Genomic DNA, 57,671 nt, shown 5'->3' on the forward strand with positions numbered 1-57,671 from the left:
GTTAAGGAACTCCGGTCTGAAAGAGGAACGAAGCTGACTCATGACCAGGTTTTTTGTTTCTATATCAATTTCCTCTTCCCCCTTATTCCGTTCAAGAAGATGAGAGGATCCGATGTTAGAGGTCATGATAATCACCGTATTCTTACAATCAACAGTCCTTCCTTGAGAATCGGTTATCCTCCCATCATCGAGCATTTGCAGAAGAATATTGAATACTTCTGGATGAGCTTTCTCAATTTCATCAAGCAGGATGACCGAATACGGTTTGCGTCTGATCGCTTCTGTCAGCTGACCGCCTTCTTCATAACCAACATAGCCTGGAGGTGCACCAATCAAGCGTGAAACCGCATGCTTCTCCATATATTCAGACATATCAATCCGAATGATCTGTTCCTCACTATCAAATAATGTGTGAGCAAGTGTCTTCGCAAGTTCTGTCTTTCCTACTCCCGTAGGACCTAAGAAAATGAATGAACCTATCGGACGGTTCGGATCTTTAATACCTGCCCTCGCACGAATAACGGCGTCACTGACTAATTGAACAGCTTCATCCTGCCCGATCACCCGTTCATGCAGAATGCGATCAAGTTTTAACAGCTTCTCTCGTTCACCTTCTACAAGCTTCATGACCGGTATCCCTGTCCATCTTGCTACAATATTTGCCACTTCTTCCTCCGTCACTTCTTCACGCAGCAAGCGTCCTTCCTGCTCTTTCATCATCTCCTGCTCAAGAGCAACGAGTTCTTTTTCCATAGCGGGAATCCTGCCGTGACGAAGCTCTGCAGCTTTATTCAGATCATAATCACTTTCTGCTTCTTCCAATAACCGCATGAGCTTCTCCAGTTCTTCCCGCTTCTCCTGTACGATCCCGATGCTTTCTTTCTCCTGCTGCCATTTTAACTTCATCGTATTCGCTTTTTCCTTCAGATTACTTAAATCTTCACGGATTCCATCCAGACGTTCTAGACTGGCAGGATCCTTTTCCTTATTTAAAGCAGCCTCTTCAATTTCTAGCTGCATCACTTTACGCGTCACTTCATCCAGTTCTGATGGCATCGAGTCAATTTCCGTCCGGATCATCGCACATGCCTCGTCGATTAAGTCTATTGCTTTGTCCGGCAAGAAACGGTCGGATATATAGCGATCGGAAAGCTTTGAAGCTGCCACAATGGCCCCGTCATGAATATTTACTCCATGATGAATTTCAAATCGTTCCTTTAAGCCTCTTAGAATAGATATCGTATCTTCCACATTGGGTTCCTGAACGAGTACCTGTTGAAAACGTCTTTCCAAAGCGGGATCCTTTTCAATGTACTTACGATATTCATTGAGAGTGGTAGCACCTATACAATGAAGTTCTCCCCTCGCAAGCATCGGCTTTAGGATATTCCCCGCATCCATCGCTCCTTCCGTTTTCCCTGCTCCCACAATCGTATGGAGCTCATCAATGAATAGAAGGATGCGTCCCTCACTCTTTTTCACTTCCTGCAAGACAGCCTTTAAGCGTTCCTCAAACTCACCCCTGAACTTGGCACCTGCAACCAGAGAGCTCATATCCAATTCGAAGATGGTCTTATCCTTCAAGCCTTCCGGGACATCTTTTCTGACAATCCGCTGTGCAAGTCCTTCAACGATGGCCGTCTTACCGACTCCAGGCTCTCCTATAAGGACAGGATTATTTTTCGTTTTACGGGAAAGGATACGTATCACGTGGCGGATTTCACTGTCCCTGCCTATGACTGGATCTAGTCTCCCCGACTTTACCTCCGCAACGAGATCCCTTCCATACCTTTTCAATGCCTCATATTTCACTTCAGGATTCTGTGAAGTCACCTTGCTCCCTCCTCTGATCGTCGCAATAATCTCCTTTAATTCCTTTTCTGTTCCATTATGTTTTGTTAAGTATAGCGTAATCGGGTGGTTCTTTTGATTGAATAACCCAAGGGCAAGATGTTCGATCGAGATATAGTCATCTTCCCATTTAGACTTTAATGAATCACTATCTTGCATAAGCTGATGGATATCCCTTGCGAAAAATTGGCCATACTGCAGACCATCTCCCTCTACAGAAGGGATACCGTTTAACTTGTCATCAATCCATTTCTTTAAGTCCTCTGCATCTACCCCTGCACGTCCATAGATCGTTCGGAGAAAACTGTCTTCTGAACTGAGGAGTGATTTCCACAAATGAAGAAGGGTGATATCTGTATGTAGTCTTTCTTTTGCGGTCTCTCCCGCCAAAACCAATCCTTCTTGAATGCTGTGAGTCATATTATCAAAATTCATTATGCTACACCTCGTATTTTGACCTTTATTGACCTTTTCATCTATTATATATCTTTCGGTGGAAAAAAGGAAAAGAAAAAGGAACAAGGAGTGCCTCGCCTCCTTAGACGTCACCATCCTTGCTAAGGTGAGCTTTCGACACGGCATCCTTGTTCCTTTATGGGGTTAAGGTTTTCTCATATACGTCCATAGACGATTATGATTGGAGTTTTCAGGAAATCGGTCCCCCGCATTCAATCGTAGTTTTTGCGGATTTTTCACCATACTTCCAGTTTCGCCAATTTCGATATATTCTCCATTATTAGGTGCTTTTTCTCCAGATTTGAACTGTCGTGACTGGCCCATTCTTACCCCTCCTTTTCGAAGCGATGCTTCCTTACTATTTTTCTACAAGGCCGGGCATTCATGCATGCCAGATGAAGGATATCAGAATCCTTTATATGATAAACAAGTTACGGTTCGGTTAACATTTGGAAAAAGTCTTTACAGTCTTTCCCTTTATGGTGTTAAATTAAAAACTGTGGAGAAAAAAAGCTTGGAGGAAACACAATGGATTTTTATCTGATTATGAAATACTTATTTTTAGGGGTTTTTCAAGGGTTTACTGAACCAATCCCGATTTCATCCAGTGGGCATTTACTATTAGCCCAGCATTTCCTTGGAATCAAGGATGCTACCCTGACATTCGAAATTCTGGTTAATACGGCATCATTAGTGGCTGTACTCATTATTTACCGTGAAGATATCATGCGACTGATCGTAAATGGCTTAGGCTATTTCAAACATAAAACACCTGAAACGAAACGTGATTTTCATTTCATTGTTTATTTATTGATTGGTACGATCCCTGCCGGGGTGATTGGTGTATTATTCGGTGACGTGATCGAGGAACATTTAACATCTGTTATCACAGTAGGAATTACACTTATTATTACAGGCATTGCCCTATGGTTAATACGTAACCTTCGAGGAAGAAAAAATGATGGCGACTTAAATGTGAAAGACGCTATCATCATCGGTCTTGCTCAGGCAGTAGCCCTTATTCCTGGAATCAGTCGCTCCGGTGCAACCATTGTGGCGGCAATGGCTAGTGGAATGAAGGCTGAAACAGCATTACGTTTCTCTTTCCTCCTCTATATTCCTGTAAGTGTAGGGGTGATGGTATTCGGAATAAGTGATCTTATAGAGGATCCAAACCTTGCTTCCATGGCCGTACCTTACTTAGTCGCGTTCATTGGGTCACTTATTGCTTCATACTTCTCATTAAAGTGGTTCATGAATATTATGGCTAAAGGAAACTTGAAATATTTCGCCATTTACTGTGCAGTTGTCGGAGCTGCTGTATTAATTTTCGCTTAAATCCCTTCTATCTGTCTGTCTCCTTTGGTAAGCTTTAAGTATAAGACATTAAGACAGAAATGATGTGATCTCATGAGTGAAAATCTAGAAGTTCCTTTCGAGATTAAACAATTGTTTTTCGAGAAGAAAACGTTGAAAACCGTTAAAAAGGGAACTTTCCTGTTTCAAGAAGGGAAACCTGCTCACGAGTTATACTTAATCAAAAGCGGTCGGGTTCAGATCAGCAAAGTGATTCCTGATGGCCGGGAGTTGTCTTTACGCATCTGTTCAAGTGACGATGTGATCGGTGAGTTAACGTTATTTACGAAAGAAGCTTACTATATGCTCAGTGCAAAGATTCTTGAGAATACGGAGACTTATGTACTACCCAAAGAAGTCTTTGAAGAAAAGCTATCTAGTAATAACGACTTGACCATCCAATGGCTGAAATGGATTCAAATCCAAAATCAGCAAAATCAAACGAAGTTTCGGGATCTTGTTCTTCATGGAAAAAAAGGTGCACTCTACTCAACACTGATCCGTATGTCCAATAGCTATGGAAAGACCGTTGAAAATGGCATACTGATTGATTTTCCTTTAACCAATCAGGAGCTGGCCAATTTCTGTGGTTCCTCAAGGGAAGTTGTGAATCGGTTGTTGAGTGAATTAAAGAAAGACAATGTCCTTGTGTCGGAAAAAGGATATATCACGATTCTTGATTTGAACTATCTTAAAAATGAAATCGATTGTGAGAACTGTCCGGTTTCGATTTGTAGGATTGATTAATGAAAAAGCTGGGAATGCAGTATTGATACTGTGTTTTCGGCTTTTTATTTTGAGGGGTTTTGTGGGTCGGTGGTTTGGAGTTTGAGTTGTGTCGGGAACAAGGATTTTTATTTTATCGACCGTTATTAGGATTTATCGACTTTTATTTGATTTTATCGACCGTTATTCAAATTTATCAACCGTTATTTCATTTTATCAACCGTATTTTCAATATACCGACCGTTCTCCAAAAAACGACAAATTTTGCCTTCGATTTTCTACTTTCCTATACGAACGGATATCCCTACTCTCACAAAAAAACCCCATAAGGCAAAGTACGCCTTTTGGGGTTTTCCTATTGTGCTTGTCGGGCCTGACCAGTCGGCTCCGCTTTTCTACTTGTCCAGCTCCGGCGGCTAGTCCCTCGAGGTCATAAGTCAAGCCTGCCAAAAAGGCAAAGAACGCCTTTCCGGCAGGCTCGTCTTATGCTTGTCGGGTCTGACCAAGCCGCCTCCGCTTTTCGTATTACCTGATTCCCAATGCAATCTTCGCATAGCGGGACATGTTGTCTTTGCTCCATGGCGGATTCCAGACGATGTCTACTTCTGTTTCCTTCACTTCTGGGATGTCACTTAGGGCTGTTTTCACTTGCTCGACAATGGTACCAGCCAGCGGGCATCCCATTGAGGTTAGTGTCATAGTGACCGTTGCTTTACCTTCTTCATCCAGATCCACGTCATATACCAGACCTAAATTGACAATGTCTATTCCTAATTCAGGGTCAACCACCTGTTCCAGTGCGCCCATCAAATTATCTTTAAGATCTTGATCCATGCTAACACTCCTTTGCTCTCTATACTTGTTCATATCTATATTCACTACTCATCTTAACAAAAGAACGTTTATAAAACAAAAAGTTAGGCCGATAGGTGTTTCTCGAACCACTCCACAAGCTTTAACACGCCTTCTCTCGTTACTTTATGATCGGCTTTATCATCTTCTATAAATAACAGGTTATCTTCCTGGGATTCATAGTATGGCAGTAAACTCTGGTAGAATTCATGTGTGAGGTTGAAAGGAACGACTTTGTCCCTTTTTCCGTGCCAGAACATCAATGGTCTGCCGCTGAGTTTTTCAGGCTGAAGACTTAAGTCATAATGAGCCAGTTCACTTAACATGTTATCTATTTCTTCTTCGCTGAATGGAAGTTCATATCCTAATGATTCAACTTGGGACAACTGGGCTTGAGCAAACTTCACATATGTAGGGTTCCCCATAAGCGAGACGGCAGAAGAGATCCAATCATATTGAGTCAATGCTCCAAGGGTGACGATACCACCCATTGAAGTCCCTGCAACTCCGACACCATTATGGTTAAGCAATCCTTTTGCTTCAAAATGACCTTTAATAATCGATAATTCATGAATCGTGTTTAAAACGATTTTCCAGAATACTTGTCCTAATTGATGCTCTGATTTACCTGTCGACCGTTCTCCATGCTCTAAACAATCGGGAAGAATCACTCTAAATCCTTTTTCCACAAGATAGTAGGCGTAATGTAAATTATGCTCCTTTGCACTTGTAAACCCGTGGATGAAAAAGCAAACCGGCACTTGCTTATTTGCATCTTCTTCCTTTACAAGGTGCAGGAACGGAATGGTTTGAATGGTTGATTTATCAACTAAGATCATGTGTGGTCTCTCCCTCCTGAATGCATTTCACTTTACTATGATATCCTAGATTTGGTAGTATGTATAATATTTAAATCGTAAGCGTTTGTAAACATTTTCTAAATGATATGAAGTTGCGGTGGACAACTTTCAATATTTAGCGCTAGAATTGCCTTAATACCAATAAGATTGGGGATTTGTATTCATGAACGCACAAGAAAAACATCTGATTGTTCTGGATTTAGACGGAACACTATTAACGGATGAGAAGAAAATCTCATCAAAGACTCACGATATATTAAAGAAAGCACGCATGAAAGGGCATGAAGTGATGATTGCCACAGGCAGACCTTATCGTGCGAGTGAATTGTATTATCAACAATTAAAGCTAACGACTCCGATAGTGAATTTCAACGGTGCATTCGTGCATCACCCTATGGATGATTCATGGGGATTGTATCACGAGCCGATGGATTTAAAGGTGGCGAAACAAATTATTGATGCATGTGACGATTTTAAATTCCGCAACATTGTTGCCGAAGTGATGGATGATGTGTATCTGCACTACCATGATGAAAAGATCATAGATGTATTCATGATGGGCAATCCTGCTATTTCAACTGGCGACATCCGAAATGTACTTTCTGATCATCCTACTTCCATGCTCATTCACGCTGAAGAAAAAGATGTTCCAGAGATTCGTGCACACCTGGATGATGTTCATGCAGAATTGATCGACCATCGCCGCTGGGCCGCACCCTGGCACATCATCGAAATCGTTAAATCAGGATTGAATAAAGCTGTCGGAATTGAACGAGTTGCTTCATCTTTACATATTCCGCAAGAACGGATCATTGCATTCGGAGATGAAGATAATGATCTTGAAATGCTTGAATATGCCGGCACTGGAGTCGCCATGGGGAATGCCATTGATCCCCTTAAAGATATTGCCAATGAATTGACACTTTCGAATGAAGAAGACGGGATCGGACGCTACCTGCAAAAACGTTTTGATCTCTAAACCAGAACGTTTTTGGAAGCTGTGGGTATATCTTCTTACTGTATTCCACAACCACTTGAGCCATACTAAAATGGAGCGCATCATGCGTTCCAACTTGCAAAAGGGGTGGTAGTGATGGGTAGAAATAAATCTAAACGATTTGTACAACAAGGTAAAATCGCTGTAACAAAACATGATGAACGTATTCCGTACCATCTGACGTATGCTGAAGCAGAGGCTAAAAAGCTTGCTTCACATGGCGAAGGGCCAGGGGGAATGGAATAATGAGTAATCCATTATTCCAACATGCCCGTAACGCGGTTCATTCTGCCCAACAAGCATGCAGTACGGGAGAAAACGCTCAAATGTCCATTGATAAAGCGAAAAACGCGTTGTCATCTGCTTACGCTAACTCAAATGTCGAAGAACAAAAGCAGCTTCATGCTCTTCAAGAGGAGTTAAACCGCCTGTCATAAAGAAAAAAACAAGGGTTGTCCAAATTGGACAACCCTTGTTTTTTCACGGAATGGAGATGACATATCTGTGAAGAATCTTCCCATCGCCTTTATCCCGCTCATAAAGACTTATAAAGGCCTTCTCAACATTACCTGATAGCTCCGGAAGTATGATGGAAAAATCAGTCCAGTTTGGCGCTTCTTTATTAACTTTGAATAAGGTTTCTTTCAGGAGCACTCTATGTCCGTCCTCCATCGAATAATAAAAGCCGCCATCTGATACCCGGGCTAGCCCTGTGATGGTAAAGCGTCCTTTCACCTCCCGTACCGTTACTCCTCTAAAGGACGGGTTTTCTTCCGGAACTAAGAATGAATCTGCAGCTCGCAAAGGATGATCAAATCCACTCATATCCTCTCCCATCAGCTGTGCTTCAATCGTATAATGCCCTTGTGGGACACGCTTTCCTTCCTGCTTGTAATCCCATGTTTCTTTCCAACTCTTCTTTTCACCTTTTTTCAACGTAAGGGTCTGAAACGCCTGGAGGAATGATTTCCCCTGACTGTACCGATAGACCACTTGGCCCACTTTGTTTTTGATTGTAAAGTCAAACATCTGACTCGTACGAAAGGTGATCTTTTTATCCCCTTCACTATTATTATAAAGAACGAGCCTGATCTGAGTTCCTTCTTCTCCCGGAAAAGATTTCACAGAAAAGATCAGAGGTACCTTCTCGGCTTTCATCGGAGAAGGTACACTAAAGAGCATGAAAGAACTGATAACTATATAAACAAATGCCTTCAAGGTGATACCCCTTTCTATTCAAGTTCACCTCTAGTATTTGTCAATTTAAAGAATCTAATCTTTTCTAAAAAATCCGAATATCCCAGTCGTTTGCACGATATTTGTGAATGCGTTGGGATCTACATCTTTAATGGTATGTTCAAGCTCGTAAAGTTCATAGCGCGAAATAACAATGATCAACATTTCCTTATCTTCACCGGAAAAAGCCCCTTTAGCAGGCAGAGTCGTGATTCCCCTGACAAGCTTTGAATGGATGGCTTCTCTTAATTCATTGGATTTCTTTGTCACAATCATCGCTGTGAGTTTTTCATGGCGTGTATGAATGGAATCGATGACACGGGTTGAAGCATACAACGTTACTAACGTATACAATGCTTTTTCCCACCCATAAAGAAATCCTGCAGAAGTAATGATACCCGCATTCATCAGGAAGAAATAGGACCCGACAGGCTTATCTTTCATTCGGGAAAGAATCATGGCAATAATGTCCATGCCTCCCGTAGATGCACCCCATTTTAACGTGATTCCGACTCCCACAGCGGCAATGACCCCGCCAAACACGGCGTTTAGAAGGATATCAGGCGATAATTTAATCACAGGAATCACTTCAAGGAATAAGGACGTCAGAAATACAGAAATGAAGCTATACACTGTAAAGGAGCGACCAACTTTAAGCCACCCCAGAATCGTCACAGGAATATTTAAAATAAATAATAAAATACCTGTTGAAATATTGAATGGTGCAAATTCTTTTAACACACTGGACAATAGCTGAGCCAATCCTGTAAAACCACTTGCATAAACATTTGCCGGTATCAGGAAAAAATTCATCGCAATGGCCCCCAGCACTGCCCCTATTAACACTACGAAAAACTTCTTCGCTTCTAACTGAACATGATCTCTCGACATTGACGAACCTCCCACATCTAGTTGTTATTTTCTATGTTCCACAATTCATCTTAACTAAACTCCTCCTGATATTCACCCTTTAAGAAGATAATGATACTTTTTACCTTGAAATCATACTCTATGGATTGTTATTTGAATGAAATATAGCTAGACTAAAGTTATATAGAATAACCAAAGGATGATTAGGATGACAGTAAAATTATTTGCTGATAGTGCGAGCGACCTTCCTGCTGCATATTTCAACGAACACAACATAGAACTGCTGCCACTGAAAGTACATATTGATGGTCGGGACTACGAGGACCTGGTCACCATCGAGCCGAAAACCGTATTCAACAAAATTAGGGAAGGCCATATGCCAAAGACGTCTCAAGTATCACCGGACCTTTTCATGAAGAAGTTCACAGAGCTTGCAGAATCGAATCAATCCGGTATCTACATTGCCTTTTCCTCACAATTGTCAGGGACGTACCAAACTGCTGTGATGATCCGCGATCAGGTGAAAGAGGAACACCCCGCTCTTGATTTGACCATCATTGATTCAAAGTGCGCTTCACTGGGCTACGGATTGGTTGTAATGAAGGCTGCTGAACTGCTTCAGAACGGTGGGAGTAAAGAAGAGATTATCGAAGCCTCCCGTTTCCACTCAGAGCATATGGAACACCTATTCACCGTAGAAGACCTTGAATATCTGGCTAAAGGCGGAAGAGTATCAAAAGCATCAGCTTTTCTTGGCGGATTGCTTAACATCAAGCCTCTCCTTCATGTTGAAGATGGAAAGCTTGTCCCGATTGAAAAGTTGCGTGGGAAAAAGAAACTTCTCAAACGAATTCTCGACTTGATGGAAGAACGGGGTGAAGACCTCTCCAATCAAGTGATCGCCATCAGCCACGGTGACGACGAAGAACTTGCCCTTGAAATGAAGAAGCTCATTCAGGAAAAATTCACACCGAAAGATGTATATATCAGTATTATTGGATGTGCCATAGGTTCTCATACAGGCACAGGCACTTTAGCCATATTTTTCTTAAACGAACACTCATAAACTCCCCTCTTCTTCCTCATACTAAGAGGGAGATTATACTCGAAGGGAGAATCACTATGCCACATACATCTGATAACGAAAAAAAGGCAAGAGACAACAATGCCCTGCGCCAGGAAAAGAACAAGATCAAAGAAGTGAACCGTAAAGCCGGGAAGAATCAGTATTCTAAGAAGACGGATCATTTATAAGGGATTGTCGTGGGCAGTCTCCAGCTCTTTGATACGGGAAAGTGCCAGTTCTTTATAGAGCTGGTGCTTTTTATTTTATAAAAAATCCCCCCAATGCATTCATAGAAGTTGTATGCACCATCAAAGCTTGTCTATAATGAAAAGAGATAATACTATGGAGGGGTTACATATGGCAAAAGAGAGTTCATTTGATATTGTGTCGAAAGTGGATATGTCTGAAGTGAGTAATGCGATTCAAATTGCGTTGAAGGAAGTTCAAACACGCTATGACTTTAAAGGAAGTAAGAGTGACATTAAATTAGATGGAGAGGAAATCGTTCTTGTTTCTGATGATGAATTTAAGATGAATCAGTTAAAGGATGTTCTTCTAAGCAAACTCATCAAACGTAATGTTCCTGTTAAGAACCTTGACTACAGCAAGCTTGAAGGGGCATCGGGCGGAACCGTTCGTCAGCGTGCGAAACTCGTTCAAGGAATCGATAAAGAAAATGCGAAGAAAATCAATACCATCATCAAAAACTCCGGCGTAAAAGTGAAGAGTCAGGTGCAGGATGATCAAGTACGGGTCACTGGAAAAAGCAAGGATGATCTTCAAAAAATCATCGCTGCGATCCGTGAGGCAGATCTTTCTATCGATGTGCAGTACGTAAACTTCCGTTAATCCGGTTTTTCAAAGAAGTCTAATGGGTACAATATATCCATTAGACTTCTTTCATTTAGGAGGAAAAACATGAAGAAAAAAGTCATCATTATTGGGGCGGTCGGCGGCGGTGCCACCACTGCATCACAAATTAGAAAACTGGATAGTGAAATAGAGATCATTCTTCTTGAAAAGACATCCTACCTTTCATACGGGGCATGCGGAATGCCTTATTACTTAGGTGAAGTCATTAAAGACCGTGAAAGCTTGTTTGCAGCCACACCTGAAAAATTACATACGAAAAAGAACATCGATGTCCGTATGCATCATGAAGCGTTGAAAATTGATCGTGATAAAAAATCTTTACTTGTGAGAGATCATGACAAAAACCAGGATTACGAAGAAGCATATGATTACCTCGTGCTCGCAACAGGGGCTTCCCCCTTTATCCCTGACATCCCGGGACTTGAAAAAATCCCGGCTTTCCATCTCAGAACCGTTGAAGACATGGACAGGATCAAGCAATTCCTTGAAACCTCAAAGCCAAAAGACTGTACCATTATCGGCGGCGGCTACATAGGAGTTGAAATGTCTGAGAACTTCACTCATTTAGGGATGAAAGTCAATCTGGTTGAAAGATCGGAACATGTGATCAGTGTAATCGATGAAGAGACCGCCATCAAATTACAAGAACATATAACAGAGCAAGGTGTGAATCTATACACGAAGGATGGGCTGAATGAGGTACTTCCGGAGTGTACCCTGAAACTGGACAGCGGAGAAACGTTTCAGTCTGACTTCATTCTCCTTTCAGTAGGTGTAAAGCCTAATAACCTTCTTGCTAAGGAAGCCGGGTTATCAACAGGAGAGTCAGGAGGTGTCGTCAGTAATGAGTTTATGCAAACAGACGACCCCTCCATTTATGCAGTCGGAGATGTGGTAGAGTCCTTGGATCTTATTGACGGGACCCCAAAGCAGGTTCCTCTCGCATGGCCTGCCCATCGACAAGCTTATATTATCGCAAGACACCTATCAGGAAACCCTGTACCTTTCAAAGGGATGCTGGGTACTGCTATTGCGAAGGTATTTAACCTTTCCATTGGATCTACAGGATTAGGCGAGAAGGAATTAAAAGAAAAAGGCTATTCGTATCGAACCTCGGTGCATGAAGGAAAGTCACATGCCGGCTACTATCCCGGTGCTCGTGATGTGTATGTGAGAGTCCATTTTTGTCCTGACACCGGAAAGATCTTTGGAGGAAATGTAGTGGGCGGCGAAGGGGTAGACAAGCAAATCGACGTTCTTGCCACGGCCATTTACGGAGGCCTGACCATTACCGACCTCCAGGAAATCGAAACCTGCTATGCCCCTCCCTTCTCTTCTCCTAAAGGGTTGTTGAATATGATCGGCTATAAGGGTGCCGGGTTGATGGAAAAGGAATAATAGCATGGGGGGCTTCTCTTTGGAGGAGCCTGTTTTTTTGTATGCGGATGGACTTTGAAAATGGATAAATCTGTTAAACGGCTGGATTTATTTCGATTTCGGCCGGATTCTGCTCAGAAACGGCTGGATTTTTTCCGATTTCGGCCGGATTTTCCTCAAAAACGGCTGGATTTTTCGGGAAAACGGCCGGATTACACTAAAAATCGGCTGAATTTCCTTCAATCACGGCTCAATCACACATCAAACGGCTTCGTCCCAAATCAAAATAACTGCATCACACATCAATTCGACCGTGAAATTTGATAAATCTCCCAAACCAATCGCGTTAATAATTATTTTTTTCGGGTAAACACTATCCTAAGATAACCCAAATCATCAAAGGAGTGTTTTCATTGTCATCACAACAACAAAACCAGAAGCAAACGTTCCCCCCCCAGCACCAGGATCATCAGCCTGGCACAGTGGATGAGATGAATCCCCAGCCGATTCATACGGATCAAAATTATAAAGGCAGTGGAAAGCTGGACGGTAAGGTCGCCCTGATCACTGGAGGAGACAGCGGGATTGGACGATCGGTGGCCTGGTATTATGCCAGGGAAGGTGCCCATGTTGCGATTTCTTATTTAGATGAACATGAAGATGCTAATAAAACGAAGGAATTAGTGGAAGCGGAAGGTGTAAGATGTATCCTGCTGTCAGGTGATATCGGAAGCTCGACTTTTTGTAAAGACATCGTGAACAAAACGATTTCTGAATTCGGTAAGCTTGATATCCTGGTGAATAACGCTGCCGAACAGCATCCTCAGGCAGGGCTTGCGGATATAAGTGACGAGCAGTTGGAGCGCACCTTTAAGACGAATGTATTCTCTATGTTCTACTTAACAAGAGCAGCATTGCCTCATCTTAATAAGGGTGCTTCCATTATTAACACGGCTTCTATCACAGCTTATAAAGGGAATAAGGATCTGATTGATTACTCTTCTACTAAAGGTGCCATTGTCAGTTTCACGCGGTCCCTTGCAGAAAACATTGCATCGGATGGAATCAGGGTAAATGGCGTGGCACCCGGCCCGATTTGGACTCCGCTCATTCCGTCCACTTTCAGCTCTCAAAAGGTATCTCAATTTGGAGCGAATACTCCACTTGGACGGGCTGGTCAGCCGTATGAATTAGGACCTGCATACGTATACCTGGCAAGCGTAGATTCAAGCTACGTATCAGGACAGATGATTCATATTAATGGCGGAACGGTTATTAACGGCTAAAATGAAAGCGACTGAAACATATGGTTCTCCCATAAGTGGAGATTCCAACGTTTCAGTCGCTTTTTATTTTGATTTCCCTTTTCGCTCGCTGCAAGAGCATCTTGTAACAAGTTGATGGGGCACTATGATTCTCTTGATCGGCTCTTTCGGGTTCTCAATCTTTTGGATCAGGCTTTTTGCTGCCTCATTTCCCAGGTTGAATATGTTGATATCCACAGACGTGAGCGGAGGACGGGACATTTCAGCCAGCAATACATTGTTGAAGCTCACAATCGATATGTCTTCAGGAACACGGATGCCCATTTCATCCAGTGTGTTCAGTACCCCTAAAGCCATTAAGTCATCGGCCACTACCAGAGCCGTTGGAGGAGCGTCTAATTGCATCAGTTCATTAATGGCTTCACGACCTCCTTCACGAAGAAATTCTTCATGAATAATGTACTCGTCTTTCATGTCTATCCCGGCATTACGTAAAGCCTTCTCATAACCTAATAGGCGCTCAACGGTAACCACGAGGTTGAGGTCTCCTCCGATAAAGCCGATGCATTCATGACCAAGCTCCAGGAGATAATCGGTTACTTCCTTCGTTGCCCGGTAGTTGTCGTTATCCACATGAGTGATCTCTTCACAATATTTATAAGGCTTCCCGACGACGACAAATGGAAAACCACGATCTTTTAAGTAGTTCATCACCTTATCTTCCACTTTTGAGTAAAGAAGGATGATTCCGTCCACTCTTCCCCCTTGCACCATTTGGACGACGCCTTCATAAATTTCTTCTTCGGATTGACCTGTGGACATCTGAAGTGCATATTGTTTTTCCTGTGCCCCTTCACTTAGTCCTCTTAAAACGGTCGGAAAGAAAGGGTTTTGTGAAAAAGTACTAGCTGAACCTGGTAATACAAGCCCCAATACTTGAGTGGATTGATTTGCCAAGCTCCTTGCTATGAAGTTAGGATGATATCCTAATTGCTCCATCGCTTCTCTAACTTTTTGCTTTGTTTTCTCGCTTATTCTTGGATTGTTTGCAATAACACGTGAAACCGTAGATGGAGCTACGTTTGCAAGCTTTGCAACATCCTTGATGGTGACCGCCATTCATTCCACCCCCCTCTTTGAAAATCTTACCCTCTTAGGTGTAGAGGGCTGCTTTATTCTAGTTTATACAATAATTAAAACGCTTCCATTTCATTATTCTTTAAAATCAGGAATTGCAGGACTCATAGACTGAGCCCCGCACCAAATCATGACTGTTTTTTCTTCCTTCCACGCTTCCACACAAGATAAATAAAGAGTAAGAAGAGGACATACACAGTGCCGAGGGCCAGTAAGTAAGGATAATTCAATCCACTCTTCTGTTTAAGGGAATAAACCTCTGATTCTTCTCGATCGACTACGATCGTATAGTTTCCATCCTTATCAATACGAACCAGGTCTGCGGTTAATAATCCTTTCAACTCACTATTTTCTGCTAATTCTACTTCACTCAATTGAACCTTTTGAGATTTACTTGTGTTGTTTATGGCTATTACGAGGGTTTGATCCCCGTACGTACGCTTGAATATTCCCATACCGTCTTTTTCATAGACGGGTTCTATCGTCCCTCTTGTAAGGGCGGGGTAATCTTGACGAAGCTTTCCTAATTGAGTGATGTAATCAATCAATTCTTCATCTGCCCTAAAGTTCATAAAACGTCGATTATCCGGGTCATTTCCACCATCTACGGCTATTTCTGAACCATAGTAAACGATTGGTATCCCTGGAGTCGTATACATATACGTTAGAGCGAGCTTCCACCTGGTACCCGGGAAGAGCTTCTCTTGAACGAGCAGTCTCGTAAAACGTTCCATATCATGGTTATCGATAAAAGTCCCCATTAAATATGGATCGTCATAGTACGTTTCGTTGTATTTCCAGAAGTTAAATAAGCGATCCATCGATGTATCCGGTTTTTGGAATACAGAACGCATTTCTTCTGCTTGAGGAAAGTTAACGAATCCATCAATTCCTACATCATTATATTTCGCTATCTTCTGGGGAGCGCGATCGAACACTTCACCAAGAAGATAGAAGTCTTCTTTGACTGACTTAACCTCTTCGCTAAATTCAGTCCAGAATTCCTGGGGTACGTGACGAACCGTATCCAGTCGGTATCCGTCTACATCTGTTTCTTCGATCCACCATTTCGCGGCGTCAAATAAGTAGTTTTTCACTTCGGGATTTTCTGTATTTAAATCGGGAAGATCATATAACCACGCATTTTGTAGACTTTCTTCATTATCGAAGTTCATCGGCTGATTTTCGTGAAACCAGTCCGATTTCTGAGGATCATTCACCCAAGGGTGCTCGGGTCCGACATGGTTTACAACGAAGTCCAGCATCACTTTCATATCACGTTTGTGGGCCTCATCTACAAGCTTTTTAAACGTATCGATGGATCCGAAATGTTCTTCTGTCTTATAGAAATCTGTAATCCAGTACCCGTGATACCCAAGAGGTTGATTATCAAAGATCGGAGTTAGCCAGATGGCGGTAAATCCCATATCCTTAATATAATCCAACTTATCAATCACACCTTGAAAGTCCCCGCCCTGATAGGCTTTAGGGTCTTTCGTATCCACATTCTTATCATTGCTCGTATCCCCGTTATTAAAGCGATCGACCATTAGAAAATAAATGGTCTCATCCTGCCATTTTCGTTCTTCTTTTTCAACTGCACCTACCGGAAGGGCGTAAAAAAGAAGAAACGGGACTAAAATGAGAGATAATACTCTTCTTTTCATCTCCGCTCCTCCTAAAACTGTTAGTAACGCCTATAAGATTATCCTTTTGTACCCCCTGCCGTCAATCCTGAAACGAAGTATTTCTGGAAGAACAGGAATAATAGGGCAATCGGTACGGCAATCAGGACAGAACCTGCAGCGAATGTTGTAAATTCTGCTCCGAATTGTTTTGCCACCATATCATAAAGGGCAACCGGTAATGTGTACATTTTTTCTGAACGCAATAGGATACTAGCAATGATAAAGTCCGCGAATGGTGCAATGAATGAAAACAGTGCAACTACCGCAATGATCGGTTTTGCAAGGGGCATGACGATCTGGAAGAAGATACGTAGATGTCCCGCTCCGTCCATTTTCGCTGATTCATCAAGCTCTTTCGGAATCGTATCCAGATACCCTTTCATTAACCATGTATTCATTGGGATTTGTCCACCTACGTATACAAGGATCAATCCAATATGTGTATCCAATAGATCTGTTAATAGTGCTAACACGAAAATCGCAATCAGTGCAGCAAAGTTAGGAATCATTTGTAAGATCAGGAATGTCATTAATCCATTCTTACGACCTGCAAAACGGTAACGTGAGAAAGAGTAAGCCGTCAGACTGACCAGTAAAACCGTAAGTGCCATGGTCGATAAACTGACTTTTATTGAGTTCCAGTACCAAAGCAAATAATCACTTTGCTCCAGATCGAATAGTTCTTTGTAATGTGCCAATGTTGCATTCTTGGGAATGATTGATGAACCCGATAAACTTTGCCCTGGATTGAATGAAGATCCGATAATCCATGCAACTGGGTAAAGAATGATGGCAAACATGATCCCGATGGCTGCGTATGAAAGTGTCAAACGTATGAGTTTCTGTCTCTTCATATTCATATTACATCATATCCTCTTCTTGGAATGACTTCGTTCTCTTGAACTGCCAGATCGCTACTGTTATGACGATGATGGATAACAATAATGTGATGGCAGCTGCTTTAGAATACTGTGCGGATGTCATAGTCAGACTGTAGATCCATGAAATTAAAATGTCAGTACCACCTGCATTTTGTCCTGTCAGGGCAGGTCCTCCGCCATTGAATAAGTAAATAACGTTAAAGTTATTAAAGTTAAATGTGTATTGCGTAATGATGATTGGCGCCGTTGCAAAAAGAACGAGAGGCAACGTAATGTTCTTGAATTTCTGGAAGGCTGATGCTCCATCAACCGTTGCTGCTTCATAAAGCTCATCAGGAATCGATTGTAGAACCCCCGTTGTCATCGCAAAGATGAACGGGAAACCTAACCAGGCTTGAATACCAATCAGGGCAATTCGTGTATACATCGGTTCCGTCATCCATGGTAATCCTTCAATGCCGAAGAATCCTAAGATATCCCGGTTAATCGTTCCGAAGGATTCATTGAACATACCGGCAAAAACAAGTATGGAAACAAAAGCCGGGATGGCCCAAGGTAAGATGAATACGGTACGAATGATTGCTTTTCCTTTTAAATCCTTTTGATTGACCAGGATGGCAAGAAATACACCCAGGGCAACTTGAAGCGTTGTGGCACCGAACGTCCAAACAAGTGTCCAGGCTAACACGGTAATGAATGTTTCTCTCCAAATATCAATCTTGAAAATATCAACAAAGTTTTGTATCCCTACCCAATCGACTAATTTAGCAGGAGGTGAGTGATACAAATCATAGTTTGTAAACGCCAGTAAGATAACAAAGATGATCGGGAAGATGACTACGAATACGAGTAGTAAGAATCCCGGCGACATAATCAAGTACGGAAAGCCATTGTCCACTAGATTTTTGTACTGCTCACGAACCGTACTCAGTTTCTCTCCTCTGTCTCTCTTTTCTCCGTTTTTATATGCATCCCGGAGATTAAACAAATAGAATCCGATTCCGAAGATAGATACAATGATTGCCAGAATTCCATATACCATCAAGAAAATGGAATGATCTCCATATGAAATGTCTGTCCCAAGGGTTGTAATCCCCCATAATCCGTGGCCGATCAAATCTCTAAAGACAAGGATGAAAGCGGCAGTCATGATCAGGAAGAATCCGCCTTTTAGAAACTGTCTATGATACATCTGACCTAATCCAGGAATTAGGGAAAGGGCCAGTGCTGTTTTTCTATGTTTTGTTTGATAGGATTGTTGCTCCATCCTATATTCCCCTTTCTACGTTCACCATTTTGATAAGCTTCAAGAGCTTTTTAAGAAAAAAAGTGTTTATTTCCTTAAAAAGCCCTTGAATAGGTCTTTAAAAGGATAGCAGTACCTCTCAGAGTGAGAAGGTACCGCTATGTTTATGCATTAGTTAGAGTGGTTCGCATCAATGTTTTGTTGAATTTGCTTTACAGCTGCATCAAGAGCCGCTTTCGGTTTTTGTTTGCCCGTCACAACGGTTTGAAGTGAGTCAGCCATTGGTCCCCAAACTTCTCCCATCTCAGGGATGTTCGGCATTGGAACCGCATATTGAGATTGCTCAGCAACCGCTTTTGCACCAGGGTTATCAGCAATCGCAGGATCGTCGATCAAGCCTTGGTTTGTTGGAACTTCTTGTGTTTGTTCAAAACGTAATTTTGCATACTCGTCTTGAGTGATGAACTCGATGAATTTTTGAGCCCACTCTTTATTTTCAGAATATCCTGATACGTGCCAGCCTTTAACACCCATGAATGTTTTCATTGGCTCTCCGTTTGGAAGTTTAGGCATAGCCGAAATACCGATATCGATTCCAGCATCTTTGTAACCTTGGAAAGACCATGGTCCGTTCATTACAGAAGCAACTTTTCCTTCATTAAATAGACCGTCCATTGCTGATCCACCATTTTCACCAACGATACCTTTAGGGAATAATCCTTCTGAGTACCATTTTTGAATATATTCCGTACCTTCTACAGCACCTTCATTGTTTAATCCAAGATCTTTCGCATCTAACGCTCCATCATTTTCAGCAAATACATATCCGCCGAATCCACCGATTGGTGCATGAGCGAAATAGAAGTTATCCCAAAGAGCTAAGAAACCGTAGTTTCCATCTTTTGTGAAGTCTTTAGAGAAAGTGTACACTTCATCCATTGTTTTTGGAGCTTCTTCCATTAACGCTTTGTTATATACGAATACCGGCGTTTCAGAGGACTTTGGAAGACCATATAGTTTTCCATCATAGCTCTCCGCTGTCATGGAAGACTCAGTGAAACGCTCTTCAATGTCCCCTTCAACTTCTAAAGCAGCGATATGACCGGCAAGAGCAAGCTCACCGATTTGGTCATGTGGTAATGTTAAAACGTCTGGACCAGTTCCAGCAGGACCGTCTAAACGTAATTGTTCTTTCATCTTAGTAGCCATTTCGACTTCTTTCACTTCAACTTTGATGCCAGTTTCTTCTTCGAACTTAGCACCTACTTCATCCAGCCATCCGGATTTCTTTTCATCTTCCCAGACAACCAGTTTTTCAGGTTTGTTTGCATCGTCAGCTTTTTTCTCTCCGCTGTCTTTGTTTCCTGATCCTTCTTCACGATTAGGACCACAAGCAGCCAACGCCCCTAGTACAAGCATGATTACCATCAATAATGATAACGCTTTTTTCATCTCGACCCCTCCTAAGTATGATAAAAAATGAGCTTTCAGTTAGACTGAACAAACGTTTGCACATACTATGACTTAATCTCTAAAGATATCGCTTACATTCTTTGTGAAAACGATTGCACAACCTATCTCTTATTATACAAAGTAAATCTACTTTGACAATACTTTTTTGAAAATTTTTTATGTTTGCCAAAGAGAAAAGAAAACGCTTCACTAGATTAAAGTCCCCTTATTGACAACATTGTTGCTTTAGAATACTCTTTAAATGAAATGAAAATGAGGAGGACCTACGATGCTACTGGAAGCCATTTATCATAGACCAAAAGATAACTATGCATACGCTTGCACTGAAAACGAGTTACACCTACGGATTCGCACGAAGAAGAATGATGTAGAAAACGTCACACTCCTGCACGGAGATCCTTATCAATGGGAAGAAGGAAAATGGATATACGATCGTGAGGAGATGGTATTAACCGGAACTGATCACCTGTTCGATTATTGGTTTGCTCCCATCTCCCCTCCTTTCAGACGCCTTCGTTACGGTTTTCTTCTCCATGACGGAACGGAAGAAGTCTTTTATGGAGAAAAAGGATTTAATGGCACTCCTTCAACTGACATCGGGGATTACTTCTGCTTCCCGTTCTTGAATACTATCGATGTATTTCAGGCACCGGCTTGGGTTAAGGATACAGTATGGTATCAAATCTTCCCGGAGCGATTTGCAAATGGAAATACGGAGAATGACCCTGAAGGAACACTGGCTTGGAATAGCACAGACCCCACACCCACCAATTTCTTCGGAGGGGACTTAGAAGGTGTGATCCAGAACGTTCCTTATCTAAAAGAGCTTGGAGTCTCCGGGATCTACTTCACCCCCATCTTTAAAGCGCACTCTAATCATAAATACGACACGATTGATTATTTCGAAATCGATCCACAGTTTGGGACGAAAGAAACACTGAAGGAATTAATAAAGGTCTGTCATGAGAATGAAATGAAAGTCATGCTCGATGCCGTCTTTAATCATAGCGGCTTCTATTTTGACCAGTTCCAGGATGTACTTAAAAACGGTGAAGATTCTCCTTATAAAGAGTGGTTTCATGTAAACGAATTTCCTTTGGATATCGAGAGTAAGCCGCCTAATTATGATACTTTTGCATTCGAACCCTCCATGCCGAAGTTAAATACAGAAAATGAAGAGGTCCGCAATTATCTATTAGAGGTTGGCCGATACTGGATAAAGGAATTTGATATCGATGGATGGCGTCTGGATGTTGCAAATGAAGTCGATCACCACTTCTGGCGTGAATTCCGTAGAGAAGTGAAGGGTATAAAACCGGATCTATATATTTTAGGAGAAATATGGCACGATTCAATGCCTTGGTTACGGGGAGATCAATTCGATGCTGTCATGAACTATCCTTTCACGACAAATCTATTGAATCTATTTGCTCACCAAACGATTTCCGCTTCTCAATTTGCAGAGAATATGACTTCGGTCGTGCATATGTACCCTAAGAACGTAAACGAAGTGAACTTCAACCTTGTCGGAAGTCACGATACACCACGTGTATTGACAGAGTGTGGCGAAGATATCCGCCGTGCTAAACAAATTTATACGTTTATGCTCACTTTCACAGGCACACCTTGTATTTATTATGGTGATGAAATCGGCCTGACTGGTGAACAGGATCCCGGGTGCCGTAAGTGCTTCCCATGGGAAAAAGAACATCATAATGAAGAGCTCTTCAGGCATATACAGAAACATATCGCCCTTCGCATACAGTATCCACTGTTAAGCAACGAAGGAAATCTGACGTTTTTACCCGGGAACCTTCATGAGCATTGCCTTGCCTTCACAAAATCAAACGGAGAGGAAACCATCTTCGTTCTATTAAACTCCAGTGAAGAATCGACCACCTACTCTCTTCCTTTTGAATTAAAAGGAAAGAAAATCACGAATCTGTGGAGCGGTGAAGATTTTGCCGCTGAAGCAGAGTCCATCGAAGTGGCACTTGAAGGGTATGGATTTGCCATCCTGAAATTTTAATAAAGCTTAGTTCGTGATCAGCGGGACTACACCTTAACGGTTAGTCCCCTTATCTATTTAAATCGCAAAATTTTGACCAGGTGCCTATCCCTGGCCAGCTAAAGGAGAAAATCTATGAGCAAGACTCAAAAAAACATGACCCTCTTTGCCTTGACTTGGCCGATTTTCATTGAAATCTTTCTCCATATGCTGATGGGAAATGCCGATACGTTAATGCTCAGTCAGTACTCAGATGACTCTGTTGCAGCCGTCGGGGTTTCCAATCAAATCCTTTCTCTAATTATTGTCATGTTTGGATTTGTCGCAACAGGTACTGCCATTCTTGTTGCTCAGCATCTGGGAGCCCGGGAGGACCGATTGGCAGGAGAAGTATCCATCGTATCCATTGCCGTTAACTTAGGATTCGGTCTTTTCCTGAGTATCGCCCTTGTGTTTTTCAGTGAACCGATCCTGCTTTCAATGGACCTCCCCCGTTCCCTGATGAATGAAGCCTCTTCTTATTTAAAAATCGTTGGAGGGTTCGCCTTCATTCAGGCATTGATCATGACAGCCGGTTCCATCATGAGGAGCTACGGCTACACGAAAGACGCCATGTATATTACGATCGGAATGAATATCATCAATGTGATCGGGAATTATTTATTTATCTTTGGTCCATTTGGCGTTCCTGTTTTAGGAGTAGAAGGGGTAGCGATTTCCACGATTGCTTCGAGACTGATCGGTTTTATCGTGAGCATCATCGTGATTACCAAACGGATTCCTAACGCTCTTCCAATCAAGAGACTTTTTCGTTTACCCATTTCGCATGTGAAGAATTTACTTCGCATCGGAATTCCTTCTGCAGGAGAACATCTCTCTTATAATGGTTCACAAATGGTCATTACGTATTTCATTGCTAGTATCGGGACGAACGCATTGACCACCAAAGTGTATGCACAAAACCTGATGATGTTTATCTTTTTATTCAGCGTAGCGATCAGTCAGGGAACTCAAATTATCATTGGTCATATGATCGGAGCGAAACAATTTGACAGTGCCTATGAACGGTGTTTGAAAAGTTTAAAGATTGCTATCTTCATCTCTCTCATTATGGCCGGGATTTTTTCTATCGCAGCGGAGCCGCTGCTGCGAATATTTACTAACAACGAAGAAATCATTTCTCTTGGTAAAACATTAATCTACCTGACCATCATTCTCGAACCAGGCAGAAGCTTCAATTTAGTTGTCATTAATGCACTAAGAGCAACAGGTGACGTACGCTTCCCAGTCTATATGGGAATATTATCCATGTGGGGAGTGAGCGTTACACTCTCCTATATATTAGGAATCTGGTTCGGGCTCGGCCTTATCGGAATCTGGATCTCCTTCATTGCCGATGAATGGCTCCGAGGCCTCATCATGCTCAAACGCTGGCGATCCAAAATATGGATCCACAAACGATTTGTCAAAAGTGAGGAAAGCTCAATTTAGAGGGACGGACCTTCCTTTAGGTGGTTGCGAACCTTGACGCAAGTCCATATGACCACCGCTACCCTCCCTCTTTTTATAAAAAGGTTGGGACAAAAGTGTTTTAATCTAAGTAAAACCCGAACAAATCTGCCTACTAGAAAGCAGATTTGTTCGGGTTTTTTATTTGTTTACGGTACATTTGATTTTATCTCTTTCCAGCGGTTGATTGGAGTGCAAGACGAAGACTCCTGCGGGAAAAGTAGCTTATGTGAGACCCATCCAGCTCCGGGGCTTAGAGGCACATGTCATAAGTCAAACCGTCCAAGAAGGCAAAGAACGCCTTCGTGGCCGTTTCGCCTTATGCCACCCGCCTCTGAACAAAGCCCCTCCACTTTTCTTCCCGCAGGCTTGCCGAGGAGGCTCACGGGCTACCCGCGGAAAGCGTAGTCTTGCACGGAAATCATTAGCGGCATGAAGAACCTACGCTGAAAATGTTCGTCTATATGTCGTGGTTTTTTAGTTTTGTTCCAACCTCTTTTTTACTCCAAATGAAAACGCATCCATTAACTCATGTTAAGTTTTTTTACATAAAAACACTTACATTACGAATTAACACTTGAACTTTTGTTATTTTCTGAATATGATAAATAATATAACTTATTCATGTCACAAAATCTAACATCAAAGAATCGATTAATCCAAGAATGAAAGAACAAAAACAAAAGGAGGAAAGAACAATGAAAAAAGTAGAAGCGATTATTCGTGCAGAAGCATTCTTGTCCCTGCGAGAAGCTTTATGCCTTCGTGGATTCAGCGGACTAACCGTATCAGAAGCAGCTGGCTGTGGAAAGCAGAAAGGAAAGCAAGGGATTTTCAGAGGGAATAAATTCGAACTGCAGTTAGTCCCCCGTGTGAAGGTGGAAATGATCGTCGACGATGGTCAGGTTGAAGACATCATTGGTCTCATTGTTGAACATTGCAGTACTGATACCGTAGGAGACGGAAAGATTTTCATCTATCCGGTTGAGGATGTCATTCGCATCCGTACAGGTGAACGAGGAAAAAAAGCCGTTTTATAGATCACTTCATTCTTGACTCAATCACTAAGCCGCTTTACCAAACCAATTTCGGAGGGATACCATTGATTAAAAAAATTTCTGCTCTGTTGCTTCTGTCACTGTTTGTGAGCACTACTGCTCTCGCTGCGGCCCCTACCGCAGAATCTGTTCAAGCATCCGTTGACTCTCTATGGGTCATGATTGCTGCAGTCCTTGTGTTCTTCATGCACGCTGGATTCGCCATGGTCGAGACCGGATTTACCCGGGCCAAGAACTCTCTTAATATCCTGATGAAAAACTTCTTAACTGTAGCCATTGCTTCTGTACTGTTTTTCATTGTCGGATTTGGGTTTATGTTTGGAGGAACATCCGGAGGCATCATCGGTACTGACAGTTTTCTCCTTTCAGGACGTGAAGATATCGGCTTCTTCTTATTCCAATCCGTATTTGCCGCTACATGTGCAACGATCATTTCAGGTGCTGTAGCTGAACGTATGAAGCTTAAAAGTTATATTCTATTAACCATTGCCATGACCGGAATCATTTATCCGATTGTCGGACATTGGATTTGGGGTGGCGGATGGCTTTCAGAGCTTGGATTCGTCGATTTCGCCGGATCTACTGTCGTTCATTTAACAGGTGCTGTCGGAGCCTTCATTACGGTACTCTTTCTTGGAGCACGTATTGGCAAATACAATAAAGGTAAAGTGAATGTCATTCCTGGTCATAATATCCCGATCGGTGCCCTTGGGGTATTCATCCTTTGGTTCGGCTGGTTTGGATTCAATGGAGGCAGCAGCCTGGCCGCTGATCCAACGCTTGTACCTCATGTCATTACAACCACTTTATTCTCAGCATCAGCCGCCATTCTTTCATCCGCTTTCTATACGTTAGTAAGATTTAAACGAATCGACCCTTCCCTGACGTTAAATGGAGCACTGGGAGGACTTGTCGGTATCACCGCCGGCTGTGCCAATGTATCACTGGTCGGCTCTCTCATTATCGGGCTTATTGCAGGAGTGATCCTTGTTGAAGCGGTAACCGTAATCGATTCCAGACTTAAAGTCGATGATCCTGTAGGGGCCATTGCCGTACATGGAATTTGCGGGATATGGGGTACAGTAGCCGTTGGGTTGTTTGATGTTTCAAACGGTTTGTTCTATGGCGGGGGCGTTTCTTTAGTAGCCACCCAAGCCCTGGGCGTATTAGCCGTTATTGCCTGGACCTCCGTCACTGTCGGAGGGTTCCTGTTCATCGTAACGAGAGTGGCAAGTATTCGCGTTTCACGTGAAGAAGAACTTTCAGGACTGGACTTTACAGAGCATGGGTCGAATGCTTATGAATTAAAGGATACTGTATTAGAATCAAACGTTTCTTCCTCTTCTCCTTTTGGATCTGATTTAGTTGACCGATTAAATTCGATCGGAACAGGTAAAGTGAGTGAAACCATGAATCAACGAAACACAATATAATTAGATTTGGAGCTGCCCGGAGCGGCTCTTTTTTTCGTTTCCCAACAAAAATAAGCTCATATGGAAAGCTTCCACTAAAGCTTCCATACGGGCTTATTTACGAAATCGTTGAAATGATTTTTTCTTTTAAATCTTTTGATACAAAATGTTTCTTGGAAAAAACATTATAGTGATTATTTCTTACCTCACCCAGGATGGCCCGATATAATAATGCCGCACCCTTCACCGGGGTCCTTGAATACATAGGATAAAGATTCATTGTACGGAAAGCTTTCTCATAATAGTCTTCTGCAATCCTGGCCATTTCTTCCCATATGGACTGGAATGCAGCATTATTTCTATGATCCATGAATTCTGCTACGGTATATTCATATTTAACTAATAAATCCTGCGGGATATATAGTCTCCCTCTTTCCAGGTCTTCGCCGATATCTCTTAATATATTGGTAAGCTGCATGGCATAACCTAAGTAGATACCATCTTCCCTTAATTGATGTTCTTTTCCGGGAGCAAGAATAGGAAGAAGCATTAACCCTACAGTGCTTGCAACGTGATAAGAATAGTCCAGTACATCATCCATCGTCACATAAATTCTCCCGTTCAAATCCATTCGTTGCCCTTTAATCATATCCCGAAAAGCTCCGATGTCCATATTGAAATGATTAAATACATCGTCCAAGGCTACCCATATATGTTCTTCTTCATTAAAAGAACCTGTTAAAAACGATTCGAATTCCATTTCAAATTGCAGTAATTGCTCAGAAGGTTTCGTCCCCTCGTCTACGATATCATCCACTCTGCGACAGAATGCGTATACTGCCCATACAGCTTTTTTTTGGTCCTTTGGTAACAGGGAGAATGCTCTGTAAAATGTCTTTGAGTGAAGTTTAATGATATTCTCACAATGATCGTATGCTTCCAAGATCTTGTTCATGTAAGGTCACATCCTTCCTTTCCGACTCCGTTTTATTATGTTCTTTGAAGGTTTCAGCTACGAGTTTTGCCCCCTGCATGACGATCGGTACTCCCCCACCAGGATGGATGGATGCTCCCACAGCTAAGATATTCTTTTCTGCAAACGGTTGTACCTGTGGCCTGAACGGGCCTGATTGACCTAAACTGGGTGCAATACCGAAGCTTCCCCCTGAATATAACCCTTCTTGTTTTGCCTCTTCTGGTGTCCTGACTTTCATCCACTTAATTCGTTTTCTTAACTCTTCGAAGCCCCTTTTCTCCATTGTATCCAATACGTAATTGGAAAGAAATTCTGAAGCTTCCTCCCAGTCCAATTTCTCGGAAACCGGAACAGGGATTAGGACGTATAGGACACTGTTCCCTTCAGGTGCCAAGGATGAATCAACCTTAGACGGATTAAATACGTAAAATGAAGGTTCCTTAGGAATTCTCTTATTTTTGAAAATATCCTCCATATTGTCAGAGAAATATTCATTTAAATAAAATTGGTGCATTTCCTTTTCTTCAAACTTCCCATCCACGCCCATATACATTAGCACGCAACCAGATGAAGGCTTGTAAGGTTTAAACTCATTCTTCTTTACTAGTTTGGTTGCCGTAGGAAAATCACCATTGATGATCACTGCATCTATTTCTTCTCTACGATTTCCGAGGACGATGTGAGTCGCTTTATCCCCAGTAGTCTCGATTTCTGTGACAGGTGAAGATGTCTTGATGTTTACACCATTTCGTTCACATGCCAGCTGCACATGATCCAAAAGACTGGCATAACCACCTTTTATATAGTAGATCCCATGTTTATGCTCGCTATAAGATACTAAACTATAAATCGCAGGAGTCGTATAGGGATTCCCGCCAATATATAAGGTCTGAAGCCCGTAAGCGGTTTGGAGTTTTTCATGTTTAAAATAATGCCTTAAATTCCCCATCACATTTCGATATGCTTTTAACTTAATCAGTGAGGCAATCGTTTCCCGGTTCAGATAGTCTTTTGTTTTTAAAAATGAGGATTCAAGAAATTGAGGCTTACCGATCTTAAATCGTTCATCCATATCTTCCATGAATTTCAGAAACCCATCTTCATCCCCAGGAAACTGCTGCTTGATTTCTTCGTATTGCTTATCCATATCAGCATATTTTTTATACGTTTGACCGTCTGCAAAATGAACATTATACAAAGGATCACAACGGACGAATTCAATTTCGTCTGTATTTATTCCTGCTTCTGAGAGAATGGAAAGCAGCATTTCAGGCAGGAGCACGATGGTCGGTCCTTTATCAATTTTGTATTCACCTTCTTGAACAAAGGCAAGCCGCCCACCAATGGTTGACTCCTTTTCATAAACGGTAACCTCATGACCATCTTTTGAAAGTAACAGTCCCGATATCAACCCGCCGATACCAGATCCAACAACCGCCGTTTTCATAATGCTCCCCCCATTGTTTGGTCTTTAGTGAAGGAATAGGACGGATCTTCGTTCAGTAGCATATTCGTTGTAATCCGTGCTGATTCTAATATTGTAGGCAACCCGCTTCCCGGATGGGTTCCTCCCCCGACCAGCCAACAGTTTTCAAGCTCTTCAAATTTATTATGAGGTCTGAGTGCCATCATTTGAGTTAATTGGTGACCGAGATTAAAGGTCGCACCTTGATAAATATTGAAGTCTACCTCCCAATGATGAGGCGAAATGATTTTTTCAACCTGGATATGTTCCCGAATGTTCTTTAAGTTCGTTTTGCTTTCAACTGCATCCAGAACGAGATTACGGAACATTTGTTCATTCTCTGTCCAATCGATCCCGCTTACATTATTCGGAACGGGAGCAAGGATATATAAAGTGGAATGTCCTGGAGGAGCAAGCGTCTTATCTGTCACAGAAGCATTCTGAATATAAATGGAGGGATCTTCGGGAAGTGTAAACGTCTCCGTTATTTCCTCCACATTTTTCTTATAGTCCTCTGCAAACAGGATGCTGTGATGAGGAAGATCAAATTGTTTATCGATTCCAAGATAGATCATGAAGGTCGAGCAGGAATACTTCTTCTTCTTCAGCTTTTCTTTACTGTATTTCTTGAGAACCCCACCTTCTACAAGGTTACTCATCACATGAGCAAAATCTCCATTGATGATGACTTCATCTGCGGAAACCTTCTCTCCGTCCTCCGTAATGATTCCCTTCACCACATGACGATCTTCAATCCACAATTTCTTTACCCCCCGGCCCAAATGAATGGAACCTCCATGCTCCGTCACTACTTTGGCCATGGCTTTCGATAGCTGATTTAACCCTCCGATAGGGTGAAAAATGCCATATTCATGCTCCATGAAGGACAGAATCGAGAATGCTCCCGGACACTCCCACGGTGACATCCCTAAATATTTCGATTGGAAGGTAAAAGCTAACCGCAATTCATGATCGGTGAAATAATCACTTAACACACTATAAAGTGATTTCCCTAATGATAGTTGGGGAAGTGCTCTCAAAACCTTCCAGCTGATATATTGATAATATCGATCCATCGGACTTTGAAGAATCGGTTTTAAACGTTCCATTTTTTTACGAGTATCATTCATAAAACGTGTATATCCTTCTGCATTCCCTGGATAATGACGCTCGATTTCTTCAGAAAGCCGCTCCGGGTCTTTAAACATCCGCACTCTTTTATCTTTAAATATAAGTTCATACATCATCGAGAGCTCTTGTAAATCCACATAATCGTGAAGATTCCTTCCTGCCGCCTCGAATAATTCCTCAGCAATTTCCGGCATACTTAGGAACGTGGGTCCAATATCGAACGTATATCCATCCATGGTGACAGCCCCGTTTCGTCCGCCAACAAATGTTTGCTTCTCATATATTTCTACGTCGTATCCCTTACCGGCCAGCAGCATTGCCGCTGCCAAGCCACCTGGACCAGCGCCTATGACGATCATTTTCTTGGCCATTGTTATAGCCTCCAGTGTGTTTTTTATTTGTACATTCATTATACAATTGTTATACAACTAATTATACAACTCTTTTCCGGTAGAAACAAAGTTTAAACTCTATTTTTTCAGATTTTATTTTTTTCTCAGTAAAACCAGCTTTTCTCCCATTAAATAAACACAAAAAATAGGATTTCGGTTTTTCAACTCTATGTAGGAGCTTGGCCCTTTTACAAAGAGAAAAAGAGGCATGCAAAAGGTTTCTTTCCTTTTACTATGCCTCCTTTTCCCTTCATTATTACTTTAAATCTATGTTTGTACCCGTCTCTTAATTCTTTATAATTACCGGGTCAGTTGACCGACGGAGGATCACAGAACCAGTGGCTCACTTACCCAAACAAAAACAGGTGAGCTTCTTTCATATAAGGAGCTCACCTGTTTCGTACGTCTACTATTCCACAATCTCAACATTATAATCCTTAAACCAAACATGAATCTGTGCCAGGTGGGCAAGTAGCTGGGGGCCGGTCATGAGTTGGCCGTACCATGGCACCTGGAAGGCAGATCCGCCTGTTGCAACGATTTCTTTCAGTTTTTCTTCATCGAATAATTCATAGAGAACACTTGATTTGTCTTCGAGTATTTCATTCAACCAGTCACTGACCAGCTTCGTGTACTCAGGGTGATGGGTTTTTGGGTACGGACTTTTCTTACGATAAAGGACTTCGTGAGGCAATACTCCTTCAAGAGCCTTTCGTAAAATTCCCTTTTCTCTTCCTTCGTGCATTTTCATCTCCCATGGGATGTTCCAGACGTATTCTACGAGTCTATGATCAGCAAATGGCACACGGACCTCTAGACTTGCCCCCATACTCATTCGATCTTTACGATCTAACAAAGTCGTCATGAACCAAAGTAAATTCAGGTAGAATAATTGTCTTCTTTTCGTTTCAACTTCACTTTCCCCTTCTAATAATGGGGTTTCTGCCACTGTGCGATCATATTGCTCCAGCACATATTCTTCCAGATTTAATTTCTTGCTCCATTCTTCTTTTAGAAGACCTTGACGCTCAGCCGTGGAGCGCATCCATGGAAATCCTCTGCGGTCGAAATCTTCAGGACGGTGAAACCAAGGATAACCACCGAATATTTCATCCGCACATTCCCCTGATAATCCAACCGTGAAGTCCTGTTTAATTTCCCGGCAGAACCATAATAGGGATGAATCAACGTCTGCCATTCCCGGTAAGTCTCTTACATGAACCGCTTCAGTCAGATAGTCCTTCAATTGCTGTTGGCTGATGACACAGCGATGGTGCTCGGTATCGAATTCCGAAGTCATCTTTTCTATCCATGGTGCATCGGAATTAGGCTGAAAATCGTCAGCTTTAAAGTATTGTTCGTTTTCTTCATAATCAATGGAATAGGTATGAAGTTTCCCTTTTCCTTCTTTTTTATAGCTGTTCGCTGCCACCGCGGTAATCGCACTTGAATCCAGTCCGCCTGATAAGAACGTACAAAGTGGCACATCGGAAACGAGCTGTCTCTCGATGGCATCAGTCAAAAGGAAGCGGACCTTTGACACTGTTTCAATAAATGAGTCTGTATGCTCCTCACTCTTCACATTCCAGTATCTCCATATTTTCAAGCCATCTCTGGAGAATAGCAAAGCATGAGCAGGACGGAGCTCCTTCACCCCTTTAAACACTCCATTACCAGGCGTCCGGGATGGCCCCAGTCCCAATACTTCCGCCAATCCCTGATGATCCACCTGGGGCAAAACATCCGGATGGGCCAGTAACGCTTTGAGTTCGGAACCGAAGAGGATTCCTTCTTCCTTTTCAAAATAAAATAAAGGCTTTACGCCCATTCGGTCCCTGCCTATAAATACATGCTCCTTTTCACTGTCCCACACTGCAAAGGCAAAAATCCCATTTAAATGATGGACACAATCCTCACGCCACTCTATATAAGATGTTAACAGGACCTCCGTATCAGAATGTCCTCTGAAGGTATAACCCTTAGAAATAAGTACTTTTCTCAAATCTTCTGTATTGTAAAGTTCTCCATTGTAGCAGATGGTGAAAAGGTGCCCGTCATGCTGAATGCTCATGGGCTGTCTTCCTCCTGCAGGATCTACTACAATCAATCGTTTATGACCAAACGCAACATGCTGGTCAATCCATACATTCGTTTCATCTGGCCCTCTTTTAGAAAGGGTTTCTGCCATTTTTTCCACTACTTCTTTTTGATCAGACAAATCTCGTTTATAATGAATCCAACCTGTAATTCCGCACATGGTGATCATCCTCACTTTCTAATCAAACAAACTGGGCTCACGGACACATAAATTATTCTATGCTCCGGGCAGGAAATGGTTAATTGTCTCAATCAATTTTCACATGAATGAAATATGATAATTATGACAAGAAATGTAGTTAAGGAGGGATATTCACTTGAGCAACACATTTCGATCAAACATTTTAAAATCCCAAAAAAGGTCCTATTCCGAAGGCACTGCTCTTTTCGAAGATGATACGTGGTACTTTTTCGAAATTGATGCCGAGGAAGAGTCTGAGCTCGAATTTTACCTCAATCATGAATTGAAAGTTTATAGAAATGGAGACTGGCTTGCAGGTGTATTGTTGGAAGATGGAATGATTGTCACACCGTACGAACGATTAAGAATCGAGAATGGCGATCGAATTCAAATAAAGAAGAATATATTGTATTCGTTGGAGAATTTATTGGAAGAGATTTCTGATGATGCTTTTCATCAGTTTACAACGGCCTTGAACAATTTGGGTTATTCTATTTATGATAGTATCTTTTGCCATAACCACCTGGTTTTCCTTGGAAATCAAAAGATCAAAGAAGGAGTTAACTTCATCACCTTCGATAATGGTGTAGAAGTATGTGCGGTCCAGCATCACTTCACCTATTACAAAAAGAAGCGGGACCGCTTTGAATTCACATTAAGTACGGGGAGACGAATTGTGATTGAAAGTTTTAACATTTAATCCATTCATACACCCAAATAGAAAAAAGCAAATGCCTGCCGGTATCCGACATACATTTGCTTTTTTTCTATTCCTTCTCTATCCAAGAAAATTCAAGCCCAGAGGCAAACGTAATCCCAAATAAAGAACAATGATTAAAGCGATGATCAATTGAATCCAGAACATCTTCGTACTCTTGCCTTTATTTAAGCGAACCAAGACCATCTCGAACATCCCGATGACCCAGATTCCAACCAATCCTTTAATGCCATATAGGGCAGGATTAATTCCTTGATGCTTCCAGAATAATAAGGCACCCGTTAAAATAATGAGCAGGTAGAATAACCGTAAAATCATATGTACAACTTTCATGCCTTTTTTCTTTCCTGCATTATGTAAGCCAACCGCTACAAAGAAAAGAATAATCGCAATCACCCAAGTTGTAATATGGGCATGTGTATTATCAAACATAATGAACCTCCTACAGGTAGATAGTATACGTTCATAATATTACCATAGTCTTTACTCCAACAGAAATTTTAACTAGGCCTGTAACTGATTTGTCAAAATTCCCAGAGATTCAATTTCGATTTCCACTCTGTCACCCTTCTTCAGGAAAAGCGGAGGCTTGAAGCCTTTTCCAACTCCAGCAGGTGTCCCGGTCGCAATGATATCACCAGGCTCAAGCGTCATCCCCTTTGATAACGTAGAAATGATGGTGGGAATGGTGAATATCATTTCACTTGTGTTCGAAGACTGACGGATTTCATCATTTACCCTCGTCGTGATTTCCAGATTCTGCGGGTCGACGATTTCATCCTTCGTGACAAGATACGGACCGATCGGACATGTTGTATCCAGGCTCTTACCGATAAAAAATTGGCCATGCTTTTTCTGGAGATCCCGAGCGGTTATATCATTCAAAATCGTATAGCCAAACACATACTCCATAGCGTCGTGTGGAGAAATCCCTAACCCTTTCTTTCCGATCACTACAGCAAGCTCACCTTCATAATCAAGCTGCTCCGTGATATCTTCATGATTCATCACTGTTACTTCATGCCCCACTACGGTATTGGTCGCTTTTGTGAAAATCATGATGTCTTTCGGGATATCCTGCTCCCCACCCATTTCAATGGCATGATCACGATAATTTTTTCCTACACACATAATATTCCTCTTCACTTTTGGAAGCGGTGAAAGCCACTCTACCTCATCATGAGAATATGACGGACAATCTAAGGAAATGTCCTGAAGGATGCTTATAACTTTTTGAAGAAAGCCTTTCCCCCGTTCTATCCCGCCAAGTAAATCCTGAGGTAAACCGTGCAAACCTGCTAACTCTACAATTCTGGCATCTCGTTTTACACCATACGTCTGTCTATCCCCAACCTGAAAGCTAACAAATTTCATCCCTTACTCATCCCCTTCGTTTGACTTTAGAAACTATAACTCTCCCTTTTTAACCACAGTGCTTTTTCCATAACTTAATACACGCCACAGCTTCTCAACAGGACCGTATTTAAACTTGGATAACCAAATTTCTGAAATGATCACTTGGATAGCATATATGCCAATCGCCAGCAAAGTCCCCGTCGTTAACGTCACTTCTCCATACAGTCCAAATCCATACGAATAGAAAATCAGGGTGCCGATGACCGATTGCATGAGGTAGTTCGTCAGGGACATTTTCCCTACTGAGGCTAAAGGCTTGCTCCCTTTCATGATTTTTTCATTCAACATTAATAATGAGAGGATTATTGCATAAGATACTGATAAGAACGGACCTCCCAAAAAGTCTTGAATATACGCATATGCAAAATTGGACTGAATGAATAGTGGCATTAATTTAATGAAGATCCCAATCACCAAAGTACAGATTCCTATCACAATCCATGTCTTCTTATAATCTCTTACCTTTTCCAATAGTTGCAGTTTACTAGCCCCGGCCCCAATCATCATCATTGGCAAGATAGAAAGTAATAAGAATATGAGATTACCTGGTGAATTCACTGCATACCAGTCCTGAAAACGCTGCTCCATAATACTGCTGAAGCTTCCAGATGCATATGCGGCAACAGAATTCTGCAGCGACTGGATATCAGTGAACTGGGTTACACCAGTCGGATCCGCGAAAGTCATTAATACTAGCAGAATACTAAAAAATAATTGAGGCAGCAGAAATAATAATCCCCCTACCCACAATAATCCCTTTCCAGACAGCCTCATGAAAAAGAGCAGCAGCAGACCGAATACGGCATAGTTAATTAAAATATCTCCCGACCAAATAAGGAAAGCATGTATGGAGCCAATCACTAATAAGATAAGAAGCCTTCTGATTCCAAATAAATAGAAAGAAGTTCTTTTAGCAGTTGCCCTTTGTTGCTGAATGCCTAACCCATATCCAAACATCATGGCGAATAGAGGATAGAAGCTTGCTTGGACCAATACATCTATCCATGGATACAAAGCGACATCTTCAGGTGTTTTCCACCAGGAATAGGGGTCAAGATAAAGAAATGGTGAATGAAAGGAAATCATATTGATGATAAAGATTCCAAGTAATGAAAATCCTCTAATCACATCAAGACTTACAATACGTTCTGAATGTTCGGTTGGCGATAAAGTGTTCATTAATAGTTCCTCCGAAAAAATAATCTTAATTTCATTTTAACTCCAAATGTGAAATTAGGCGATTATCACCTATTGTTTCTTCTCACATAGAATAACAATAATTAACTTTGTCTTAAAGGTGTGAGTCGAAATGCCCGCAATTGTAGGAATTGCACAAGTCATAAACGTCGGTTCCAGTGGCGTTTTTCACATTGGAGATGTATTTAACATTAGTCCAATATCAACAGCCAAAACCTTTGCCGGTGCAGGTTCGTTTATTACAGGGAGAGGAATTTCCGTCTACAATGAAAACTCCTTAACCTATACTGTGGATGACGATGCTGTGGATCAAGGAATAAACTTTAACCTATGAGTGTGATGCGAAAATGACGAATTATTATGTTCAACAATCCATACAGATTCAATTTATTAAAATTGGAGGAATGTCCAATTCTTCCGTTTTACAAATTGGTACATGTGGTCAAATAAACACAAATGACTATCTTTATAATACCGGTGGTTTCACGGAACCCGCTCCTGAAGCTGAAAAAAATGGCAGTGTTTCAACGGGACCATCAGCAACACCCTTAGTTCCTCTTCAAAACCCATAAAAGAACCCGCGACAAAGAAAGAGGTGGCAGGATGACTAATTACTATATGACCCCACAACAACTCTATCAGTATATTGACATGTTGAATACGAAAATTGTCGCGTTAGAACAAAAAGTAAATGAGCTATCACAAGAATTAATGACGATCAAGGAATCACCAAAGATTAATGTAGAAAGAATTGAATATAAGTTCGATCAGCTTAAAGTCGAGTCCCTTGACGGCACATTGAATATCGGTCTGAATCCTAGTAATTTAAAGGATACCATAGAGGATTTAGCCGTAGACCAAAATGTGAATGTCAATTCAATCAAAGATCTAACCCCCTACAAAGAAAGAATAACGAATGAAATACAAGCGTACATTCAAACCGAATTGCCTACCCTGATTCAAGACAATGAAATGCAATTCCAACGATCACTGGACCCTTCTTATTATGAAATGGTACAGCAAGACCTATTAAATCAGATGCCGCAGAGAATTGATTTTTACCTTGAAAACATACCACATGTCGAGTCCAAACAATCCGAAGAGGAATGGGAAAGAAAAATCATTTCAAAAATCAAAAAAGATATCCAAACGGCCCTCTTCTCTTTCATGTCACAAATGCCGGAAAATATGGAAGGAATGAATAACAATGAACCTCCAAGTAATCAATCGTGAATTGTCAGTTGGCAGTATCGATATTGCAGGGGTGGCAAGCTCTTCCCTGGTCCTGATCGGGGATGCTGACATCATTCAGCTCACTTCTGCCTTCGATACACCACCAGAGTCCCTAATCATCGGCCCATTCGTTCCTCTTACACCAAAAGGATAGTATATGTTTAAGCGATATTCGATTGTAAATAAATTAGATGGAATTACTTTATCCTTTAGCTCTCTCTATCAAGTAGGCGATTCCCAAAATATTAATGCCCTATCATTTGCCTATGCAGTACAGCGGGAAAAAGAATTTTTCTTAACGAGTGAAGGAAGCTTTGATTCCAGAGTGTTTCAAGCTCCACTTAAAAGACCTTCCATTGATCCCGCAGTGAGGGTCAGCCGCCTAAACCTTTGTCCAATCAAAGTTGACCAGGTTTATATCAGGGCAACGGCTTTTTCTTCAATTGTTCATATTGGAAACACCTCAAATGTAGCAATGGAATCGAGGGTCAAGCACATCCGACAGCTTGAAAGTAAAATAGATGAAGATCCACAAACGTTCGAAACCATAGATCAACCAAACTAGAAACACGCAGTAATAGGGAACATGAACATTCTAACCTATTTCACATAGGTTAACTGTATAGATATATATGAAGAGGATGTTGAATATGCCCGCTTTAGTAGGTCCTGTCTCTATTCTTAATGTCGGTGGAGGAAGTGTTCAGTTTGGAGATACAGGTATTATTTCACCTAAGTCCGCATCAAAAACTTTTGGTGGTTCTGGTGGATTCAATACAGGTCCCTTTCAGTTAACCTACAATGTATTCAGTGTGAATACCACATTTGATTGTAATGTTGTGGATCAACCGATAACAGGGAATAACTAAAAGCAAAAAGCGATATTATAGCTTTTTGCTTTTTTATCTGGGTAAGAAGCGAAGTGAAATAGCCTCACCGTTTCTTTTTTTTACGTTCATTGCTTTTCCTCGTTTTCACCAATTTAGTGGAAGGCTGCTTTCGGATCCACTTAATGAACTTATGAATCTTTTCATCCCCCCTCAAGTATTCGAGGGTGTTCAATCTTACGCCCAATTCATCATTTGTATAGAGGGAGTGAATTTGTTTGTGACAAGGGATACAAAGTTGTGCTGTGGGAAGGAAGGTTCCCCCCACCTCTTTAGGTGTCAGATGATGAATCGTGGTTTCTACATTTTGACGAGAGCATAATTCACATGTACCAATCGTTTTTTTACTCATTTCAAGCCCTTCCTGTATGTGTTTAGTATAGATATTCCCTATTTTTATCACTTTAAAAAAACCACTTTGAAGGCAAGTACTTCAAAGTGGTTCTTCTTTATAGTTCCAAGACATGCCCTCCGTCGAAAAAGTAAAGATACTTTTCAGACACTGTTTCTTTCCAAATCGATTCCAATGCGCGGGTATATAATTCAATTTGTACCCTATAACGTTCTTCAAGTATCGGTCTTGCTTCTTCAAAACCATCCTTATAGCGATCATGGATACCATCCGTTTTGTAATCCAACAGCACAATTCCCGATTCATCCCGGAATACACAGTCAATGACCCCTTGAACGAGGATCGTTTCTTCCGGGGCACCCTCTCCCGTTTCCGATATTTCACTCAGAGGGACACTCATGCTGAATGGAATTTCCCGTTGGATATTCGCTGCCTGAGCCAAACGCTTCCCAAGGTCGCTTTGGAAGAAACCAACGATGTTGTCTAACGAGATGGCTCTTTCCTGTTCTTCCGTCAGGATTTCTTTATTCACTAACATCGATAACAACTCTTTTACATCTTCTTCTGTGGGTACACCATCCGCAAACGAAATATGCTGCATGACCGTATGCATGGCCGTTCCTTTTTCAGCAGGTGACAGCTCTTTGGACTGCATGAATTGAGGCCGGTTATACACTGGCTTTTGATGGCGACGAAGAATATCGATACTTGATGCTTCATCCCTTATTTCCACCATGCGCTTCAGCTCAGAAACCGATTGCTTCGAGCGAAGGTTTGTAGCACTCAGATGTGGATACTTCCACGACAAACGGTGTAATACCTCTTTTTTATGAGTGGACTCTATTTCCACTTCCCCACCGTTCTTCACTTGCTCTTTCCAATTGTCATCTTCACTCAATGACTCCTCTTCTTCTGCACCCAGCTCAGAATTATGAATCGTCTTGATATGAAAGGAGGAAGGATGCTTTAGAATCTCTTCATTGATCCCACTTCCTTCTAAGCCCGCATCTTCCCCAAGCTCTCCACAATGGGGGTGTCGCATGAGGGACGGACCTATCCAATCAAGATAGGAACTGGCCCCGGCACGGTCATAGTCAGATAACAACCATTCGGTCTGACCTAAAGCTCCCCGCCATTTCTTAAGTGACTTCTCTAAGCTTTTCACGGTTCCCACTAAGAATAGCTTCTCTTTTGCACGGGTTAACGCCACATAGAGCACCCGCATTTCCTCTGAGATGGCCTCCATGCGCTTCTTTCGCTTAAATGCCAGCTGGGGAAGGGATGGATAACTGATTCGCTTCCCCGGGTCGGTATACTTGGTGGCCAAACCCAGATCTTTATCTAATAAATAAGAAGCGTTCAAGTCCATGAGATTGAATTGCTTCGACGTGCCAGCGACAAAGACAATCGGAAACTCAAGCCCTTTACTGGAGTGAATCGTCATTAAGCGGACCACATCCTCCTGTTCACTGAGAGCTCTCGCTACCCCGAGGTCATCGCCTCTTTCCCTCATCCGATCAATGAATCGCAGGAAGCGGAATAACCCTCTGAATGATGTTGATTCATATTGGCGGGCACGGTCGTATAGTGCCCGAAGATTTGCCTGACGCTGCTTCCCGCCTGCCATTCCTCCGACATAATCATAGAATCTGGTGTCCCGGTACAATTGCCAAATCAGCTCTGTAACCGATCCTTGTCTAGCCTTTGTCCGCCAGTTTTGCAGATGATACAGGAACACTTTGACCTTTTCAAATGTTTCTTCTTCACGTGCGTTACTTGGCTTTTCACTTGCGAATTTCTTCAAGGCTTCGTAATACGTTCCCGCTCTCGAATGAATCCGGATGCTTGCAAGACCCTGCTCGTCCAGTCCTACTATCGGTGAACGAAGAACCGATGCCAGGGGGATATCCTGATAAGGATTGTCAATCACTTTCAGCAGTGAAAGCATAATCGCGATCTCGGTTGCTTCAAAATAACCAGTAGACAGATTTGCATAAATCGGAATTCCTTGCCGTTTGAATTCTTCCATGATTTCTGCCGCCCAAGGCATGGAACGAAGCAGAATCACAATATCCTTGTACTGAACCGGACGCTCAGTCTTCGTTTTGGCATCATAGATCGGTGTTCGCTCTTCAATCATGCTCTTCACTTTATTTGCCATGTAGCGGGCTTCAAGTACGGATTTCTCAATATCACCCTCGTCAAAAATGGACAATTCCTCTTCATCACCACCCGATGAAGTTTCCTCTGATTCCTGATTAATAATCGCTACTTCGATTGGATACTCTTTCTCTTCAGGATAAGGAGCACCCTTTACCAGCTCTGCTTCCCGATTATATTCCATCTCCCCAACCGAGGATCCCATGATTTGCTTGAATAAAAAGTTGGTTCCCTCTAATACCTCTTTCCGGCTTCTGAAATTTTGAGATAAATCGATCTTCAATCCCGCTTCTCCGCTTACAGGAAGAAAGCGGGTATACTTTCCTAAAAATAAATTCGGTTCTGCCAATCGAAATCGATAAATGGACTGCTTTACATCTCCTACCATAAAACGGTTTCCTACTTCTTCTCGTTCTTCAGTAATGAGAAGAAGTATCGACTCCTGAACCATATTCGTATCCTGATATTCATCGACCAATACTTCTTTGAATTTATTTTTATACTGCTTTGCAGCTTCTGAAGGAAGTAAAGCATCTGATGCAGGTTCTCTTAAAATATCGAGACAAAAATGCTCTAAATCCGCAAAGTCAACAAGTCCCTTTTCTTCTTTCACTTGTCGGAAACGTTTGCCGAATTCCACCACCACTTCTGCCAAGGTGTGAAGCACGTCTCTCATCTTCTTCATATCCTCAAGGAATGACTCCGGTCTTCTTGAGAAAAAATCTTCCTGCAGTTTCTCTAACGTTTTCTTCCCTTGATCCCGAAGCTTTTTGGCTTCATCTACAATATCCTTGTTATAGTCATCCCCGCGACAAGCTTTTAACTTTGTAAAGGGTAAGGTTTGAATCGTCTTATATAATGCATTCCATGAAATCTGCCGGCTTTCTTCAAGGCTCTCGACAATCTCTATATCGCTTAGAAAATTTTCAGCTCTTGGACCCGGACCTCCAGGAACCCGTGTCAGATCCAATGCACGCTGAAACAAGTTTTTCGCCCCATGAAGCTGTAAGCGAATATCGGTCAGGAGAGGCTGAATGAAGGAAAGCTGATCGATCTCTACACCCTCTTGGATATCATACATCTCTTCCAGCCCTCTCAGCCATTCGTCCGGGTTCGGATGGGACCGTGAAAAGTCATACAGCTTTCGGATCATATCCTGAAGGGCACCGTCACTTCTATCATTGGTAAATGTATCTACCAGTGTAAAGAAATCATGATTATCTTCTTTTCCGTATTCCTCTTCAAACAGCTCATCAAGCACTTCATCACGCAGCAGATCCCCTTCTGTTTCATCGGCAATCCGAAAACCCGGATCAATGTCGATGAGATAATAATATTTACGAATCACTTCCAGGCAAAAAGAGTGAAGAGTCGAAATGGAAGCCCGGTTCAGTAAGCTCAGCTGCTTCCTTAAATGATGGGAATGGGGATCCTCATCAATCGCCTTTTCCAATGCCTGCCCGATCCGATGTCTCATCTCAGCGGCCGATGCATTCGTAAAGGTTACAACCAATAGTTCGTCCACATCCATTCTGTCTTCTTCAGAAAGGATTTTCTGAATGATCCTCTCTACAAGAACTGCGGTCTTCCCTGACCCTGCAGCAGCTGCTACGAGAATGTCCTTACCTTTTGCCCAAATCGCCTTCCACTGATCATCTGTCCATGTAACATGATCAGGCTTTGCCGGTATCGTACCATTACTCATTGGACTCTACCTCCTCTCTCACTTTTTTTAATAGATCTTCTGGTTTTGCCGTCGGGAGCACTCTGTACTCGTTTTCTTCAAGAGATTGGTCGAATTGACAAACGGAACGGAACGAACAGAACTGACATGGTGTACGGTCCTTCAGCTTATAAGGAGTAATATTGGTCTCACCTGAAACGATCCGGTTCCCTGACGCTTCATATAGCTTTCTCACATGCTGACGCATATAGTGAAAGTCTTCTGTTGAAGCTGCTTTTGAACGGGAGGATAATGATCCATCCTTCTTGATCCCGGCCGAGATGATATCTGAGTTCCCGGTATCCAATGTTTGATCCATTAAACGAACGATGTCAGAGTCTCCCAGAACAAGTCCCTTCATTTTAAAGCTCTTAAAAATTTCCTTTTCAATTTGATCCATCGTCAAGATTTTCTTACTATTGATCATAGGATTATGAACGTGGAAATAGAGTACGCCTGCAGGCTTTGCTTCTTTCCCGACAAATTGCTTAGAGTTCGTTAACACAATATCTAAATACGTCAGCATCTGAAGTGCCAATCCGTAGTACACTTCCGTCATATCCAAATCTCTTGCACTCGATTTGTAATCAACGATCCTTAGGTATACTCCACTTGCATCTTCTGCTTTGTCTACCCGGTCGATCCTTCCCTGAAGCTCCATTTTCGTTCCATTTCTCAGCTGGAACTGGAACGGCGGCAGGGTCGCATGAGGTCCAAACCCAAGCTCCACCCCGACAGGAACAAATCCACTCGCCTTCGCATGCTCACTTAGAATTAGGCTCGCACGGCTTATGATTTGCTCAAGCTTCTGAGCAATATAATAATGGCGGTTTGAGCTTAACAGAATCTGGTGCTGAAGCTTCGGTGCCAGCATCAATACAGCTTCTTTAGCAAGCTTGAGACACTGCGCTTTTGATAAGGATGCCCAGGTCAGACCATGACGCTCCACTTCTTCTGATATCCATTTAAGAGCGGAATGGAACATTTCCCCGATATCAGGTGCCTCCAGCTTAAAGAAATCCCGCTCTCTAAGCTTCAACCCATGACTGGCAAAATGAGAAAACGGACAACTATGGAACAGCTCCATTCGGGATACACTTGCTAAAATATGGTCACCATACAGATCCCTGCTCGTATCCTCAGAAAGCTGCTTCGCGTGATTCTGGTAGAAGAGACTGGATAAAATATGCTGTGAGTGCCATTTCCAATCGTTTGACGTTGCATAGAAGTTATACACATCCCACCAGAAATCATAGATCGGATATTCACGCTTCTTTAACTGTAATTGCGACGTTAAATGAGAAATCGTCACATTGGGATGGCAAACATAGTGCAGCTGCTCTTCTTCAGAAAGCTCGGATGGTTCATTAATAAGAAGCTTCGTATTTGCATCCGGGAACATTTCATTCAGCCTTTTGATGAAAGAGGATGCTAATAACGCTTTTCCTTCTTCATTGGCAATCGGATAGCTTATAAATAAACGTTCACTCGGGGTCGTAAAGGCTTTATACGCTACAAACTCCTCGTCCAACAGCTTCGTCCTGTTACTGGGTGCTATCTTGAAGCCCCTATTGATCAACGATTCGCGGTCTTCATCTGACAGGACTCCGTCTTCATTCATTTTCGCTGGAAGAACCCCATCATTCACTCCGATGATAAAGGCTGCTTTAATGTCACCGAGCCTTGATTTCTCAAGATCTGCAATAATGACCTGATCAATGGCAGGGGGAACTAACGAGAACTGCATCGTTTCCATACCTGCATCCAGGATCGACGAGAATTTCTTCATCGTTGTTTCCTCATCACCAAGCATTTCTACATATTGATCAAGCAAGTCCATTACAGCTGACCACGCTTGATCATGCTCTCTTGCCGCAATCAAGTCGCCTTTTTCTTCTGCTTCAATACGCATACGTTCAAGCTTAGCCGGAATGTCCAACTCTTCCAGATACAGATAAAGAGTTTCACAGAATTCCCGTCCAGTGGATTGCTTTTTCAATCGTTTTCCGAGACGGATGATAGGAGCAGAAATAAATAAACGAAGCTCATTGATCTCATGCTCGAGTTCCTTTTCACGGTCGGTTTGTGGTGCGTCCACATGCTCAAGACCACGGAAGCGGCGGTATTTCCAGCGATCTTTCTTCGTCCAGCGATCTCCTTTGATCCCGTATGCCAACACATAGTTCTCCAAACGGTCCATTTTTTCCCGCAAATCGGTTGGATTTTTTTGATAAGGAAACAACAGGTCTGTTTTCACCGCCCGGAATACAGGCTCATATCTCCAGTTCGTGTTCATGATTTCCAGAGTCGAGCGGATCAACTCAATTAATGGGTGATTTAACATTGTCCGCTTCTGATCAAGGAAAAATGGAATACTATAATCTTGAAAAATCGTTTCGACCTTATCACGGTAGTCCTGGCTGTTTCGAACCAGCACCGCTATATCCTTGTAGCGATATCCCTTTTCCCGGGCTAGCTTCCGTATTTCCCTTGCTATCCCTTCGACCTCTGCCCGGCGATTAGAGGCTTCCAGAAACTCGATGGAGCCTTTTGCTTCTTCGCATGGAACAGTTGGCCGGTCCTCAAAATGACGTTCGAGATGCAGCATCGTGTCATTTTGATAGCGAATCGGCTTCACTAACACCTCTTCTTCTATGGACTTCCCCGCTCCATGGCATATATCCTGAAGAGTATGGTACGTTTCGTTCGTCATCCGATATAAGCTTAACTCGTTCATCGCACCCATTTGCTGCTCCGGATCGGTTGTCAGGGCAACCGTCACTGTCTTACTGTGCTGAATGAGCTGATCGATTATCAGATATTCCTGGGGCGTGAAGCTATGGAAGCCGTCTATGTAAATCTCTGCATCTCTAAGAAGCTCAGAGTTTTTCACATTATCTGCCAACAGCTGAAAATAGTCTTCTGAATCAATGTATTTGCCGAGGAGCTTCTCCTCGAATTTCTCATAAATCAGTTCAAGATCATGAAGCTTATCTTTCAAAACCTTTGAATCCCGCTCATCTTCCCCATCAAATTGGTGGAGATCCTGAGGCGAAATACAATAGCGCTTGAATTCCGTCAACATGGATTCTACATGATGGATGAAACCCGGCTTATCCGCGGCCTTCGAGAAAATATGGAGACGATCTTTGTTTTCGTCAATAATCTTCCGGATCATCATATTTAAGCCGACATCCGATAGATGGTAACGGCTCATTCCGCCCGTTTCCTGGAGGATCTTCCACGCGAGCCGGGTGAAACTGAACACCTGTCCACGTATCATCCCGTTTAATCCGGGTGTGTTGACAAGATCGTATTCCGATATAAATGACATCTGATCCGGTACGATATAGATGATGGGATCTCCATTCGGCGCTTCCAATAAGCTCTGCTTCATCTCATCTAATATGTGATGGGTTTTCCCCGTACCGGAGCGCCCGAGAATAAAACGTACAGCCATCCTCTCACTCCCTTTCTTATACTAATCTATTGTAACCATGAGGCAGGTTGAATTTTTGTATAGGTTCATTATAGTACACAGGAACAAATCTTTCCCGTCTCAATCTTTATTGAAAATATTTGGAACACCTGCATACAGTAAAAAGAGGTAGGTGATTGCTGATGAATCAATATTTTAACAGAATCGCTTCTGTTCTTGTTGTGATGGCGATTATGGTAGCCTGTAATATTTACACGTTCATTCCCATTTACGGGAATATAGCTTCCTCCCTCTCCATCGCACAAAGTGAAGTCGTTATTGCAGGAAGCTCATTTATCTTTTTCTACGCCTGTGGACTTCTCACCTTTGCCAATAGCGCAGATCGTTTCGGAAAAAAAGAGATTCTCGTTTGGGGAATGCTTGCCTCTGCGTTTTCAACAGGCTTAGTGGGGCTTGCAGGGGATTTCTGGAGTTTATTTTTCATACGGGGGATTCAAGGCTTTTGTCTGGGGAGCTTTGCCCCCGTCGCCTTTGCTTATACGTATGATTTGTTTTCTGGAAGAAAGAGAACGCTGCTTCTCGCTTTTATCAATTCCGGTTTTCTGTTCGCAGGCATACTCGGTCAATTACTCAGTGAAGGAATCACCCGCTACAGCAACTGGACGATTGTATTCTTCTTTTTCGCAGTGGTGTACGTCTCCTTATTTTTAATAGGAAAACAGACGCTACCCGCTACGTCCACTCGATCCGTTTCCGTCACACACCAGATCGTCACGATTTATAAACTCCTTTTGAGAAAGGAACTCCTTTACTGCTACGGCATCGTGTTCACCCTTCTCGCCTCGTTTGTTGCTTATTATGACAGCTTGACCAGGTACTTATCAGGGGATTCCGATCTGCTTTTCCTACTCCGGGCAGTCGGATTGATCGGTGTCAGCTTATCACTCTTTACCGGTCGCCTCCTTGATGCAAAAGGAGTCTATAAAACTCTTTTCATGGGTGTGACCATCTCCATTGCGAGTGTATTGATTGCGTTTATTTATGTACACAAGAGTGAACCCTTCATCATCGTTCTCTCTTCAGTCCTGTTTGTTTCTGCCATCTCATTGTTGATCCCGACCGTCATTACCCTAATCGGAGATATGAGTGGAGATGACCGAAGCCAGGCACTCAGCCTGTATTCCTTTATTTTATTAGGTGGAACAAGCATAGCACCCATAGTCATCATGAAGCTTACTTACGTACAATCGTTGTTTCTGTTACTGGGATGCTTTTTATTTCATGCCTGGATGGGTGGCTTGTTGTATGTGGAGGGGAGGAGATGGAGGATGAGGGCGTAGATGCCTTCTACGTCAAAAAAAGAAGGACACCATCATCCTTCTTTCACATTACCTTTCCATTCATCCGCTAATAGTCCGTATAAGATCATGTCGTATCGATCTCCGTCCCTTTGTAAAAATTGACGATAGCTTCCTTCTTTCTTGAATCCGAGTGACTCATATAAGCCCATGGCCCTCTCATTATATGAAAATACCGTTAATTGGACTCGGTATAAATTCAACTCATGAAAAGCGTACGCCAGCAAACATTGCATGGCTTCCTTGCCATATCCATTGCCCCAGGACTGTACGTCCCCTATTGAGATGGAAACCCATCCGACACGATGGGTCCACAGAATACCGTCCAATTCAACAAACCCTATGATCCTCCCATCGTCCTTTAGTCGAATAGCAAAACGATAGGCGTTGTCTCCTGGATCCCCCATCCATTTTTTAATATCTTCCTCTGCTTTCGGCTTATGGGGAAGAGCATCCAGTAATCTCTGAACTTCTTCATTTTGACTCCATTCCCTTATGGCCGTAACATCTTCCTCCTGAAAACCGGAAAGATAAATTCTTGTACCCGTCAATAACCGTTTCATGTCATTTTCACCTCGACGTATGTATTTCGAGGAGTTCCTCTCCGATTCCTTTATTGTCCTTGAAAAAGTTTCGTGAGTGCTTCCCCCCTCCCCGCCATCCATCTTCATTTTTCAATAAAAAAGAACCCGGAAACTTCCAGGCTCAATCCAACTTACCAGATCATTTCCGCCCACTCAGGGTGGTCGATGAATGGATTTCGGTTTCCTTGATATTGTTCAAAGATGATATCGTTGCGTCTGATTTCCCTTTCATCGACAGGATCCTGTTCATTCCATTGAAGGAGAACGGACATTTTCCCGTGATAAGGGGCACTTCCATTGTTGACGTTGTTATTGATTTCTAAATCCAGTTCCCCGCTGTCCCCTTCATAGCGGACCGCCATGTAGAAAATCATACGGGCGACGTCCCCTTTCACTTCATCCCGGGGCTCCCAGGAATCCCCATCATAATAGTTGCCCGGTGCTTCACCATGCTGAGTCCCGCCATTATCAAAGTCAAGATTACTTCTTGAAGAATTGACGGTTACATCTGTAGGTCTCAAGTGATGAAGGTCCGTCCCTGGTCCTTGGGCTGTTCCAAAGTCTCCGTGGGATTTCGCCCAGACATGTTCCCGGTTCCAGTCGTTGACTCCACCGCCGTTTGTCGTTTTGGATTGGGAACGGCCTGAGTATAGGAGGATCACGTTATTCGGATTGTTCTGATCTTCGTCTGTATTTCGAAGAGCTCCCCAAACATCGCTGTAGGAAAGAGTTTGATGATCATCAATGATGTTATGTAGTGCTGTTTTTAAAGTAGATCCCGTTTTCCCTTCAGCCGTGTTGTAATATTCCTCATAGGATGGTGGATCGGTTGGGTCGGTTGGAGGATCAGTCGGATCAGTCCCGCCATCTTCCACTGATTCGAATGCTGACGTAGACTTCACTCCCGGGTGAGAGAAATAGGCCGTTAAACTGCCCGTCACTTTGATTTTTTCACCCATTAGGCCTGGGTTACTTTGTAATCCAAAGTTTGAACGGTAAGAAGATGGAATTTGAATATAGACCATCTCATCCGTATTGGATTCAGACGGGGAATCCGCCAAAGCAAATGCGTAATCGTTTGGAAAGTTACTCGTGACAACGGATGACGTAGAGGTTGGCTGACCGACCACATACCCTTCCACTGACTGAGTGGAACCATCTTGATTGGATAATGCCTGATCAACAGTAAACGGCGAACTCCACGTCCCATTTCCCGCTGCACTCATTTGACTTGGAGATACTTGACCACACGCAATCATAAAAATAATTAAAATTGAAAAAATGCTGATGAACTTTTTGTTTACAACCTTCAAATTGCTTCGCCTCCTCTAAATATGACTATACATTTAGCGTACATTACATATTGTCAAAATAGGGTAAATTTTGTGTAAAAGCGTGAAAATGAGTCTATTATCATAGAGTTTGTGATTGCTGTTGGGGGGGGGGGAGACGTTCTTTCCGTAATTGGTGCGGGCAGCCCCCTCCACTAGATCTTCCTAAGAAAGTAATAAATCATCATGTTCCCCACTCCAAATTTCCTATATAATGAATCTACTAAATGTTAGGGGAATTGGAGGATTCATCCTTGAATGTATTTCAGCGATTTCAACGTACAATCATTAAAAATTATCTTCTAGGAAGCTTCATAGCCGTCTTTGGTGTCGGGTCTGTATTCATTTTTCAAACCCTTGCCCTCAATGAAAAGGAACTGCTCACAATGGGAGGCATCATCTCCCTTTCAATCGTCACGATGTTCAGCTGCGAATTTTTGGTGTATCAGAAGCATATTCGTCCGATGAAGATCGTCTATAAAAAGAAGGTATCAACACTCAGTCTGGACCTTCTCTTAACTGCCTATCAACAAGCGGAAAGGTTCCCACTTTTAACGGTTAGACGAATCATGCTCCCTCACTTTCTGGGGCTGGCTCTTCCGTCGACTTTGTTGACGGTTGTCAGCATCAATGCAGGGTGGTTGTCCATTCCGTACACCTATATTTTTTATGCCTGGTGCGGCGCCTTTTTAGTGGCGATTCTTCATGCATTGATTGAATTTTTCTTAACCTTTAGAGCTTGTCATTCACTGCAGGTGGACCTTATTCGGAAAACAGTTGAAACATATGGAGTCGATCAAACGAATCAGTCCACCCTATTTATCAGTTTAAAAAGAAAAATCTTGGCAGCTTCCCTGTTTCTTGCCCTTTTTCCGATCCTGCTTTTTTCATTAGCTTCACAGATTCGCTTATCGATTGCAGACCCCACGCTTTTAGTAGACTACTGGAAATGGGCAGGGACTCTGATTTTCATCATTACGATTCTAGCTTTCTATGGAGCCCTCCTTATTTTCAAAAGCATCGAAGCACCTGTGAAAGAGCTGGTAGCCCGTTTTGAAAAAGTCGAGGAGGGGCATGTTTCACCCGTAGTGAATACATACACGGATGAATTTTCCCATTTATTTTCCGGCTTTAACCATATGGTAGGAGCCATCAATCTGCGAGATCAGAAAAACCAGCAGCTACTCGATCAATTTTTCGCAGTCGTAGCAGGTACATTGGATGCACGGGACCCTTATACGGCCGGCCATTCTAAACGTGTTGCGGAGTTTTCTGTTTTAATTGCCAAACAATGCAACTGGTCCTCTAAAGACATCGACTTACTCAACAAATCGGCCCTGCTTCACGACATTGGAAAAATAGGAATCCGGGATGATGTGCTTTTAAAAGAAGGGAAATTAACAATTGAAGAGTTCGATCAAATTAAACGCCATCCTGTCATTGGCGAAGAAATTGTAAAAGGGGTTCAGTTAACAGAAGAACTCCTGCCCATCTTACCCGGCATCAAGCACCACCATGAGCGGGTGGACGGCCGGGGATATCCCGATCAATTAAAAGGAGACGATATTCCCGTGTTCGGACGATTGATCGCTGTCGCCGATGCCTTTGACGCCATGACCTCGGATCGCCCTTATCGAAAAGGAATGCCTATCGAAAAAGCCCTCTCCATTTTGGAAGAAGGCAAAGGGACACAGTGGGATGAGGAGTTTGTTGAAGCGTTTATGAGGGGGATTAAAGTGACAGGCACATCCCGTATTTTATCGAATTCTGCAATTTAAATACCCATCAACATAGAAAGGATCAGATCCCCAAAATGGATTTGATCCTTTCCTTATTCAAAGAGCTTAAAGCATCACTTTTCGAAGTATCATCCTTTCAACAGTCCGGAACCTCGAAGAATCTTTCGCAAAAAAAAGAATGCTGCTCATGTATTGAACAGCATTCCCATATCTTTAGTTCCTGAATTGTATATCCCATTCGTTGATAGGCCAGTAACGAAGATCCACTTTTCCCACAATCTGTTCCCGATCTATAAACCCGAAATAGCGACTATCCATGCTTCCCCGACGATTGTCTCCAAGAACGAATACTTTTCCTTCGGGAACCGTTTGCTGATCCGTGATTTCTTCAAGGGTAAAGTCTCCCGTCAGTTTGTTGCCGATGTACTCCTGCTTGAATTTTTCTAAATAAGGTTCAGGATAGTATTCTCCGTTAACATATAACTTATCATCTTTATACACGACCTTATCACCGGGCAGTCCAATGATCCGTTTCACATAATCCTCGTTCTCATTCGCATGAAAGACCACAACATCAAAGCGATCCAAGTCTCCAATATGATAACCGATTTTATTCACAACAAGTTTATTTCCATCCTGTAGTGTCGGCATCATCGATTCACCTTCGACTACATAGTTGGAGAAGAGAAAGGTTCGAATGATGATAAAGATGATCAGTCCAATCCCCAAGGCTTTAATCCATTCGAGTCCTTCTCTTTTTACCTCTTCTCTCAATTTGATTCCTCCTGCTTTTTCCGTTCAATTCGTTGGTCTACTTCCATTTTCTTATTCAAATGTATCTCAATTCGTTTCCCTACAATCCATAGTACAAAGATAATGGCGGCAACGATTACAGTACGTATTGGTTGTCTTACTAATGATATAATATCATATCCGATAAAGCTTATGGTGAAAATCATCACCATTTTCCCCGTAACCACAGCGAGCATATATTGAGCGATGCTGATCGACGACAATCCCGCCACCACATTCACCAAGGCAGACGGTGTAAATGGGAAGCATAAAAGAATGAACAACGGGCCAAACCCATGCTTGTCTACCCATTTCGTCAATCGCTTCACTTGGCGGTTCTTTCTCAGGAAACGAAAAAATCGGGTTTCCCCATATCTTCGTACCAACAGAAACACTATAAGGGCACCAAGCGTAGCCCCGATCCACGAAAATAGAAACCCCCACCATAACCCGAAGGCATTTGCATTGGCCGTCACAAATACGACCAGGGGCAGGAATGGGAGAAAGGCTTCCAACAGCGGTAACAGGATCCCTGGAATCGGTCCGAATGAACGATACTGCTGAATCAGGTCCATCATATTCTCAAGCGTAAACCAGTCTTTTATCTTATTTATATCCATATTATATGTTTCCCCTTAAACGACCATGAACAAATACACTCATTTCGTTATATCGTTACTTGTATTTTCATCATATCACACAAAATCAGGATTTCCATATTGTTATCTCTTGGGTCGTTTTATTATTATAACCTTGCCTAATGAGTGGGGATGTAAACGTGTTAGGGTGGGTATTTTTTGCGGTGGGTTGTGTAATAGGCTTTGTTTTGAAATTGACTAGTGCGTTCTAACAAAAAGCTGCCATCCCCATCCAGGAATGACAGCTCGCACCTCTATAAATGCTCCCCAAACCAATCCACAATTTCTTGTAATCTCGCTTCCCTCAAAGAAGGTTTTCCAGTCCTGGACAAATTGTGATTGGATTCCGGGAAACGCACGAATCTCACATCTTTTTTCTCCCGCTTTAATGCGATGAATAGTTGTTCCGCCTGCTCAATCGGACAACGGTAGTCCTTTTCGCTGTGAAGTATCAATAGGGGTGTGTTCATATTCTTCACGTACGCTAGGGGTGAATGCTTCCAAAGAGTTTCGATGTCGCCAAGATCGCTTTGGATTTGCCACTCTGAGAAGTAGTAGCCGATATCGCTCACTCCGTAAAAACTGATCCAATTGCTGATGGAGCGCTGGGTAACGGCTGCTTTAAACTTGTCGCTATGACCGATGATCCAGTTGGTCATGAACCCTCCGTAGCTTCCACCGGTCACACCTAAGCGAGTTTCATCAATAAACGTAAATTCCTCCAGGGCATACTCCACTGCTGCCATGATATCCTCGTAATCCCCGCCACCGTAATCTCCTCTTACGGCATCCACGAACTCTTGGCCGTAGCCATGGCTTCCTCTTGGATTCACATATAAAACAGCGTATCCTTTGCTTGCCAACACTTGAAATTCGTGAAAGAAAGTGTTCCCATACATGGTGTGGGGGCCCCCATGTATTTCGACGATAAGTGGATACTTCTTCCCTTCCTCATAGCCGACCGGCTTCATGATCCAGCCTTGAACGAGCCGGTCTTTCGCACCCTTGTACATAAACGATCGGGGAGAGGATAATTCACGATCCGCCAGGTCCCCATTCAGGTTGGTCATTTTATTCAGCTCTCCGGTAGGAACATGAAGAGTATACAATTCACCCGGTTCGGTAGGTTTACTCATGGCAACCAGCATTACTTGTCGATCAGAATCGAAGTCGAATCCGTATACATGCTGCTCCTCTTGCAACAACGCAGGGTAGATGGCTCCTTCAATATGAGCGTAATAGAGAACCGTGTTCCCTGCATCAGACGCCAGGAAATAGAGACTTTCATTGTCCTGTGACCACAGGATTCCTGCTTGTGATGAGCCTTGGATGCTATCGCTATTGAGATAGTCTCCTACGGGCAGATCCATGCTTTCTGTCAGGCAAACGGAGTGACCGGTTTCAAGGTGATACAGCCACACCTTATTATGTGTCGCATTCTCATATTCACGTCCATGCCCCATATAGGCAAGATGACCTCCGTCGGGAGACCAGGCCGCTCCTCCGTAGTAACCAGATTCTTTATTAATCTTCTTATATTCGTCCGTTTCAAGATGAAAAATAAATAAATCAGACTGGAAGGAGAAATCTTTGTCTTTTGTTCTGTCCACAGAAAACGCGATGTGCTTTCCGTCGGGAGACCAGGAATGAAGAGTGTAATCGTGGACATCATCCGTGACTCTTCTCATTTTCTTTGACGCCACGTCCATCACTACTATTTGCGAGTAGCAGCTGTCATCGAAACCTCGGTCATCACTTTTATATTTCATGCCTGTCGCAACGAATGGCTTTAATTTCTCCTCTTCGTCCTCCTTCTTTTCAAACGTCTCACCTTTTTCCAACCGCATCGAGAAAGCGATCTTTTCACCACAAGGAGACCATACAGGATTCGAAAAGCCTTTTTGATAATACGTCAGCTGTTCTGCTTCCCCTCCATCCCGGTGGATGAGGTATAGTTGATTCACACCGGAGCGATTCGAGACAAAGGCGATCTTTCTACCATCAGGTGACCATCTGGGAGTTGAAATCTTTTGTTCTCCGAAAGTCCATTGGCGAGTGGTCTTATCTTGCAGACGAATGCTATGTAAGGTTGAGAAATACTCATTTTTTTCTTCACACATGATGGTTTTGACATAAACGGCTTCTTCCCCACTTGGTGATAATCTTGGGTCGGATACGGCCTTTAACTCATAGAGATCATCGATTTCGATTCCTTTATTCATGATCCGGCACCTTCCTTTCTTCTATTCTCTTTATTATTTCGACGTCAGAAATACTTTTCCTTTTTTGGATAAAAATCCGATCTGCCCTTCATAATAGAAACAAATTCAAATTCTACAACTTTCGCTATTGAAAGTAAATCGAATTCCACGTAAAATGAAAATACGAACATTTGTTCTACACTAAAGTGAAAAGGAGTCTTTTCATATGACAAGGATCCCGGAGAACGACAGGAACATATTAGAACAGGCCATATATTTACCGATGGTGCTGACGATTTTGAATCGTGATCTGCAAATCATAGACAGCAGCCCGTTCAAATTAAAACGACCGTATTTAGAAATGATTGAGGAGACGATGAAGGTCATCCAAGGAGAACTCGCTCATGTCAAAAAGTACATGAGGACCAATAAGATGAAAGTTGAGCGAATTCAATCAGACGATGCCTTTACGATGTATATGTTTCTGTATAAGGGGTATGAGGAGCACCATAATTACTTTAACCCGCGCCTTCGAAACCGTGTGGAGGATTTAATGAGACATTATTTGTATCGCCGATTCCTGGAATCGAAAACAGATACAACAAAAGAAGCGTGATTCATCTCACGCATCGTTTTTTTTGATATTTCGATTAAGGTAAAACGTTTTGATATTACTCATTTCGGTTTGAACCTTCGTATTATATTTACTTTCCATTTCTGCGACACGCTGTGTGTAGGCGATACGCAAGTCAGAAGTACGAAGCATTTGATTTTCAAACGAACTGTAAGAAATGGGAACCATACAGGACTCATTGTTTTGAAGAAAGACCCGTGTTGATCCATTTGTCGAGCGTTCATACCCGCGAACATGTGAATGGGAAATCCAGGCGCATTCTTGCTTGACAGGAGAAGATGTTGGAAATAGATAAATGGACATCTGAGGATTCACCATGATGGGAGCTTTGTAGATGATACCCGTAAGTCTTTTGGTGCCTTCTTTTCTTCCTTCATAGGAGGAACCAAAGAATTCACAGCTCTTCTTTAAAATATCGAACGGTTTAAAAGGGGAGATTAGTATGTCATCTACCTCTATGATTTTGGTAAATGTCCTGGCACCGTACTCAATTGGCTGCAGGATCATCGTATGGGGATTCACTTCATATTCTTCTATAATTCGAGATTTTTCTCTCATTTCATCGCCTCCATTTACATTTTCCACCAAAATAATACCATAAATTTCGAGGGTTGTCTCGCATATTTTTAAAAATTCTGAAATTAACTATACGCTACTCCGTTAAGGATAAAAAATTATCAGAATATTTAATTTTTTGGTTGAATTTTCACTACTTACCCCATATACTAATAAAAAGAATTCAGGGGTGACCGTATATGGAAAACAAAAAGTCCTATACCGAAATGATGAAAGCTTCTGCCATGACCCGTAAGAAAGCCGCTGAGAGAAGTGTGATGGAGATCTATATCGACATGGTGCTGCATGAAAGCATTCTGATGACGCGCAAGACAAAACTCCTGACAGACATTGACGCCGCCCTGGATAAGAAAAATAAACCTCTGTTCATGAAATTATCAAAAGAATTAAACGAACTGAACCTAAGCTGCGGATGAAAAATAATAGCTGACTCTATACATGAGTCAGCTATTCCTTTTTTAATGGACGGGCCATTGGTCCCTGCATTTCATGCATGACTTCCATTCAAATAGCAAACCCTATAGCTACCCTATACACTTTGGAGCGAATATGATGATCCTGCTAATAAAAGTACTTGTCCTCTACTTAATTACCATTGCCGCTATGCGACTGATGGGAAAATCCACAATTGTCCAAATGACTCCCTATGATCTTGTGGCGATTATTATCGTTGGGACCATTGCATCCGAACCACTGATCTCCACGGAATTCTGGCCAACCATCGCGGCCCTCGTCATTTTAGTGGGACTTCATGTACTGTTCTCATTCCTGACCCTGAGTCAATGGGGCAATCGCTTCTTCTTGGGAGAACCCACCTTACTGATTAAAAATGGGGAGATATTAGAGGATAATCTGGAGAAATCCAAGATCTCGCTGATTCAGTTGACCTCCATTCTACGCTCTCAAGGTTACCCCAAAATTTCAGATGTGGACTACGCCATGCTCGAGCCGATCGGTGAAGTGAGCATCATTCCTAAGGTGGAAAACACCCCTGTTACCGTCCAGCATCTCAACCTTAAAATCGATGACGAGGGATTACCGATTTCAGTGATTGTGGATGGTAAAATCCAAACGCGGAACCTGAAGCTTCTTGGAAAATCGAAAGAATGGCTGGAAATTCAACTAACCAACTCCGGACTGCATCACAAAGATGTGATTTTCGCTTATATGACAGAGAAAGCCAAGAACCTGATTATCAGTAAAAGAGAAAAGGCCTAGTCCCACGTGACCAGGCTTTTTCTCTTTATTCTTCTTTTTTCTCCGCTTCGTACTGTTCCAACATGGAAAGTCGTTCAAGCATCGTCGGATGACCATAACGGAAGATCTTCACAAGTAAAGGCGGATTGACCTGAGATAATCCCACCTTCGATAACTTCTGGAAAGATGAGATGGCGGCTTCTTTATCGTCCGTCATTTCTATTGCATATCGGTCAGCCCTCGTTTCCTGGTAGCGTGAGATCCAGTTGCTAAGGGGACTGATAGTGAACAGGAGCATGGACGTAATCATCAAGAACAGAGGTAAGGAGCTTAAGTTCGACACGCTCGATACTTTCATGTCATCCTTATGATTGGCGACGATGCCTCTCATCAGCTTAGCCGTCAGGAATAACCCAAAGAAGGATAGGATCAAGTAGATGGCAATGCCGATATAGATGTGCTTCTCCACATAGTGAGCCATTTCATGGGCCATCACAAACAGGATTTCCTTGTCCGTTAATTTTTCAAGGGTGGTATCCCAAAGAACGATCCGGGAATTGGATCCGACTCCGGTTACATACGCATTGAGTGAATTCGTTTTCTCCGACATGTCGACTTCAAATACGTGGTCCGTTGGAATGTTTGCCTTGTCGGCAAGAGTCAGGATTTGTTCCTCTAATGCTTTATCCTTCAGTGGATAGAAGTCGTTATATAGCGGGTCGATCAAAACCGGCTGCACGAACATCATGAAAATCGTAAAGGGTACCGACAATGCCCATGCCGCTAGCCACCAGCGCTGCTTGAATCGTTTCATCAATCCATATAACACCGATACAATGATGAACATGAGGAGGTAATTCACCCAGAAATCCGTGATCTCATCCTTCATCCACATGGAGAACGTCTGGGTTGAAATATTGTAGCTCTTCGAAATAGTATACGAAATATACTGCAGTGGAAAAATCGCCAGGAACGAAGCAATCGATAACCAGAACAAATAAATGGCCGTTTGCAGGAAACCATTTTTCACCGTTCCCCTCGCCCACTTCTCAAAAAC

The 57,671-nt window shown here is 42.5% G+C and carries 54 protein-coding genes (2 of these 54 running past the window's edge); 26 read left to right on the plus strand and 28 right to left on the minus strand.

Features of this window, described 5'->3' with window-relative positions:
- Both clpB and ACIFOD_RS02860 read right to left on the minus strand, forming a co-directional pair.
- Nucleotides 1-2,286: the 5' portion of an ATP-dependent chaperone ClpB gene (gene clpB, locus ACIFOD_RS02855; protein ID WP_430313391.1), read on the minus strand. It extends 315 nt beyond the left edge of the window; 2,286 of the gene's 2,601 nt are visible here — the first part of the coding sequence; its start codon is at nucleotides 2,284-2,286; its stop codon lies off the left edge, out of view.
- A gap of 165 nt (nucleotides 2,287-2,451) precedes the next feature.
- The gene (locus ACIFOD_RS02860; RefSeq protein ID WP_430313392.1) at nucleotides 2,452-2,631 is read right to left on the minus strand and encodes a YjzC family protein; all 180 of its coding nucleotides are present in this window, start codon (nucleotides 2,629-2,631) and stop codon (nucleotides 2,452-2,454) included.
- A 204-nt stretch (nucleotides 2,632-2,835) separates the two neighbouring features.
- Here ACIFOD_RS02860 and ACIFOD_RS02865 point away from each other — a divergent pair, with 204 nt between their 5' ends.
- Both ACIFOD_RS02865 and ACIFOD_RS02870 read left to right on the plus strand, forming a co-directional pair.
- Nucleotides 2,836-3,645 carry an undecaprenyl-diphosphate phosphatase gene (locus tag ACIFOD_RS02865; RefSeq protein WP_430313393.1) on the plus strand — a complete coding sequence of 270 codons (810 nt, stop codon included), beginning with the start codon at nucleotides 2,836-2,838 and terminating at the stop codon, nucleotides 3,643-3,645.
- 72 nt (nucleotides 3,646-3,717) lie between these two features.
- Entirely contained in the window at nucleotides 3,718-4,410 is a 693-nt protein-coding gene (locus tag ACIFOD_RS02870; protein WP_430313394.1) for a Crp/Fnr family transcriptional regulator, read from the plus strand.
- Between the two features lie 504 nt (nucleotides 4,411-4,914).
- On the opposite strand, the gene ACIFOD_RS02875 is transcribed toward ACIFOD_RS02870, so the two are convergent.
- Together ACIFOD_RS02875 and ACIFOD_RS02880 are read right to left on the minus strand one after the other, a co-directional pair.
- A complete protein-coding gene (locus ACIFOD_RS02875; protein ID WP_113969935.1) occupies nucleotides 4,915-5,223 on the minus strand; it encodes a metal-sulfur cluster assembly factor in 309 nt (102 codons plus the stop codon).
- An 83-nt stretch (nucleotides 5,224-5,306) separates the two neighbouring features.
- Nucleotides 5,307-6,080: a prolyl oligopeptidase family serine peptidase gene (locus ACIFOD_RS02880; protein ID WP_430313395.1), complete on the minus strand. Its 774-nt coding sequence runs from the start codon at nucleotides 6,078-6,080 to the stop codon at nucleotides 5,307-5,309.
- A gap of 184 nt (nucleotides 6,081-6,264) precedes the next feature.
- Here ACIFOD_RS02880 and ACIFOD_RS02885 point away from each other — a divergent pair, with 184 nt between their 5' ends.
- From ACIFOD_RS02885 to ACIFOD_RS02895, 3 genes are all read left to right on the plus strand, one after another.
- Nucleotides 6,265-7,080, plus strand: a complete 816-nt coding sequence (locus ACIFOD_RS02885) for a Cof-type HAD-IIB family hydrolase (protein ID WP_113969933.1) — start codon at nucleotides 6,265-6,267, stop codon at nucleotides 7,078-7,080.
- Nucleotides 7,081-7,194: 114 nt separating this feature from the next.
- Nucleotides 7,195-7,344 carry a hypothetical protein gene (locus ACIFOD_RS02890; RefSeq protein ID WP_181778135.1) on the plus strand — a complete coding sequence of 50 codons (150 nt, stop codon included), beginning with the start codon at nucleotides 7,195-7,197 and terminating at the stop codon, nucleotides 7,342-7,344.
- The gene (locus ACIFOD_RS02895) at nucleotides 7,344-7,535 is read left to right on the plus strand and encodes a DUF3813 domain-containing protein (RefSeq protein WP_430313396.1); all 192 of its coding nucleotides are present in this window, start codon (nucleotides 7,344-7,346) and stop codon (nucleotides 7,533-7,535) included. The genes ACIFOD_RS02890 and ACIFOD_RS02895 overlap by 1 nt, the downstream gene beginning before the upstream one ends.
- A gap of 43 nt (nucleotides 7,536-7,578) precedes the next feature.
- Here ACIFOD_RS02895 and ACIFOD_RS02900 read toward each other — a convergent pair whose 3' ends face one another.
- Nucleotides 7,579-8,316 (minus strand): BsuPI-related putative proteinase inhibitor, encoded by a 738-nt coding sequence (locus tag ACIFOD_RS02900; RefSeq protein ID WP_430313397.1) that lies wholly within the window; start codon nucleotides 8,314-8,316, stop codon nucleotides 7,579-7,581.
- A gap of 54 nt (nucleotides 8,317-8,370) precedes the next feature.
- Nucleotides 8,371-9,225, minus strand: a complete 855-nt coding sequence (locus ACIFOD_RS02905) for a YitT family protein (RefSeq protein ID WP_397553359.1) — start codon at nucleotides 9,223-9,225, stop codon at nucleotides 8,371-8,373.
- A gap of 187 nt (nucleotides 9,226-9,412) precedes the next feature.
- Here ACIFOD_RS02905 and ACIFOD_RS02910 point away from each other — a divergent pair, with 187 nt between their 5' ends.
- The 5 genes from ACIFOD_RS02910 (at nucleotide 9,413) to ACIFOD_RS02930 (ending at nucleotide 13,806) form a co-directional block, all read left to right on the plus strand.
- On the plus strand, nucleotides 9,413-10,270 hold the full coding sequence (locus ACIFOD_RS02910) for a DegV family protein (protein ID WP_430313398.1): 858 nt from the start codon (nucleotides 9,413-9,415) through the stop codon (nucleotides 10,268-10,270).
- Nucleotides 10,271-10,326: 56 nt separating this feature from the next.
- Entirely contained in the window at nucleotides 10,327-10,458 is a 132-nt protein-coding gene (locus ACIFOD_RS02915; protein ID WP_098441051.1) for a DUF3941 domain-containing protein, read from the plus strand.
- Between the two features lie 169 nt (nucleotides 10,459-10,627).
- Nucleotides 10,628-11,119 carry a YajQ family cyclic di-GMP-binding protein gene (locus tag ACIFOD_RS02920; protein WP_044337711.1) on the plus strand — a complete coding sequence of 164 codons (492 nt, stop codon included), beginning with the start codon at nucleotides 10,628-10,630 and terminating at the stop codon, nucleotides 11,117-11,119.
- A gap of 69 nt (nucleotides 11,120-11,188) precedes the next feature.
- On the plus strand, nucleotides 11,189-12,541 hold the full coding sequence (locus tag ACIFOD_RS02925) for a CoA-disulfide reductase (protein WP_430313399.1): 1,353 nt from the start codon (nucleotides 11,189-11,191) through the stop codon (nucleotides 12,539-12,541).
- A 392-nt stretch (nucleotides 12,542-12,933) separates the two neighbouring features.
- Complete coding sequence (locus ACIFOD_RS02930; RefSeq protein WP_430313400.1) at nucleotides 12,934-13,806, plus strand: SDR family oxidoreductase; 873 nt, start codon at nucleotides 12,934-12,936, stop codon at nucleotides 13,804-13,806.
- 63 nt (nucleotides 13,807-13,869) lie between these two features.
- Here ACIFOD_RS02930 and ACIFOD_RS02935 read toward each other — a convergent pair whose 3' ends face one another.
- The 5 genes from ACIFOD_RS02935 to ACIFOD_RS02955 all read right to left on the minus strand — a co-directional run bounded on the left by ACIFOD_RS02935 (nucleotide 13,870) and on the right by ACIFOD_RS02955 (nucleotide 20,189).
- Entirely contained in the window at nucleotides 13,870-14,904 is a 1,035-nt protein-coding gene (locus ACIFOD_RS02935; protein ID WP_397553355.1) for a LacI family DNA-binding transcriptional regulator, read from the minus strand.
- A 146-nt stretch (nucleotides 14,905-15,050) separates the two neighbouring features.
- Complete coding sequence (locus tag ACIFOD_RS02940; protein ID WP_430313401.1) at nucleotides 15,051-16,589, minus strand: alpha-amylase family glycosyl hydrolase; 1,539 nt, start codon at nucleotides 16,587-16,589, stop codon at nucleotides 15,051-15,053.
- A 38-nt stretch (nucleotides 16,590-16,627) separates the two neighbouring features.
- Nucleotides 16,628-17,470, minus strand: a complete 843-nt coding sequence (locus ACIFOD_RS02945; RefSeq protein WP_397553353.1) for a sugar ABC transporter permease — start codon at nucleotides 17,468-17,470, stop codon at nucleotides 16,628-16,630.
- A 1-nt stretch (nucleotide 17,471) separates the two neighbouring features.
- Nucleotides 17,472-18,758, minus strand: a complete 1,287-nt coding sequence (locus ACIFOD_RS02950; protein ID WP_430313402.1) for a carbohydrate ABC transporter permease — start codon at nucleotides 18,756-18,758, stop codon at nucleotides 17,472-17,474.
- A 150-nt stretch (nucleotides 18,759-18,908) separates the two neighbouring features.
- Entirely contained in the window at nucleotides 18,909-20,189 is a 1,281-nt protein-coding gene (locus tag ACIFOD_RS02955) for an extracellular solute-binding protein (RefSeq protein WP_397553351.1), read from the minus strand.
- 289 nt (nucleotides 20,190-20,478) lie between these two features.
- Here ACIFOD_RS02955 and ACIFOD_RS02960 point away from each other — a divergent pair, with 289 nt between their 5' ends.
- The 4 genes from ACIFOD_RS02960 to ACIFOD_RS02975 all read left to right on the plus strand — a co-directional run bounded on the left by ACIFOD_RS02960 (nucleotide 20,479) and on the right by ACIFOD_RS02975 (nucleotide 26,218).
- Entirely contained in the window at nucleotides 20,479-22,239 is a 1,761-nt protein-coding gene (locus ACIFOD_RS02960; RefSeq protein ID WP_430313403.1) for an alpha-glycosidase, read from the plus strand.
- Nucleotides 22,240-22,353: 114 nt separating this feature from the next.
- Complete coding sequence (locus ACIFOD_RS02965) at nucleotides 22,354-23,709, plus strand: MATE family efflux transporter (RefSeq protein WP_430313404.1); 1,356 nt, start codon at nucleotides 22,354-22,356, stop codon at nucleotides 23,707-23,709.
- Nucleotides 23,710-24,425: 716 nt separating this feature from the next.
- A complete protein-coding gene (locus ACIFOD_RS02970; RefSeq protein WP_430313405.1) occupies nucleotides 24,426-24,767 on the plus strand; it encodes a P-II family nitrogen regulator in 342 nt (113 codons plus the stop codon).
- A gap of 62 nt (nucleotides 24,768-24,829) precedes the next feature.
- The gene (locus ACIFOD_RS02975; RefSeq protein WP_430313406.1) at nucleotides 24,830-26,218 is read left to right on the plus strand and encodes an ammonium transporter; all 1,389 of its coding nucleotides are present in this window, start codon (nucleotides 24,830-24,832) and stop codon (nucleotides 26,216-26,218) included.
- A gap of 97 nt (nucleotides 26,219-26,315) precedes the next feature.
- Here ACIFOD_RS02975 and ACIFOD_RS02980 read toward each other — a convergent pair whose 3' ends face one another.
- The 4 genes from ACIFOD_RS02980 to asnB all read right to left on the minus strand — a co-directional run bounded on the left by ACIFOD_RS02980 (nucleotide 26,316) and on the right by asnB (nucleotide 32,427).
- Nucleotides 26,316-27,152 (minus strand): phytoene/squalene synthase family protein, encoded by an 837-nt coding sequence (locus ACIFOD_RS02980; RefSeq protein WP_430313407.1) that lies wholly within the window; start codon nucleotides 27,150-27,152, stop codon nucleotides 26,316-26,318.
- On the minus strand, nucleotides 27,118-28,620 hold the full coding sequence (locus ACIFOD_RS02985; protein ID WP_430313408.1) for a phytoene desaturase family protein: 1,503 nt from the start codon (nucleotides 28,618-28,620) through the stop codon (nucleotides 27,118-27,120). The genes ACIFOD_RS02980 and ACIFOD_RS02985 overlap by 35 nt, the downstream gene beginning before the upstream one ends.
- Nucleotides 28,617-30,140 carry a phytoene desaturase family protein gene (locus tag ACIFOD_RS02990; protein ID WP_430313409.1) on the minus strand — a complete coding sequence of 508 codons (1,524 nt, stop codon included), beginning with the start codon at nucleotides 30,138-30,140 and terminating at the stop codon, nucleotides 28,617-28,619. The genes ACIFOD_RS02985 and ACIFOD_RS02990 overlap by 4 nt, the downstream gene beginning before the upstream one ends.
- A gap of 430 nt (nucleotides 30,141-30,570) precedes the next feature.
- On the minus strand, nucleotides 30,571-32,427 hold the full coding sequence (gene asnB / locus ACIFOD_RS02995) for an asparagine synthase (glutamine-hydrolyzing) (RefSeq protein ID WP_430313410.1): 1,857 nt from the start codon (nucleotides 32,425-32,427) through the stop codon (nucleotides 30,571-30,573).
- A gap of 148 nt (nucleotides 32,428-32,575) precedes the next feature.
- On the opposite strand from asnB, the gene ACIFOD_RS03000 reads away from it, so the two are divergent.
- The gene (locus ACIFOD_RS03000) at nucleotides 32,576-33,139 is read left to right on the plus strand and encodes a DUF2777 family protein (RefSeq protein WP_430313411.1); all 564 of its coding nucleotides are present in this window, start codon (nucleotides 32,576-32,578) and stop codon (nucleotides 33,137-33,139) included.
- A 78-nt stretch (nucleotides 33,140-33,217) separates the two neighbouring features.
- Here the strand turns inward: ACIFOD_RS03000 and ACIFOD_RS03005 are convergent, their stop codons facing one another.
- From ACIFOD_RS03005 to ACIFOD_RS03015, 3 genes are all read right to left on the minus strand, one after another.
- Nucleotides 33,218-33,589 (minus strand): YisL family protein, encoded by a 372-nt coding sequence (locus ACIFOD_RS03005; RefSeq protein WP_428973629.1) that lies wholly within the window; start codon nucleotides 33,587-33,589, stop codon nucleotides 33,218-33,220.
- A gap of 72 nt (nucleotides 33,590-33,661) precedes the next feature.
- Nucleotides 33,662-34,531, minus strand: a complete 870-nt coding sequence (locus ACIFOD_RS03010; protein WP_430313412.1) for a fumarylacetoacetate hydrolase family protein — start codon at nucleotides 34,529-34,531, stop codon at nucleotides 33,662-33,664.
- 33 nt (nucleotides 34,532-34,564) lie between these two features.
- Nucleotides 34,565-35,752 (minus strand): DUF418 domain-containing protein, encoded by a 1,188-nt coding sequence (locus ACIFOD_RS03015; protein ID WP_430313413.1) that lies wholly within the window; start codon nucleotides 35,750-35,752, stop codon nucleotides 34,565-34,567.
- A 130-nt stretch (nucleotides 35,753-35,882) separates the two neighbouring features.
- Here ACIFOD_RS03015 and ACIFOD_RS03020 point away from each other — a divergent pair, with 130 nt between their 5' ends.
- From ACIFOD_RS03020 to ACIFOD_RS03045, 6 genes are all read left to right on the plus strand, one after another.
- A complete protein-coding gene (locus ACIFOD_RS03020) occupies nucleotides 35,883-36,104 on the plus strand; it encodes a spore germination protein (protein WP_397553340.1) in 222 nt (73 codons plus the stop codon).
- Nucleotides 36,105-36,117: 13 nt separating this feature from the next.
- Entirely contained in the window at nucleotides 36,118-36,342 is a 225-nt protein-coding gene (locus tag ACIFOD_RS03025) for a spore germination protein GerPB (RefSeq protein ID WP_397553339.1), read from the plus strand.
- Between the two features lie 31 nt (nucleotides 36,343-36,373).
- Nucleotides 36,374-37,003, plus strand: coding sequence for a spore germination protein GerPC (gene gerPC / locus ACIFOD_RS03030; protein WP_428973626.1), 630 nt, complete (start codon nucleotides 36,374-36,376; stop codon nucleotides 37,001-37,003).
- Complete coding sequence (locus ACIFOD_RS03035; RefSeq protein ID WP_060670356.1) at nucleotides 36,978-37,157, plus strand: hypothetical protein; 180 nt, start codon at nucleotides 36,978-36,980, stop codon at nucleotides 37,155-37,157. The genes gerPC and ACIFOD_RS03035 overlap by 26 nt, the downstream gene beginning before the upstream one ends.
- A 3-nt stretch (nucleotides 37,158-37,160) precedes the next feature.
- On the plus strand, nucleotides 37,161-37,568 hold the full coding sequence (locus tag ACIFOD_RS03040) for a spore germination protein GerPE (protein ID WP_430313414.1): 408 nt from the start codon (nucleotides 37,161-37,163) through the stop codon (nucleotides 37,566-37,568).
- Between the two features lie 85 nt (nucleotides 37,569-37,653).
- Entirely contained in the window at nucleotides 37,654-37,872 is a 219-nt protein-coding gene (locus ACIFOD_RS03045; RefSeq protein WP_113969909.1) for a spore germination protein, read from the plus strand.
- Nucleotides 37,873-37,936: 64 nt separating this feature from the next.
- Here the strand turns inward: ACIFOD_RS03045 and ACIFOD_RS03050 are convergent, their stop codons facing one another.
- The 3 genes from ACIFOD_RS03050 to addB form a co-directional block, all read right to left on the minus strand.
- Nucleotides 37,937-38,242, minus strand: a complete 306-nt coding sequence (locus ACIFOD_RS03050; protein ID WP_397553336.1) for an HNH endonuclease — start codon at nucleotides 38,240-38,242, stop codon at nucleotides 37,937-37,939.
- Between the two features lie 97 nt (nucleotides 38,243-38,339).
- The gene (addA, locus tag ACIFOD_RS03055) at nucleotides 38,340-42,107 is read right to left on the minus strand and encodes a helicase-exonuclease AddAB subunit AddA (protein ID WP_430313415.1); all 3,768 of its coding nucleotides are present in this window, start codon (nucleotides 42,105-42,107) and stop codon (nucleotides 38,340-38,342) included.
- A complete protein-coding gene (addB, locus tag ACIFOD_RS03060; protein WP_430313416.1) occupies nucleotides 42,100-45,585 on the minus strand; it encodes a helicase-exonuclease AddAB subunit AddB in 3,486 nt (1,161 codons plus the stop codon). The genes addA and addB overlap by 8 nt, the downstream gene beginning before the upstream one ends.
- A 161-nt stretch (nucleotides 45,586-45,746) precedes the next feature.
- Between addB and ACIFOD_RS03065 the strand changes: the two genes are divergently transcribed.
- On the plus strand, nucleotides 45,747-46,904 hold the full coding sequence (locus tag ACIFOD_RS03065) for an MFS transporter (RefSeq protein ID WP_430313417.1): 1,158 nt from the start codon (nucleotides 45,747-45,749) through the stop codon (nucleotides 46,902-46,904).
- 32 nt (nucleotides 46,905-46,936) lie between these two features.
- Here ACIFOD_RS03065 and ACIFOD_RS03070 read toward each other — a convergent pair whose 3' ends face one another.
- Together ACIFOD_RS03070 and ACIFOD_RS03075 are read right to left on the minus strand one after the other, a co-directional pair.
- A complete protein-coding gene (locus ACIFOD_RS03070) occupies nucleotides 46,937-47,485 on the minus strand; it encodes a GNAT family N-acetyltransferase (RefSeq protein WP_430313418.1) in 549 nt (182 codons plus the stop codon).
- A 152-nt stretch (nucleotides 47,486-47,637) separates the two neighbouring features.
- On the minus strand, nucleotides 47,638-48,819 hold the full coding sequence (locus ACIFOD_RS03075; RefSeq protein WP_430313419.1) for an endonuclease: 1,182 nt from the start codon (nucleotides 48,817-48,819) through the stop codon (nucleotides 47,638-47,640).
- Between the two features lie 272 nt (nucleotides 48,820-49,091).
- On the opposite strand from ACIFOD_RS03075, the gene ACIFOD_RS03080 reads away from it, so the two are divergent.
- Nucleotides 49,092-50,615 carry an HD-GYP domain-containing protein gene (locus ACIFOD_RS03080; RefSeq protein WP_430313420.1) on the plus strand — a complete coding sequence of 508 codons (1,524 nt, stop codon included), beginning with the start codon at nucleotides 49,092-49,094 and terminating at the stop codon, nucleotides 50,613-50,615.
- 174 nt (nucleotides 50,616-50,789) lie between these two features.
- Here the strand turns inward: ACIFOD_RS03080 and lepB are convergent, their stop codons facing one another.
- From lepB to ACIFOD_RS03095, 3 genes are all read right to left on the minus strand, one after another.
- Entirely contained in the window at nucleotides 50,790-51,350 is a 561-nt protein-coding gene (lepB, locus tag ACIFOD_RS03085; protein WP_113969902.1) for a signal peptidase I, read from the minus strand.
- Nucleotides 51,347-51,988 (minus strand): TVP38/TMEM64 family protein, encoded by a 642-nt coding sequence (locus tag ACIFOD_RS03090; protein ID WP_397553330.1) that lies wholly within the window; start codon nucleotides 51,986-51,988, stop codon nucleotides 51,347-51,349. The genes lepB and ACIFOD_RS03090 overlap by 4 nt, the downstream gene beginning before the upstream one ends.
- Before the next feature lie 272 nt (nucleotides 51,989-52,260).
- Nucleotides 52,261-54,228: a S9 family peptidase gene (locus ACIFOD_RS03095; RefSeq protein ID WP_430313421.1), complete on the minus strand. Its 1,968-nt coding sequence runs from the start codon at nucleotides 54,226-54,228 to the stop codon at nucleotides 52,261-52,263.
- A 205-nt stretch (nucleotides 54,229-54,433) separates the two neighbouring features.
- Between ACIFOD_RS03095 and ACIFOD_RS03100 the strand changes: the two genes are divergently transcribed.
- The gene (locus tag ACIFOD_RS03100) at nucleotides 54,434-54,823 is read left to right on the plus strand and encodes a hypothetical protein (protein ID WP_113969899.1); all 390 of its coding nucleotides are present in this window, start codon (nucleotides 54,434-54,436) and stop codon (nucleotides 54,821-54,823) included.
- Between the two features lie 6 nt (nucleotides 54,824-54,829).
- Here the strand turns inward: ACIFOD_RS03100 and ACIFOD_RS03105 are convergent, their stop codons facing one another.
- Nucleotides 54,830-55,399 (minus strand): competence protein ComK, encoded by a 570-nt coding sequence (locus ACIFOD_RS03105; RefSeq protein ID WP_113969898.1) that lies wholly within the window; start codon nucleotides 55,397-55,399, stop codon nucleotides 54,830-54,832.
- Nucleotides 55,400-55,596: 197 nt separating this feature from the next.
- Here ACIFOD_RS03105 and ACIFOD_RS03110 point away from each other — a divergent pair, with 197 nt between their 5' ends.
- Nucleotides 55,597-55,833 (plus strand): IDEAL domain-containing protein, encoded by a 237-nt coding sequence (locus tag ACIFOD_RS03110; RefSeq protein ID WP_113969897.1) that lies wholly within the window; start codon nucleotides 55,597-55,599, stop codon nucleotides 55,831-55,833.
- 136 nt (nucleotides 55,834-55,969) lie between these two features.
- Nucleotides 55,970-56,635 carry a DUF421 domain-containing protein gene (locus ACIFOD_RS03115; protein ID WP_430313422.1) on the plus strand — a complete coding sequence of 222 codons (666 nt, stop codon included), beginning with the start codon at nucleotides 55,970-55,972 and terminating at the stop codon, nucleotides 56,633-56,635.
- 25 nt (nucleotides 56,636-56,660) lie between these two features.
- Here the strand turns inward: ACIFOD_RS03115 and ACIFOD_RS03120 are convergent, their stop codons facing one another.
- On the minus strand, nucleotides 56,661-57,671 hold the 3' portion of the coding sequence (locus ACIFOD_RS03120) for a M48 family metallopeptidase (protein ID WP_430313423.1). The gene runs 261 nt beyond the window's last position; the window shows 1,011 of its 1,272 coding nt (coding positions 262-1,272); its start codon lies off the right edge, out of view; it ends in the stop codon at nucleotides 56,661-56,663.

This window comes from Rossellomorea sp. NRS-1567, from assembly GCF_050467885.1.
Lineage (GTDB): Bacteria > Bacillota > Bacilli > Bacillales > Bacillaceae_B > Rossellomorea > Rossellomorea aquimaris_C.

Excerpts from the sequence above, each read along its gene's own strand:
- asnB (WP_430313410.1), bottom strand. The coding sequence starts at position 32,427 with ATGATCACCATGTGCGGAATTACAGGTTGGATTCATTATAAACGAGAT.
- ACIFOD_RS02890 (WP_181778135.1), top strand. The coding sequence starts at position 7,195 with ATGGGTAGAAATAAATCTAAACGATTTGTACAACAAGGTAAAATCGCT.
- ACIFOD_RS03070 (WP_430313418.1), bottom strand. The coding sequence starts at position 47,485 with ATGAAACGGTTATTGACGGGTACAAGAATTTATCTTTCCGGTTTTCAG.
- ACIFOD_RS02870 (WP_430313394.1), top strand. The coding sequence starts at position 3,718 with ATGAGTGAAAATCTAGAAGTTCCTTTCGAGATTAAACAATTGTTTTTC.
- ACIFOD_RS03010 (WP_430313412.1), bottom strand. The coding sequence starts at position 34,531 with ATGAAATTTGTTAGCTTTCAGGTTGGGGATAGACAGACGTATGGTGTA.
- ACIFOD_RS02925 (WP_430313399.1), top strand. The coding sequence starts at position 11,189 with ATGAAGAAAAAAGTCATCATTATTGGGGCGGTCGGCGGCGGTGCCACC.
- ACIFOD_RS03050 (WP_397553336.1), bottom strand. The coding sequence starts at position 38,242 with ATGAGTAAAAAAACGATTGGTACATGTGAATTATGCTCTCGTCAAAAT.
- ACIFOD_RS03045 (WP_113969909.1), top strand. The coding sequence starts at position 37,654 with ATGCCCGCTTTAGTAGGTCCTGTCTCTATTCTTAATGTCGGTGGAGGA.
- addB (WP_430313416.1), bottom strand. The coding sequence starts at position 45,585 with ATGGCTGTACGTTTTATTCTCGGGCGCTCCGGTACGGGGAAAACCCAT.
- ACIFOD_RS02885 (WP_113969933.1), top strand. The coding sequence starts at position 6,265 with ATGAACGCACAAGAAAAACATCTGATTGTTCTGGATTTAGACGGAACA.
- ACIFOD_RS03105 (WP_113969898.1), bottom strand. The coding sequence starts at position 55,399 with ATGAGAGAAAAATCTCGAATTATAGAAGAATATGAAGTGAATCCCCAT.
- ACIFOD_RS03025 (WP_397553339.1), top strand. The coding sequence starts at position 36,118 with ATGACGAATTATTATGTTCAACAATCCATACAGATTCAATTTATTAAA.
- ACIFOD_RS02985 (WP_430313408.1), bottom strand. The coding sequence starts at position 28,620 with ATGAAAACGGCGGTTGTTGGATCTGGTATCGGCGGGTTGATATCGGGA.
- ACIFOD_RS02915 (WP_098441051.1), top strand. The coding sequence starts at position 10,327 with ATGCCACATACATCTGATAACGAAAAAAAGGCAAGAGACAACAATGCC.
- ACIFOD_RS02865 (WP_430313393.1), top strand. The coding sequence starts at position 2,836 with ATGGATTTTTATCTGATTATGAAATACTTATTTTTAGGGGTTTTTCAA.
- ACIFOD_RS02880 (WP_430313395.1), bottom strand. The coding sequence starts at position 6,080 with ATGATCTTAGTTGATAAATCAACCATTCAAACCATTCCGTTCCTGCAC.
- ACIFOD_RS02970 (WP_430313405.1), top strand. The coding sequence starts at position 24,426 with ATGAAAAAAGTAGAAGCGATTATTCGTGCAGAAGCATTCTTGTCCCTG.
- ACIFOD_RS03040 (WP_430313414.1), top strand. The coding sequence starts at position 37,161 with ATGTTTAAGCGATATTCGATTGTAAATAAATTAGATGGAATTACTTTA.
- ACIFOD_RS03015 (WP_430313413.1), bottom strand. The coding sequence starts at position 35,752 with ATGAACACTTTATCGCCAACCGAACATTCAGAACGTATTGTAAGTCTT.
- ACIFOD_RS02990 (WP_430313409.1), bottom strand. The coding sequence starts at position 30,140 with ATGGCCAAGAAAATGATCGTCATAGGCGCTGGTCCAGGTGGCTTGGCA.
- ACIFOD_RS03065 (WP_430313417.1), top strand. The coding sequence starts at position 45,747 with ATGAATCAATATTTTAACAGAATCGCTTCTGTTCTTGTTGTGATGGCG.
- ACIFOD_RS02875 (WP_113969935.1), bottom strand. The coding sequence starts at position 5,223 with ATGGATCAAGATCTTAAAGATAATTTGATGGGCGCACTGGAACAGGTG.
- ACIFOD_RS02980 (WP_430313407.1), bottom strand. The coding sequence starts at position 27,152 with ATGAACAAGATCTTGGAAGCATACGATCATTGTGAGAATATCATTAAA.
- ACIFOD_RS03020 (WP_397553340.1), top strand. The coding sequence starts at position 35,883 with ATGCCCGCAATTGTAGGAATTGCACAAGTCATAAACGTCGGTTCCAGT.
- ACIFOD_RS02945 (WP_397553353.1), bottom strand. The coding sequence starts at position 17,470 with ATGAATATGAAGAGACAGAAACTCATACGTTTGACACTTTCATACGCA.
- ACIFOD_RS02860 (WP_430313392.1), bottom strand. The coding sequence starts at position 2,631 with ATGGGCCAGTCACGACAGTTCAAATCTGGAGAAAAAGCACCTAATAAT.
- ACIFOD_RS03115 (WP_430313422.1), top strand. The coding sequence starts at position 55,970 with ATGATCCTGCTAATAAAAGTACTTGTCCTCTACTTAATTACCATTGCC.
- addA (WP_430313415.1), bottom strand. The coding sequence starts at position 42,107 with ATGAGTAATGGTACGATACCGGCAAAGCCTGATCATGTTACATGGACA.
- ACIFOD_RS02920 (WP_044337711.1), top strand. The coding sequence starts at position 10,628 with ATGGCAAAAGAGAGTTCATTTGATATTGTGTCGAAAGTGGATATGTCT.
- ACIFOD_RS03110 (WP_113969897.1), top strand. The coding sequence starts at position 55,597 with ATGGAAAACAAAAAGTCCTATACCGAAATGATGAAAGCTTCTGCCATG.
- ACIFOD_RS02935 (WP_397553355.1), bottom strand. The coding sequence starts at position 14,904 with ATGGCGGTCACCATCAAGGATGTTGCAAAGCTTGCAAACGTAGCTCCA.
- ACIFOD_RS03100 (WP_113969899.1), top strand. The coding sequence starts at position 54,434 with ATGACAAGGATCCCGGAGAACGACAGGAACATATTAGAACAGGCCATA.
- ACIFOD_RS03095 (WP_430313421.1), bottom strand. The coding sequence starts at position 54,228 with ATGAATAAAGGAATCGAAATCGATGATCTCTATGAGTTAAAGGCCGTA.
- ACIFOD_RS03035 (WP_060670356.1), top strand. The coding sequence starts at position 36,978 with ATGAACCTCCAAGTAATCAATCGTGAATTGTCAGTTGGCAGTATCGAT.
- ACIFOD_RS03005 (WP_428973629.1), bottom strand. The coding sequence starts at position 33,589 with ATGTTTGATAATACACATGCCCATATTACAACTTGGGTGATTGCGATT.
- ACIFOD_RS03090 (WP_397553330.1), bottom strand. The coding sequence starts at position 51,988 with ATGGATATAAATAAGATAAAAGACTGGTTTACGCTTGAGAATATGATG.
- gerPC (WP_428973626.1), top strand. The coding sequence starts at position 36,374 with ATGACTAATTACTATATGACCCCACAACAACTCTATCAGTATATTGAC.
- ACIFOD_RS02955 (WP_397553351.1), bottom strand. The coding sequence starts at position 20,189 with ATGAAAAAAGCGTTATCATTATTGATGGTAATCATGCTTGTACTAGGG.
- ACIFOD_RS02965 (WP_430313404.1), top strand. The coding sequence starts at position 22,354 with ATGAGCAAGACTCAAAAAAACATGACCCTCTTTGCCTTGACTTGGCCG.
- ACIFOD_RS02960 (WP_430313403.1), top strand. The coding sequence starts at position 20,479 with ATGCTACTGGAAGCCATTTATCATAGACCAAAAGATAACTATGCATAC.
- ACIFOD_RS02895 (WP_430313396.1), top strand. The coding sequence starts at position 7,344 with ATGAGTAATCCATTATTCCAACATGCCCGTAACGCGGTTCATTCTGCC.
- ACIFOD_RS02910 (WP_430313398.1), top strand. The coding sequence starts at position 9,413 with ATGACAGTAAAATTATTTGCTGATAGTGCGAGCGACCTTCCTGCTGCA.
- ACIFOD_RS02905 (WP_397553359.1), bottom strand. The coding sequence starts at position 9,225 with ATGTCGAGAGATCATGTTCAGTTAGAAGCGAAGAAGTTTTTCGTAGTG.
- ACIFOD_RS02940 (WP_430313401.1), bottom strand. The coding sequence starts at position 16,589 with ATGAAAAGAAGAGTATTATCTCTCATTTTAGTCCCGTTTCTTCTTTTT.
- ACIFOD_RS02950 (WP_430313402.1), bottom strand. The coding sequence starts at position 18,758 with ATGGAGCAACAATCCTATCAAACAAAACATAGAAAAACAGCACTGGCC.